This is a genomic window from Kribbia dieselivorans NBRC 106261 (assembly GCF_001552435.1).
GTDB classification, from domain to species: domain Bacteria; phylum Actinomycetota; class Actinomycetes; order Actinomycetales; family Dermatophilaceae; genus Kribbia; species Kribbia dieselivorans.
On sequence record NZ_BCRE01000034.1, the window covers coordinates 1 to 50,854 of the forward strand.

Here is a 50,854-nt window from a genome sequence, read left to right on the forward strand (position 1 = left end):
TCCTCGAGGCCACCACCGAACTCGAGGAGATCGGCGGGCAACCGTTTGCCGACTCCGCCGCGCGCGAGTTGGCCGACACCACGCTGGGCGCCGACTGGGCGTTGCCGGCGGGGCTGCCCCCGCGGGCACTCAAGGTCATCCGCCTCGCCTCGACCATCTCCGCGATGGCGGATCTCGGTGCCCGCGTGCCCGATGGCGCCCTCACGTCGTCGAGATCGTGGGCCCGGTCGACGGCACTGCGCCGGCTGCACCGCGAGGCCGAGCACACCCTGGCCGAGGCGACCAACGCCGCAACGGCGAGTCTGGCCGGCTGGCGCGGCTGACCGAGCCGGACGAACCGGCCCTAGTAGGGTCGAACACATGAGTGACGTCCTCGCCTTCGCCGGGGTCACGGTCCGACGTGGCGCCAACACCCTTCTGGACGACGTGTATTGGGATGTCGAGGAGGGGCAGCGATGGGTCATCCTCGGGCCCAACGGGGCCGGCAAGACGACGCTCCTGCAGGTGGCCGCAACCCGCATGCACCCGACGTCCGGGGTCGCCGGCATCCTCGGTGAGGTCCTCGGCGCGGTCGATGTCTTCGAACTGCGGCCCCGCATCGGCCTGTCCAGCGCGGCGCTGGCCGAGCGGATCCCGCGCGGCGAGCTGGTGCGCGACGTCGTCGTCACCGCGTCCTACGGGCAGATCGGTCGGTGGCGCGAGAACTACGAGTCCCTCGACCACGATCGGGCGACCGAACTCCTCGAGGCGATCGGCGCCGCGCATCTGGCCGATCGCACCTTCGGCACCCTCTCGGAGGGGGAGCGCAAGCGGGTGCAGATCGCCCGGGCGCTCATGACCGACCCCGAGTTGCTGCTGCTCGACGAGCCGGCCGCCGGGCTCGATCTGGGCGGCCGGGAGGACCTCGTCGCGCGACTGTCCGCGATCGCGGCGGACATCTACGCTCCGGCCCTCGTGCTCGTCACCCACCACGTCGAGGAGATCCCGCCGAACTTCACCGACGTGCTGCTCATCCGTGAGGGGCGCATCGTCGCGCAGGGCCCGATCGAGGTCACCCTGACCGAGGAGAACCTCGGTGAAACCTTCGGGATGCCCCTGGAGTTGAACAAGCACGGGGATCGCTACTCCGCTCGTGCTCGTCAAGGAGGAGATCATGGAATGGCTTGATGACAATCTGTGGCTGGCGTGGCTGGCCGTGGCGCTCATTCTCGGCGCAATCGAGACCATCACCATCGACTTCGTCTTCCTGATGATGGTCGGAGGAGCGCTCGCCGGGGCGATCGCCGCGGCGTTCGGTCTAGGGATCCTGGCGCAGGTGCTCATTGCCGTCATCGTGGCGCTGCTGCTGCTCTTCTCGATCCGCCCGCTGATCCGGCGGCAGCTGTCGTCGGACAGCACCGACCACCAGATCGGCTCCAAGAGCGTCGTCGGTCGGATCGCCCGCGTCGTCGTGACGGTCACCGAGGTCGACGGCCGCGTCAAGCTCGACGGTGAGACGTGGAGCGCCCGCACGCCCGACGACGATCCGCCATGCGAACCGGGCGAGGAGGTGCGTGTGCTGCAGATCGACGGGGCGCACGTCATCGTCACCAAGGACCTCCAGCGCGCTCCGGAGGAGCCCACCACACCGTCGGCCTGACCGCCAGACCTGACCGCAGGACCAACCAACCCAGGGGGAATCGCCCACCATGGAACCCGTATTGATCTTCGTTCTGGCGCTGATATTGCTGGCGCTGGTCATCCTCTTCCGGACCGTGCGGATCGTGCCGCAGCAGACGGCGCTGATCATCGAACGACTCGGCCGCTACGACCGCACCCTCGAGGGCGGCATCCACCTGCTCATCCCGTTCGTCGACAAGGTGCGCGCGGAGGTCGACCTCCGTGAGCAGGTCGTCTCGTTCCCGCCGCAGCCAGTGATCACCTCCGACAACCTCGTCGTCAACATCGACACGGTCATCTACTACACGGTCATCGACGCCAAGTCGGCCGTGTACGAGATCGCGAACTTCATCCAGGGCATCGAGCAGCTGACGGTGACCACCCTGCGTAACGTCATCGGTTCGCTCGACCTCGAACAGACCCTGACCAGCCGTGACCAGATCAACGCGCAGCTGCGTGGTGCCCTGGACGAGGCGACCGGTCGGTGGGGCATCCGCGTCAACCGGGTCGAGCTCAAGGCGATCGACCCGCCGATGAGCGTGCAGGAGTCGATGGAGAAGCAGATGAAGGCCGAGCGTGACCGGCGCGCGGCCATCCTCAACGCCGAGGGTGTCAAGCAGTCGCAGATCCTCACGGCCGAGGGTGAGAAGCAGTCGCAGATCCTGCGGGCCGAGGGTTCGGCCCAGGCGCGGATCCTCGAGGCGCAGGGTCAGGCGCGCGCCATCGGCCAGGTCTTCGGCGCCATCCACCGCGGCAAGCCGACGCAGCGTCTGCTGGCGTACCAGTACCTGCAGGTGCTGCCGCAGATTGCCCGCGGCGACTCGAACAAGATGTGGATCATCCCCTCGGAGCTGACCGAGGCGCTCAAGGGCATCGGCAACGCGCTGGGTCAGCCCAGCAAGGCGGACGAGGAGCTCGACGGCGACGAGTGGGTCGAGCCGGAGGTCGGTCAGGACGAGGACGTGCTCGGTGAGACGGCGCTCATGGACCCGGGTGAGGCACTGCGCCAGGCCCGCGCCGAGGCCGAGCGCTGGACGGATGAGGCCAGCGAGCACGCGGCCCCGCAGAAGAGCCAGCAGCCGCCGATCCAGCCGACGGCGGACACCCCGCCGCTGCCGCCGCAGCACCAGGCTGGGCCGGGGGAGCAGCCGCCGCAGCCGTAAGGTGTGCGGGTGACACCGCTCGAAGCCGTACTGATCATCCTCGCCGGGATCTGGGCGGGGACCATCAACACCATCGTCGGTTCCGGCTCGTTGGTGACGTTCCCGACCCTGCTGTTTCTGGGGATCCCGCCCGTGACCGCAAACGTGTCGAACTCCATCGGCATGCTCGGCGGGGGACTGACCGGGTCGTGGGGCTATCGCCGCGAACTGGCGGGCACGTGGAAGCGGTTGCTGACCCGTCTGGTGCCGTGGTCGTTTGCCGGTGCGGTCATCGGGGCGTTGTTGCTGCTGATGCTCCCCGAAGAGGCGTTCTCGGTCATCGTGCCGGTGCTGATCCTGCTGGGCATCGCGCTGGTGATCTTCGGCCCGCGGCTGAATCGATGGGCCCGGGGGCGACACTCCGATGACCAGGCGCACGAACCGATGTGGCACCGCGTGGCCCTGGCTGGTGGATTGACGCTGGCCGGGATCTACGGCGGCTACTTCGGAGCCGCGCAGGGCGTCATCCTCATGGGGTTGCTGTCGGTGCTGTCGTCCGAACCGCTGCAGCGCCTCAACGGCTGGAAGAACATCCTCGCGCTGACGGCCAACCTCGTCTCGTCGGTCGTCTTCCTCATCGTCGCGCCGCAGCACATCATGTGGGACGTCGTGCTCTACCTGGTCATCGGCACCCTGATCGGCGGGTTCATCGGTGCAGGCGTGGGGCGGCGTCTGCCCGACCCGATCCTGCGCGCGGTGATCGTCGTCGTCGGCCTGCTCGGGATCGCCCGGCTGGTGTTCGGCTGATGCCGATCGAGATCACCGACCCGACCGACGAGCGGCTGCGCGACTACGTCGGGTTGACCGATGTCGCGTTGCGCCGCGTCAGCGAGCCCGCGTCGGGGCTGTACATCGCGGAGTCCGAGAAGGTCATCCGGCGGGCGTTGGGAGCCGGGCATCGACCGCGCTCCTATCTCATGGCGCGCCGGTGGCTGACGGACCTCGTGGACATCGTCGAGGCCGCCGAGGCCGATGGTGTGCCGGTGTATGTCGGTGAGCACGACGTCATCGAGCAACTCACGGGCTTCCACCTGCACCGAGGTGCACTGGCCTCGATGCACCGGCCCGAACCGCGCTCCGTCAGTGAATTGCTCGAGGCCACCGGTCAGAGCTCGTCTCGGTCGCGGATCGCCGTTCTGGAGGACTTGGTCGATCACACGAACGTCGGCGCGGTCTTCCGGTCGGCCGCGGCGATGGGCGTCGATGCCGTGCTCGTCACGCCGCGCTGCGCCGATCCGTTGTATCGCCGGTCGATTCGGGTGTCGATGGGCACGGTGTTCCAGGTGCCGTGGACGCGGATCGAGCCGTGGCCGAGCGGTGTCGCCCAGCTCAAGGACGCGGGGTACGTCGTGGCCGGCATGACGCTGGCCGACGACGCGATCCCGCTCGATGAGCTGGTGGCCCAGGATCACCCCAAGCTGGCGCTCGTCTTCGGGACCGAGGGGGACGGGCTCTCGAGGCGGACCTCGGAGGCGGCGGACGTCCGCGTGAAGATCCCCATGGCGGGCGGCGTCGACTCGCTCAACGTCGCCGCGTCCTCCGCCGTCGCGTTCTACGCCACGCGGTAGCCCCGACACCCGCCGAGGGAACAATATTGGCGACCTAACGGCGCGTTAGGTCGCCAATATTGTTCCCTCGGTGAGGGGTGGGGGAGGTCGGTCAGGCCTTGACCTGGTAGAAACCGGTGATGATCGCGCGGCCGAGGGTGTGCATCGTCATGTTGAACGCCGCCTGACCGGCCGGGGTGGTTTCCGGCAGGCCCATGTCGTCGGTGTCCAGCGCATGCACGACGAACTGGTAGCGGTGCGCGATGTCCCCGGCCGGCGGGGCGCAGCCGCCGTAACCGCGGGTGCCGAAGTCACTGCTGAGGTGGTACGCGCCCTGGGGCAGGTCGGCGTCGCCGGGCGTGCCCGCGCCGGCCGGCAGGCTCGTCACGTCGGCGGGGATACCGACGACGATCCAGTGCCAGAACCCGCTCGGCGTGGGGGCGTCGGGGTCGAAGCAGGTGACCGCGTAGCCCTTGGTGCCTTCCGGAGCGCCGGACCAGGTCAGCGCAGGGGAGGAGTTGCCACCGTGCAGCCCCCAGCTGTTGAAGACGTGGTCCTCGGGCAGGTTCGCGCCATCGGTGAAGGACGGGCTCTCGACGGTGAAGCGCGGCACCTCGGGCAGGTAGTCGTAGGGGTTCGGTGCTTCTGGTCGTTCAAGGCTCATGGCCCGACCCTAGCGGCCCGACTCGCGGCCGTGGCAGGGGACCGTGATGTCTGTGACCGGCGGCTCAGCCGACGAGGCGGCTCAGGAGTCTCGTGAGCTCGGCCGCGGGGTCGCCGGTGACGCCGCCGTGCACCGGTCCGGGCTGCACGACGGTCGAACGCGGAGCGCTGATCCACCCGAAGCGCTTCACGGCCGGACCGAGGTCGGGCAGGCCGCGTCCGGTCTCGCTGCGGCATACGGCGCAGACGATCTCCAGGGCTGCACGGACGGCGTCGAGGTCGATGTCCGGGAAGGCGGCGCGCAGGCGGGTCTCGTCGACGGTGAACGCCGCGTCGAGGAAGTCGCTCTCCTGGGAGTGCAGCACGACCCCGACATTGAGGAACTCCTCGCGGTCGACGCGTGGCACTGCGCGCAGCACGACGTACTGGTAGGGGTGACCGACGTCGGTGGACCGGGCGACGTTGGCGACCGGACGATGCTCCGTCGTGGTGCGGGCGATGATGTTGCTCATCGGGCACCACCGAGGTTCGTGGGCAACCAGGCCGGCGCGTGATCGAGCCGCATGAGGAGGTGCGTGACATAGGCCTCGCGCACATCGTCAGGTCCCTCGAAACCCGGGGCCGGTTCCAGCCACTCCTCTGGGACGAGATCGACGATCTCGCGGACGAGGCTCTCGGTGATCTGGCCCGACAGACGGGCGTGCGTGCCGGGCAGGTCCGCCGACAGGTCGGCGAGGACGTGCTTGGAGGCGTCGAAGGGCTGGTCGGCGAAGCGGGCGGCGTCGGCGCCGCGGGTGGGCCACATGTGGTGGAACCAGAGCGCGGCTCCGTGGTCGATTGTCCAGACGTGGCCGTGCCAGACGAGCAGGTTCGGGTTCGACCAGGTGCGGTCGACGTTGGCGGTGTACGCGTCGAGCCAGATGACCGCGTCGGCCTCGGCTGCGGTGGCCGGGGTGGAGCCGTCGTAGCCGAAGGAGCCGGGGAGGAAGTCGACGCCCAGGTTCGAGCCGATGGAGGCCGTGAGGAGGTCCTGGACCTCTTCGTCGGCCTCGTACCGGGCGATCTCGCGGCGCACGTCGATGGTGACGAGTCGCGGGACGCGAATGTCCAGGCGGCGGGCGAGTTCGCCGACGAGCACCTCGGCGACGAGGACCTTCAGGCCCTGGCCGGCGCCGCGGAACTTGACGACGTACATGCCCAGGTCATCGGCCTCGAACAGGCCGGGCATGGAGCCGCCCTCGCGCAGGGGGAGGGCAAAACGGGTGGCTCGTACCGCCTCAAGGGAGGTCGTGGCGGGAGCATCGGGCACGAGGAGCAGCGTATCCGAGCCGATCGGGGTGGCCCGATTTGGCGTGAGACCGGGGGCGGGTGCTACTGTTTCCCTTCGTCGCAAGGGCCCAACCGGACCCGAGCGATGCGCCCTGTCCGGGTGGCGGAATTGGCAGACGCGCTAGCTTGAGGTGCTAGTGCCCTTTATCGGGCATGGGGGTTCAAGTCCCCCCTCGGACACGAACGAGATGGTCCGTGACCAGCGAGAGATCGCAGGTCACGGACCATTCGTCGTTTCTGGGGCTGCTACATGTGCATGGACGGCGCACCTAGGACCCAGTGGGGGTAGACTTTCACCATCAGGGGTAGAAAGGGTTTAGTAATGGGGCTGAACATCAAGAATGAGCGCGTGCACCGCCTCGCGCGCGAGGTCGCACGCCGGACGGGTGCCACCCAGACGGGGGCCATCGAGGACGCGCTGCAGCGCCGCCTCGATGAGTTGGAGAAGTCCGAGGGCGATGCCGCGCGGCGTGCCAGGCTCTGGCGTCTCATGGACGAGATCGAGTCGGGGACGACGGACGCAGACCGGGCCGAGACACGGCGCGTGATGGACGAGATGTACGACGACCACGGGCTCCCTGCGTGATCGTCGACACCTCAGTACTCGTCTGTATCCACGAGGGTGAGCCGGAGGCTCGGCGCTTCTTGGATATCCTGCTTTCGGCGCCGTCCGTCCGGATCTCCGCTGGCACCCTCCTCGAGACAGACATCGTCCTCGATTCGCGCCAGCCCTTGCGAATCTCTCGGCAGCTGGATCGGCTGGTGACCGATCTTCGTCTCGAAGTCGTCCCCGTCGACGAGGCGCACGTGACTGTGGCCCGCGCGGCCTACCGGGACTTCGGCAAGGGGTCTGGGCATCCGGCAAGACTCAACTTCGGCGATTGTTTCGCCTATGCCCTGGCGGCACTGACGGGCGAGCCCCTTCTGTTCCTGGGTGACGACTTCACGCACACGGACGTGCTGCCCGCACTGTGACGATGTGCCCCTGATCCGCAGGTACGCGGGTCAGGGGCACATCTCCTTCTGATGGAACGCGGGCGCTCACGCCCAGATGTACTCCTCGGCGATCGGTGATCTGCGGCGGGGTGCCGCCGGCCGACTCGCCGAAGGCCTTCATCGCGTCGATGTGCGACTGCATGCTGTCCGGCGCGTCACCCACGGGAAGAGTTGGCGCGGCGGAGGTCCGCGATCGCCCCGCGAGGTGACCGCTCGACGCTCCGTTGCCTAAAGGCGAAAGATTTTTGCCTCAAGGCCTTGCCTACGGGTCGTAGATTATCTAGCGTTTGGGTGGCCACCCTGTAGCAACGGGGCTCAGGAGCGGCACTCAACGACGAAAGGTCATCCCATGGGTCGACTCAACGGCAAGGTCGCGTTCATCACCGGGGCAGCCCGCGGGCAGGGGCGCTCACACGCCGTCCGCCTTGCGGAGGAAGGCGCGTCCATCATCGCGATGGACATCTGCGCGCAGATCCCCACGGTCTTCTACCCGATGGCCACGCCCGAGGACCTCGCCGAGACCGAGCGCCTCGTCAAGGAGGCCGGCGGCCAGATCGTCACCTCCATCGGCGACGTGCGCAACTACGAGGACGTTCAGGCCGCCCACGACCTGGGCATCGAGCGGTTCGGCAAGGTCGACATCGTCGTGCCGAACGCCGGCATCATGCCCGTCATCGACCAGGGCAATCAGCGCCAGGCCTGGCACGACGCCATCGACGTCCTCCTCACCGGCGTCTGGCACACGCTGGACGTCAGCGTCCCCGGCATGATCGAGCGCGGCAACGGCGGGTCCATCGCGATCACCAGCTCGGCAGCCGGCCTGACGAGCATCGGCCTGAACGTCTTCCCGGGCCAGACCGGCTACACGGCGGCCAAGCACGGCGTGGTCGGCCTGATGCGCCGCTACGCCAAGGAACTCGCCCCGCACTTCATCCGCGTCAACACGATCCACCCCACCGGCGTCAACACCCCGATGGTCGCCAACGCCGAGTACGGCGCGTTCCTGCAGGCCAACCCGGACGTCATGAACGACGAGTCCTACAAGAACCCGATGCCGGTGGAACTCATCGAGGCGGTCGACATCAGCAACGCCATCGTCTTCCTCGCCTCCGACGAGGCCCGGTACATCACCGGTGTCACCTTCCCCGTCGACGCCGGCTACAACGTCCGCTGACCGCAGAGAGCGAGACAACCATGAGCACCACCACCGCCACTGCAGGCGTTGAGATCACCGACCGCGAGCAGGTCTTCATCGGAGGATCGTGGGTCGAGTCCGCGGGGAACGACTGGACCGATCTCATCGACTCCTTCACCGAACAGCCCGCCGCGCGCGTGCGCCTGGCCACCCCCGAGGACATCAACCGCGCCGTGGCTGCCGCGCGTGCCTCCTTCGACGCGGGCGTGTGGGCCAACACGCCCATCGCCGAGCGCGCCGACGTGCTCGACGCCATCGCGGACCGCCTCGAACAGCGCATCCCCGAGCTGACCCAGATCGGCGTGCTCGAGGTCGGCGTGCCGGTCTCGGTCAGCACCCAGGTCCAGCAAATGTCGGTCGGCCTGTTCCGCAACGTCGCCCAGGTCGCCCGCGAGTTCGTCACCAGCGAGGACCGGACCCGCACCGACGGCGGGGTCAGCCGCATCGTCAAGGAGCCCGTCGGCGTCGTCGGCGCGATCATCCCGTGGAACGGCCCGGTCGGCACCATGGCCTTCAAGGTCGCTCCGGCCCTGGCCGCAGGCTGCTCCGTCGTGCTCAAGACCGCCCCCGAGGCGCCGCTGTCACCGTCGGTCTTCGCCGACGTGCTCGGCGAACTCGTCGCGGAGGGGCGCATCCCCGAGGGCGTCATCAGCGTCCTGTGCGCCGACCGCGAGGCCTCCGAGGCACTCGTGACCAACCCCGACGTCGATCACATCACCTTCACCGGCAGCACGGCGACCGGGCGGCACATCATGTCGCTGGCCGCCGACCGGGTCGCTCGGGTCTCCCTCGAACTGGGCGGCAAGTCGGCCGCGATCATCTTGGACGACGCCGACCTGAACCACGTGGCGGCGTCACTGCCGATCGGCAGCTGCATGCAGTCCGGCCAGGGCTGCGTGCTCCTGACCCGCGTCCTGGTGTCCAAGGCCCGGCACGACGAGGTGGTCGCCGCGCTCGTCCAGGCCTACGGCGCGCTGCCGATGGGTGACCCGAACCAGCCACAGTTCGTCCTCGGCCCGCTGGCGTCCAAGCGACAGTACGACCGCGTCATGGGCTACATCGACATCGCCAAGGAAGACGGCGCCTCGGTCGTCCTCGGCGGCGGCCGACCCGAGGACCAGCCGACCGGTTTCTTTGTCGCGCCGACGCTCCTCGACAACGTCGACCCCAACGCCCGCGTCGCCCAGGAGGAGGTGTTCGGCCCGGTCGTCTCGATCATCACGTATGAGGATGAGGACGACGCCGTGGCCATCGCGAACAACTCGATCTACGGGCTCTCCGGAGCGGTGTTCACCGAGGATCTCGAGCACGGCCTCGAGGTCGCCGGTCGCATCCGTACCGGCACGGTCAGCGTCAACTCCGCGACGATGGACTTCACCCTGCCGTTCGGTGGGTACAAGCAGTCCGGTCTGGGCCGCGAGGGCGGCCCGGAGGGTCTGGAGGAGTACTTCCAGACCAAGACGGTTCACCTGCCGATGGCCCGCTGAGGTCAGAAGCTCCCATGTCTGATGCACGAGTGGCCGTCGTCACTGGCGGCGCGACCGGAATCGGCGCGGCGATCGCCCTTCGCCTCGCCCAGGACGGTCATGCCGTGGCGGTGAACTACGCCCACAGCGAGGCTGCCGCCGACCAGCTCGTGCACCAGATCAAGGCCACTGGCGGCCGCGCGATCAGCGTCCAGGCCGACGTGTCCGATGCCTCCCAGGCCGCCCGGTTGATCGACCGGGCGGCCGAGGGGCTCGGCGCTCCGCCAACGATCCTCATCAACAACGCCGGGCTGTTTCGCCCAGGCTCGGCCCGACGCATGCCCCCGGCCGCGTGGGACCAGATCATCGGCGTCAACCTCAACGGCGCGTTCTACTGCACCCACGCCGTACTCCCGGCGATGTACGAGAACGGCTGGGGGAGAGTCGTCTTCCTCGGCAGCCCCAGCGGCGGTCGAGCCATCTCACCGGGAACGTCGGCCTACGCCGCGGCCAAGGCGGGTCTGGTCGCCCTGACCCAGGTATTGGCCATCGAGGCGGCCGGGCGCGGTGTCACGGTCAACACGGTGATCCCCGGCTTCGTCGACACCGCCATGACCCAGGACGGTGACCGCGAGAACACCCTGGCCAACGCCTGGCCACAGATCCCACCGTCCGCGATCGCCGACACCATCGCCCATCTGGTCAGCGACCGTGCCGCCTACGTCTCCGGCGAGCAGGTCGGAGTCTGGCTCGGCGGGCCGGGCATGACGGCATGAGTTCACGAGTGCACGAGCACCACGAGAAACACCAACGAAAGGGTAGGTAGTGGCGGGATATTCGATGCTGAAGGACCTGAGGGTCATCGAGGTCGCCCAGTTGGCCCCGTCGTCGGTCGGCGGGCACCTCGCCGACCTGGGCGCGGAGGTCATCAAGGTCGAGTCCGGCCCGGTCGGCGACGGCGTGCGCGTCGGGGGTTTCCAGGCCGTCGGTGGCCCCGACGGCCCGGCTTTCATGCACCTGCGCTGGAACCGCGGCAAGAAGAGCATCTGCCTCGACCTACGCACCGACGTCGGGCGCGCCGCGTTCCTCGACCTGGCCAAGGAGGCCGACGTCGTCATCGAGGGCCTGCGCTCCGGATACCTCGAATGGCTCGGCATCGGCCCCGAGGTGCTCGCCGAGGTCAACCCGAAGCTCGTCTTCTGCGGCATCAGCGGCTACGGCGCGGGCGGCCCCTACAGTTCGCTCGGCTCCGGCGGACCGGTCTTCGACGGCTACGCCGGGCTGCGCGACGTGGAACTGCCGGACGACGCTCCGACCCGCGGCATGGCCGGCGGCACCGCCCCGACCATCGGCATGTACGCCATGGGCGCTTACGGGGCCATGGCCGTGCTCGCCGCCGTGCACGAGGCCCGCAACACCGGCCGCGGCCGCAGCGTCGAGGTCAGCGGCGTCGACGTCACCGCCAGCTGGATCCCCGACCAGATCGACGCCACCCTCAACGTCGGCCGCACAGTCCAACGGCCCGGCTGGCTGCCCGACGGGCGCCTGCCGGACTGGCCGCGCCTGGAGGCCTACCGCACCAAGGACGGCGGCGCGATCCTCTTCGTCGCCCACGTCGAGAAGTTCTGGCGCACCTTCTGCCGTGCCGTCGGCCGTGAGGAACTCGCCGACGTCGACCTGATGACGATCGACGAGGGCACCGTCGAGCGCGGCGAATATGTCTGGAGCCAACTGCGCGAGATCTTCGCCACCCGAACGCGCGCGGAGTGGATGGAGATCTTCCAACAGCACGACATCGCCGGCGGGCCGGTCAACACCGTCGCCGACCTCATCGTCGACCCGCACTTCACGGCCCGGCGCAACACCTACCGGAGCACCGTGCGCGGCGTCGATCTGGACCTCATGGTCTCGCCGGTCCGGGCCGCGGGCGAGGAGTTCGCTCCAGCCCCGGCCCCCGAACTCGGCGCCGACACCCGCGACGTCCTGGCCACGATCGCCGGCTACGACGAGACCGCCATCCAGGCCGCCGACGCCACCCCCGCATCCACTCAGGTCGGTACCGACGCCGACCGCACGTCGAACAACCCCGTCAAGGAGCACGCATGATCATCAACGACCTCGTTCGCTACTGGGGCCGCACTCGCCCCGAGCATGAGGCCATCGTCTTCGAGGACACCGTCCAGACGTGGCAGGAGCTCGACGCCGTGTCGGACTCCCTGGCCCGCGGCCTGGCCGCCAACGGGATCGTCAAGGGCGACCGCGTCGGCATCCTCATGCGCAACCGTCTCGAGACGGCCGCGCTCATGCTCGCCGCGCTCAAGGCCGGCGCGATCTGTGCTCCGCTGAACTTCCGCCTCGCGCCGCCCGAGCTGGCCGGCATGATCGCCGACTGCACGCCCAAGATCATCGTCGCCGAGGGGGACTTTGCCGCGCTCCTGTCGCAGGCGCGAGAGCAGTCGGAATTCGAGGTCTTCACCACCGAGCCGACCGACCACCGCCCGTACGCCGACCTGCTCGTCGAAGCGGGCGACGCTCCGCACATCGACGTCGTCGAGGACGACGTGGCCTTCATCTGCTACACCTCCGGCACGACCGGAGTGCAGAAGGGCGCGATGCTCACCCACAAGAACATCCTCTCGGTGGCCCAGTCCGCCGTGCTCGCCACCGGCCTGACCGGGCGCGACCGCGTCCTGGCCGCCGCGCCGCTGGTCTACACCGGCTCCGGCATCTCGGTCTTCATGCAGTTCGTCGTCTACCCCGGCGCCACGATGATCCTGTGCGACTTCAACCCCGACAGCGGCCTGCAGGCCATGGAGAAGCACAAGGTCACCGCCACCACCCTGGTGCCGGTCATCTACGAGCGCATGGCGATGATGCCGGACTTCGCCACCCGCGATGTGGCGCAGTTCAACTTCGCCGGTGCGGGCGGCGCTCCGGTGCGCCCCGACCTGCTCGAGACCTACCGCAACCGCGGCCTCGTGCTCACCCAGGTCTACGGCCTGACCGAGGTCGCCGGCCTGGCCACGATGATGCGCTACGAGGACGCCGTCTCCCGCCCCGGCTTCGCCGGTCTGCCGCTGCTCGGCACGGAGTTGCGCATCGGCGAGCCCGGCAACTGGGCCGCGCCCGGCGAGGTCGGCGAGATCCTCGTGCGTGGCCCGCACGTCATGAAGGGCTACTGGAACCGCCCCGAGGCCACCGCCGAGGTCATGGTCGACGGCTGGCTGCGCACCGGTGACCTCGGCCTGCAGGACGAGCAGGGGTTCCTCAAGCTCGTCGACCGCAGCAAGGACATGCTCATCTCCGGTGGTCTGAACGTCTACCCGGCCGAGATCGAGCGCGTCCTGGCCGGTGTCGAGGGCGTGCAGGAACTGGCCGTCATCGGCGTGCCGGACGAGACCTGGGGCGAGGTGCCGATGGTCGTCTTCAACACCCAGGGCGACGCCTCCGAGGTCGCCGCGCGACTGCACGAGGCCGCCGCGGCGAACCTGGCCAAGTTCAAGCAGCCCAAGTCGGCCGTGGCCGTCGACGGCCCGTTGCCGCGCACGTTCTCCGGCAAGCTCGCCAAGCCGCTGCTGCGCCAGCAGTTCCCGGCGCGCCCCGACTCCGCCATCTCCCTGACCCACTGAAAGGACACGACATGGAGACCAACCAGCACGTCCTCGACCAGCTGGTCACCTACATCCGCGACAACACCACGCACCTGGCCGACTCGGAGCTCCGCGTGCCGGTGTCGAACTTCATCGACGACGACCACGCCGCCCGCGAGCGCGCGCTCATGCGCACCAAGCCGCTCGTCGTCGCGCATCACTCCGAGCTGCCCGATGCCGGCGGCTTCATCACCCGTGACGTGCTGGGCTCGCCGCTGCTCATCGTGCGCCAGCGCGACGGCAGCGTGCACACGAGCCTCAACGTGTGCCGCCACCGCGGTGGTCGCGTCGAGCAGGCCGAGTCGGGCAAGAAGCGCGCGTTCACGTGTCAGTACCACGGGTGGACCTATGACCGCGACGGCTCGCTGACGCACATCCCGTACTCGCAGTTCTTCGAGCCGCTCGACCGGCTCTGCCACGGTCTGTTCGCCGTGCACACCGAGGAGCGCCACGGGTTCATCTGGGTCACCCTCGAGCCGGGGGAGAACCCCATCTCGGTCGCGGACTTTCTCGGTGCCGAGGTGGAGTCCCGGTTGAGCCAGTTCAACTACGAGAACTCCCTGCTCGTGCTCGACAAGGAGTTCACCCTGCCGGTCAACTGGAAGCTCGTCGTGGACGGTGCGGTCGACAGCCTCCACCCGAAGTTCCTCCACCCGACCGGTGTGGGTCGGCTCATCGCGACGAACACCTGCGTCGTCGACGATCTCGGGCTGCACATGCAGTCGTTCACCCCGAGGGTCAAGCTCGAGACGAAGGTCCAGGCCGGTGAGGAGAACATCGAGGGCTTCTACCGTCACGTCGGGTCGGCCGTGTTCCTGTTCCCGAACGTCAACGCCGCCATCACGCCCGACCACGTGGAGTTCTGGACGACCTGGCCGTCATTGACCACGGCCGGTGAATGCACGATCCGCATCCGCTTCCTCGCCGACCCGGACACCTACGACGAGCGCATGGCCGAGCGGCTGCGGCGTTCGTGGGAGATCCTCGAGGAGGCTGCCACGAAGGAGGACTGGCCGATGGAGGAGACGATCCAGACCAACTCCCTGGCCGTCGCCGACTCGACCTACCTGTACGGGCGCAACGAGGCGGCTCCGCAGCACCTCCACCGGGTGCTGGACGCCGAACTCGCCGCCCAGGCGGCCACCGCGGGCGCCGGTCGCTGATGGACAGCGGGCTGCCGCTGCGCGGACTGCGGGTGCTGGAGTTGGTCGGTGATCTGGGCGGCTCCGCCGGGCGCCTGCTCGCCGATCTCGGTGCGGACGTCGTCCGCGTCACCGATCCGAGTGCCCCGCAGCGGCAGCCCATGGCGGAGGTCAGCACCTGGCTGCGAGAGATGACCCACGCCAACAAGCGTGGCGTGACCCTGGCTGCCGGCGACGCGGACGATGAGGCGACGCTGGTCGCCCTGATCGCCGAGGCCGACATCGTCCTCGATGGTCGGGCCGGGCAGACCGGGCACCCGGGCACGGGGGCGATGGCCGGAGCGCCGTCGGGCCCGGTTGTCGTGACGATCCGGCCCTTCGACCCAGCCGGGCCGTTGGCCGACCTGCCCGCCACGGAGCACCTGCTCAGCGCCCTGGCCGGTCTGGTCGCCCACACCGGCGCGGAGGAGGAACCGGTCCTGCCGCCGGTGGGGCTGGCCGAGGGGCTGATCGGGGCGCACGAGGCCCGAGCTGCACTCCACGGGCTGCTCACGCTCGTCGAGACCGGCCGCGCCCCGACGGTCGACGTCATCGCCGTGGACGTGCTGGCCGCGGCGGTGGCACGCGCCGCGGAGCAGGAGAGTGTGGGCATGGAGAGCACCGACACTCCCGCGACGATCGGCGACATCCTGCGCGAGGGCACCGGGGTGCAGTGGGAACCGGCCGAAACATTCCCCGACCTGGCGCGGCGCCCGGTGGCCGTTCCCGGGCCCGTGGCGACCGTCGACGGTGTGCCGATCGGGTGGCGGCACGGCGCTCCGCGTGGTGGTGAGCACCAAGCTGAGGTCGTGGGGGAGTGGCTCAGCGACGCCGTGGCCGCCGAGGGCCGTACCCCCTGGTCGAGGCGCGCGACGACGAGCACCCAGCCCATCACGCCTCCGTCAATCGATCGCGACCAGGTCGACCCGGCGACGCTGCGGGCGCGCAGCGGCGTGGCCGACCTGTGGCGCCGACCCGGGGTGCCGGTGCGACGCATCGACCCACCACTGGGCTATCCCGGTGATGTCATCGAGGTGCTCATCGACGTGCTCGTGTCCGCAGTGGCCCTCTCCGATCGACCCGAGTCCGACATCCGCGTGCGGAGCGTCGATGTGGTGCGCAGCCATCTTGGCGGGCATCTCGCGGCGGAGTCCCAGATACCCGGCATCGCCGAGGCCGAGGGCAATCTCGCGGTCGGTGAGGCACCGTCGGGGGTGTTCCCGTGCGCACACGGGCGATTCTGCGTGGTGTCGATCCGAGACGACGCGGATTGGGCCGCGCTGTGTCGGGCCGTCGGGCGTCCGGAGTTGGCCGACCACCCGACCCTGGGTACGACCCCGGGGCGGTTGGCCAACCGCGCGGCCGCTGCCGGTGTGCTGACGCAGTGGTTGCTGCGCCGCGATCCAGAGGAGGCCATCGCCAGCCTGCAGGCGCACGGTGTGCCCGCCGGGCTCGTGGCCGGTTAGGCCTGGGCGGAATCCGTCGCGACCACGCGCGACGCCTCCGCCGTGGAGATCACCGCACCGCGCAGGAACGCCCGGATCGCGTCGGCGAAGAGCTCTTCCGGCGTGCGCTGGTTCGCGGTCACGGCGGCGCTCAGGTGAGGCTGCTCCTCCTCCGTCACGTTGACGAAGACCCGGGCCCGACTCGCCGGGTCCATCATCGCCTCGGCCGTGGCCGCCCCGACCGTCAACCGCTCGAGGCCGTTGAGCACGAGCGCCAGATCCTCCGGTGGCACGCCGTGCTCGGTGAAGTAGCGCGCGGAGTGCTCGTAGGCGCGGGTCAGCGTGTCACGCGGGGGATAGCGCGACACGATCGGAGCGGCGTTCTCGTGCCGCAGGATCGCCCGCCGGGTCTGCAGCGACGCCGCCACCGCCCACTCCTGCCAGGTGAGGTCCTCGGAGAACGGCGTGGCGTCGACCTCCTTGAGGATCGCGCGGGAGATCTCGGCGAGGAGTTCGTCCTTGTCGGCGAAGTGGTAGTACAGCGAGGGCGCGCTGACGTTCATCTTCTTCGCCAGCCGCGGCAGGCTGAACTGGTCCAGGCCCTCTTCGTCGATGAGCGCGATGGCCTGTTCGACGGCGCCTTGACGGCTGATGAGGGGGCGAGTGGGGCGAGCCACGGGAAACGTCCTCTCCGAATGGTTGACCTGTGGTGCCAACCGATCTTAATCTACGACAGATAGATAATGTGAGAGTCCCGGAGGAAAATCGACATGGTGGTATCCGAGAGCCTCGTGGGCAACACCGACATCATCGACGTTGACGTCGTCGATCGGCAGCAGCCCGCGCTGGATGTTGTGCGTCTCACGTTCGCGCGTGCCGACGGCGGTGAGTTCCCCGAATGGGAGCCGGGCGCGCACATCGACATCCTGCTCGACGATGACACGGTGCGGCAGTACTCGCTGTGCGGCGATCCGGCCCGCCGGGATGCGCTGACCGTGGCGGTGCTGCGCGAGCCGGCCGGGCGGGGTGGGTCGGCGCGTGTTCACGACGAGCTCGTCGAGGGTGTCCGCACGCGGCTGCGCGGGCCCCGCAATCACTTCGAGCTGGCCGCGGCGGCGCGCTACGTCTTCATTGCCGGTGGTATCGGGATCACCCCGATCATGGCCATGCTGCGCTCCGTGGCGGCGACCGCCCCGGACGCGTGGCACCTGTACTACGGCGGCCGTTCGCAGGCCAGCATGGCCTTCGCCGACGAACTCGCCACTGAGTTCGGCGATCGGGTCACGCTCGTGCCGCAGGACGTCGCCGGTCTGCTCGACCTCGCCGGGGTCGTCGCCGACGCCGGCGACGCCGAGATCTACGCCTGTGGCCCCGAGCCGATGCTCGTCGCCTTGGAGGATGTCTGTGAACGGGCGGGGCGACCGGCCCCGCACCTCGAGCGGTTCGCGCCGAAGGAGATCGACGAGTCCGACAACCGTGACTTCGTCGTCGAGATCGCGTCGACGGGGCAGCAGTTCCCCGTCGACGCGAAGACCAGCGTCCTGGACACGCTTCTCGCCAATGGGATCTCCATTCCGTTCTCCTGCACCGAGGGCACGTGTGGCACGTGTGAAACGGAGGTCTTGGACGGGGAGATCGAGCATCGGGACTCGATCCTCACCGAGGATGAACAAGCCGCCGGCGACGTCATGTTCGTGTGCGTCTCGCGCTGTCGGTCCGCAGTCCTGAAACTGGATCTGTGATCCGGCTAGGGTCGAGGTGAGTCGGCGACGCGTCGACTCGGGGAACAACGACACGAAGGACGGCACTCACATGTCTCGGATCACGGTCATCGGCGGTCACGGCAAGGTCGCACTTCGACTCATCCCGCTGCTGGTTGCCGGCGGTCACGAGGTGACCGCCTGGGTGCGCAATCGGGACCACGAGGCGGAGGTCGCCGAGAAGGGGGCCACGGTCGAGGTCGCCGACGCCGAACTCATGGACGTGCCGGCGATGACGGCGCTGCTGCACGGCCAGGACGCCGTGGTCTGGTCCGCCGGGGCCGGGGGTGGCAACCCGCACCGCACCTTCGCCGTCGACCGCGATGCGGCCATCCGCTCGATGCAGGCGGCGATGCACGCGCAGGCTCGCCGGTACGTCATGGTGAGCTACTTCGGTGCCGGGCCGGAGCACGGTGTGCCCGAGGGCGACTCGTTCCGCGCCTACGCCGACGCCAAGGCTGCCGCCGATACGCACCTGCATGGCACCGACCTCGACTGGACGATCGTCGGGCCCAGTGGCCTGACCGACGAGCCCGGCACCGGGCGGATCACCGTGGGCGACCCGCGGGGGAGCCGGACCGTGCCCCGCGACGACGTCGCTGCGGTCATCGCCGCCGTGCTGGCCGACGAGACGACGATCGGCCGCACGATCGAGTTCAACACCGGCGAGACGCCGATCGCCGAGGCAATCCACCTCGGCTGACGCACCCGGGGGTCCTTGCCAGCGCGTGGGATACTTCGCGGTTGCCAGGACGCTGCGGGGTCCTCGCCAGCGCGCGGGATACGCCGCGCTTGGCAGGACCGTGGGACCCCTGACCGACCCTGACGTGTCACCAGGGCCACACTCGGGCGTTCCCTGACAGATGCGGCGGGGTTCTCTCCCTAGGCTGGACCTATCGCGGCTCGGGGGAGTCGCACCACGGAAATGGGATGACGATGAGCGACACCGACCCGAACGAACCCACCCCGCAAGACGGACCTGCTGCCCCGCCGCCGGCCCCGCCCGCCCAGCCACCGGCCCCGCCGGCGTACGGGGCGTACCCGCCTGCCGCGCCCGCACCGCGCTCCCGTGCCCTCGCCGGCAAGATCATGACCGCGATCGGAGCCGTGATCCTCGCACTGGGCATCATCGGCAGCATCATCGCGATCGTCGGCGTGGCCCGCACCGGAGCCAGCGTCGCCGACCAGGGCATCCAGACCGTCGAGGGAAGCGCTCCGCTGGACATCACCGCGGGTGAGACCCGGATGATCTTCGTCCAGGGCGACCCGGCGTCGCTGCCCGACTGCACGGTGACGGGCCCGCAAGATACCTCGGTGCCGGTGCAGTCGGTCGGCGACGTCAACATCGACTGGGGCAACACCCACTACACCGGCGTCGGCCGCTTCACCGCGGCTCAGACCGGCACGCACCTCGTGGTGTGCGACAGCAACGTCGTCATCTCCCCGGATGTCAAGATCGGCGCGTTCGTCGGCGGGATCATCGGCCTGGTGGTCTCGATCCTCGTCGCCACCTTCGGCGCGCTCCTCCTCATCGCCGGGGTCATCGTCTGGATCGTCCAGGCCAGCCGCCGGCCGGTCTGAGACCCGGGACGTTAGGGTGCCGGGCATGACGGAGACGATCGCCACGTCCATGCCCGGCCCCGAGGACGAGGTCGTCCGCCTGTGCCAGGAGCTCATCCGGATCGACTCGACGAACGACGGCACCAACTCCGGACCGGTCGAGGAGAAGGCCGCGGCATGGGTCGTCGAGCGGCTTCGCGAGGTCGGGCTCGACCCGCAGACCTACGAGCGGGTGCCTGGCCGACCTAGCGTCGTGCTCCGCCTCGAGGGCGAGGACCGCACCCGGCCGGGGCTGTGCCTGCACGGGCACCTCGATGTCGTGCCCGCCAACGCCGCCGATTGGCAGGTCGATCCGTTCTCTGGCGAACTGCGCGACGGCTGTATCTGGGGTCGCGGCGCGGTCGACATGAAGGACATGGACGCGATGATCCTCGCGATCGTGCGTCACCTCGCTCGCACCGGCACGAAACCGCCGCGCGACCTCGTCATCGCGTTCTTCGCCGATGAGGAGGCCGCCGGCACGTACGGAGCGCAGTGGCTGGTCCAGGCGCACCCCGAACTCTTCGACGGGGTCACCGAGGCGATCAGCGAGGTCGGCGGGTACAGCGTCACCCTCCCCACCCCGTCGGGCACCCCCAAGCGGGCCTACCTGCTCCAGACCGCGGAGAAGGGACTGATGTGGGTCACCCTGCGCGCCACCGGTCGCGCCGGGCACGCCTCGGTGCCCTCCGCCGACAACGCCATCACCCACCTGGCGCAGGCCGTCGCCCGGATCGCCGCACACCCCTGGCCGGGGGAGTACATCGAACCGGTCTCCCGGTTGCTCGCCGACCTGGGGCGGATCACCGGCCTGGATCCCGACACCGACCTCGACACGATCCTCGGGCACCTCGGCGGTGCCGGAGGCTTCGTCCGGGCCACCCTGGCCGACACGGCCGTGCCCACGGTGCTCTCCGGTGGGTACAAGCACAACGTCATTCCGCAGGAGGCCACGGCCAAACTCGACGGGCGCTTCCTGCCCGGTCACGAGGAGGAGTTCCTCACGACGCTCCGGCAATTGGCCGGGGAACACGTGGAGGTCATCATCGAGACCCAGGCGCCGGCCGTGTCCGCGCCGGCCACCGGGTCGCTCATCGACGCCATGGCCGCGGCGGTCCACGCCGAGGATCCCGACGCCGAGATCCTGCAGTACTGCCTCTCTGCCGGGACCGACAACAAGTCCCTCTCCGTGCTCGGGATCGCCGGGTACGGTTTCGTGCCCCTCCGCCTGCCCGAGGACCTCGATTTCGGTGGCATGTTCCACGGCATCGACGAGCGAGTTCCAGTCGACGCGCTGCTCTTCGGCACACGCGTTCTGGCTCGGCTCATCGCCACCTGCTGATTGGACCGGTATCCCCGTGTCGCTCAGCGCCGCAGGCCGATACCGTAGCCCCATGACCGCTGACCCGCGCGCCGCACTGAACACGTTCATCGCTGCCTTGGAGCGACACTTCGAAGCCTCCGTCGGACGTAACGGCGAGGAGGACCCGCGGGTCCTGGCCGCGTACGAAGAGGTGGCCGATGCCTTCGAGATCTACGACGACGCGCTGTTCGAGGCGTACGGCGAGTCCACCCCGCTGGACATCTTCACCGAGGATGGGGAGGACGACGACCTCGATCTCAGCGACGACGATGACGACGACGATCTCGACCTGGACGACGAGGACGACGACACGCAGACCTACGGCGGCCTGGACGCCGAGGACTACGACGACGAGGACGTCGAAGGCGACGACGGCGAGGAGTCGGGCGACGCCGCCCGCTGACGAAACGACGCTCCGCCACTCACAGGCAGGGCACAGGTGGCGAGCAGATTCGTCTCGGGAAAGCCGTGGCAATATGACGGACGGCCGTTTCCATCCCGGACGTGAAGGACCCCTGTGGATCTCTCCTATTTCCAAGCCGTCGTTCTTGGCATCGTCGAAGGGCTGACCGAGTTCCTTCCCGTGTCATCCACCGGGCACCTGACCATCACCGAGAAGTTGCTCGGCATGCAGGTCGATGACCCGACCGTGACGGCCTACACCGTCATCATCCAGATGGGTGCCATCGTGGCGACCTTCATCTACTTCGGTCGCAAGATCGCTCGACTGTTCATGGCGTGGGTCAAAGGTCTGCGCGACAAGGAGTACCGCTCCCACTCGGATTGGTCGCTTGCGTGGGCGGTCATCGTCGGTTCCCTGCCGGTCGGGCTGGTCGGCTACTTCGGTCAGGACTACATCACCGGCCCATTCCGCAGCCTGTGGGTCGTCGCCGGCGCGCTCATCCTGTGGAGCCTCGTCATGGTGTACGCCGAGCGCCGCCATGACGCACTCGCCGCGGCCGGAGCGCAGCGCGGCGAGAACGGCGTCACGCTCAAGGACGGTCTGATCATCGGTCTGGGTCAGTGCTTCTCGCTCATCCCCGGCGTCTCCCGCTCCGGCGCGACGATCTCCACCGCCCTGATCCGCGGCATCGACCGCGTCACCGCCACCGAGCTGTCGTTCTTCATGGCCATCCCGGCCCTGACCGCCGGCGGTCTGTTCGAGGCCTACCAGACCCGCGCCGACCTGGCCAATGTCGCCATGGGGCCGATGATCGTCGGCATCGTCGTCGCGTTCATCGTCGCCTACGCCTCGATCGCGTGGCTGCTGCGCTTCGTCGCGCACAACTCGCTCATGGCCTTCGTCTGGTACCGCGTGGCCCTGGGCGTCGTGCTGTTCATCGCCCTGGGTGCCGGCTGGCTCTCGGCCACCTGATCACTCGACGATCTCGACTCCGGCGTCGCCACCGTGCTCCTCACAGCCAGTGGCGGCGCCGGAGCATGCGGTAGATCCACCCGCACATCACGAGGATGAACGCCAACGTCACGAAGTACCCGTACTGGAACGGGTGCCCGTTGATGTCGACGGAGGCGCGCAGTTCGGGCATGTTCTCGAAGTTCATCCCATAGATGCCCGCCACCATCGTCGGCACCGCCGCGAGCGCCGCCCACGCCGCGATCTTGCGCATGTCCTCGTTCTGCTGCACCTGAACCAGGGTCAGGTGGGCCGAGAGGATGTCGCTGAGCAGGTTGTCGTGGTTGCTGGCCTGGTCCACCGCCAGCAGCAGGTGGTCGGAGACGTCGGCGAAGAGCCGTCGCAGCTCCGGGTCCTCGACGCGCGAGTCCTCACCGGCGAGTTCGAGCAGCGGCCGCGCCAGCGGCCCCGCCGCGTGCTTGTACTCGAGGATCTCCCGCTTGAGTCGGTAGATCTCCTCGGTCTCTACTGAGCGACCGTCGGCGAACACCCCGACCTCGATCTCGAGCAGGTCGTTCTCGACCTCCCCCTCGATCTCCAGGTACGAGTCGACGAGGGCATCGAGCACGCCGTGGAGCACGGCGAACGGACCGCGCCGCAACAGGTGCGGCGTCGCCTGCAGGCGTTGCCGCAGCCCACCGAGCGGATGCACCTCGCCGGAGCGAACGGTGAGCACGTAGTTGTCCCCGACGACGACCTTGATGACGCCGCTCTCGATGTCCGATGACCGCTCGACGTACTCCAGGCTCGTCATCACCGCCACGACGGTGTTCTCGTAGTAGTCGATCTTGGCGCGGGCTCGCCCCGGGTCGGCGATGTCCTCGAGGGCGAGGGGATGGAGGTCGAGTTCGGTGCGCACGAACGCGAGTTCCTGCTCGTCGGGGTCCTTCAGACCCAACCACAGAAAATCCGTTGGGCGACCGGCGGAGCGCAGTGTCGCCAGTGAGTCGCTGAGGTCACCACATTCGTGACGTTCGCCGTTGAGGTAGGTCGCCTTGTCCACGATCACCGGGCCATTGTGCCGCCTGCCGACGTTCGGCTCGACCGCGTAGGCTGCCGCAATGGCTACCTGCATTCTGTTGCGCCACGGTCGATCGACGGCCAACACCGCCGGGGTGCTGGCGGGGTGGACTCCGGGCATCGCCCTGGACGATCACGGCCGTGATCAGGTGGCCGAGGTCGCCGGTCGGTTGGCCGGCGTGCCGATCTCCCTCGTCGCGGCCAGCCCCCTGCAGCGGTGCCAGGAGACCGCGGCCGTCGTGGCCGATGCGCTGCGCGTCTCGATCGAGTCGTTCGATGGTCTGGGCGAGTGCCATTACGGAGCGTGGACCGGTCGCCCCTTGAAGGATCTCGCCACCGAGGAGTTGTGGCGCACGGTGCAGGACAACCCGCACGACGCGGTCTTCCCGTCCTCGCCCGAGCACCGCGGAGAATCGTTGCGCGAGATGTACGACCGGGTCACCACGACCGTGCGAGACCTCGATGCCCGGGTCGAGGCCGAGTTCGGCGAACACGCCGTGTGGATTGCCGTCTCGCACGGCGATCCGATCAAGTCGGTCGTCGCCGACGTCGTGGGCACCGGTCTGGGCGGGTTCCAGCGCATCCACGTCGACCCGGCCTCGGCCACGGTGGTGCGCTGGGCTGGGCATCGCTCAATGCTGTTGCGCTGCAACGACACCGGCCGTTCGCTGGACAGTGTGGTGCCCCGTCGGCCCTCCGGCGGCGAGGCGGCCCGCGAGTCGGTGGCCCGCCCCGGTGATGCCGTCGTTGGCGGCGGCGCGGGCTAGGGTCGGTTTCATGAGCGTCGTCGACTTCGACCCGCCGGAGCGCTTCGTGGCCGGCACCGTCGGACCGCCCGGACAGCGGGTGTTCTTCCTCCAGGCCTCCGACTCCAAGCGCACGGTCTCCGTGTCGCTGGAGAAGGAGCAGGTACGCCTGCTCGGCCAACGACTCTCCGATCTGGTCGGCCGACTGCCCGAGGCACCGGCCATCGACGAGGCCGCGAAGGTCCTCGTCGACAACGACCCGCTGACCTCGCCGATCGAGGACGAGTTCCGGGTCGACACGCTGGCCCTGTCGTGGGACCAGTCCAGACACGTCATCGTGGTCGAGGCGTTCGACTCGGATCCGGAGGAGACCGCCGACGCGGGGGTGCAGTCGCTGCGGGTCACGCTCTCCCCACGCCACGCCCTGGCCTTCGCCCGCCGGTGCGACAGCGTCGTGCGGGCCGGGCGACCCAACTGCCCGTTCTGCAGCCTGCCGCTGGATCCGCAGGGTCACATCTGCCCACGCGCCAACGGGTACCGGCGCTGAGCGGGCCGCCCACCGCCGACCGCGGCTCGATGCCTGACGTGGACCTCACCGCGCTCCTGACCCACGGGACCCTCACGGTCGTGGGTCGGTTGGTCGACGCCTCCAATCTCGCCCTCCTCGTCGACGTCGCCGGTGACGGAGCGTCGTGCCGCGCCATCTACAAGCCCGAGGTCGGGGAGAAGCCGTTGTGGGACTTCCCGACCGGGGGACTGGCCCGTCGGGAGCGTGCCGCGTGGTTGGTCTCGGCGGCGGGTGGATGGCAGATCGTCCCGCCGACCGTGCTGCGCTCCGGCCCGTATGGCGAGGGGTCGGTGCAGGTGTGGATCGGGGAGGACCCGCAGGAGCCGTGTCCCTCACCGGTGGAGGTCGTGGCCGCCGACCGCGTGCCGGACGGCGTCATTGCGGTGCTGTCGGGGGAGGACGAGCAGGGCCGACCCGTGGTCGTGACCCATGCCGACGATCCTCGGGTCGCGGCGGTCGCGGTGTTCGACGCCATCATCAACAACAGCGACCGCAAGGGCGGGCACCTGCTCGACCACGACGGGCACCTGTGGGGCATCGACCACGGGGTGTGCTTCCACGCCGACGACAAACTGCGCACGGTGCTGTGGGGGTGGGCCGGCGAACCGCTGCCGGCGGCCGAGGTGCGCCGGCTGACCGACCTCGACGGGTGGCTGCGGTCGACCGACGATCTGGACGACCTGTTGACGGTGCCCGAGGTCTCCGCCCTCAAGGCGCGGGTGGCGCGACTGCTGCGTACGGGGGCCTTCCCGGTGCCGTCGGGAGACTGGCCGTCGGTGCCGTGGCCGCCGTTGTGATGAAGCGCCGCTAGTCTGTGTCGGTGAAGACATGGCCGCAGACCTCCATCCCCGAACTCCCTGGGACCGGAGTCCCGCCCCGCATCTTCGATACCCCGTCCGGCACCGTCCGGCCCGTGGACGCCGGCCCGACCGCCACGATGTATGTCTGCGGGGTCACGCCGTACGACACCACCCACCTGGGCCACGCGGCCACCTACGTCACGTTCGACATCCTCAACCGGGCGCTGCGCGATGCCGGTCACGAGGTGCGTTACGTGCAGAACGTCACCGACGTCGACGACCCGCTGCTCGAGCGGGCCACGCGCGACGGGGTGCACTGGACCGATCTCGCGCGCGATCAGATCACGCTCTTCCACGAGGACATGACCGATCTGGCCGTGCTGCCGCCGGAGCACTACGTCGGTGTGGTCGAGGCGATGCAGCTCGTCATCGACGCGGTCGACGCCCTCACGGCCGCCGGAGCGACGTACGCGGTGGCCAACGACGACACCTGCCACGGCCCGGACCTGTACCTCGACCTCGCGAAGGCCTCCACGCTGGGGTCCGTCAGCCAGTGGTCGCGGGAGGACATGCTCGGTGTCTTCGGCGAGCGCGGCGGCGACCCGGGTCGGCCGGGCAAGCGCGACAAGCTGGACCCGCTGCTCTGGCGGGCTCAGCGCGATGGGGAACCCTCCTGGGAGGGCGGCGATCTCGGCCCGGGGCGGCCGGGGTGGCACATCGAGTGCACCGCCATCGCGCTGCACTTCCTCGGGAAGTCCTTCGACATCCAGGGCGGTGGGGCCGACCTCGTGTTCCCGCACCACGAGATGTCGTCGGCGCAGGCCGAATGCCTGGGCACCCACCCGTTCGCCCGTCGGTTCGTGCACCAGGCGCTGCTGTCGTACGACGGACACAAGATGAGCAAGTCGCGCGGCAACCTCGTGCGCGTCTCCCAGTTGCGCGCGCAGGGGGCCGACAGCGTGGCCATCCGGATGGCGCTGCTGCGCCACCACTACCGTACGGAGTGGGAGTGGGTGGACGCGGACCTGACGAACGCCGAGTCCGCGTTGGCGCGGTGGCGGCAGGCCGTCTCGGTCAACACCGCTCCGGACGCCGAGGCGCTGCTCGTCGATCTGCGCGCGGCGATCGCCGACGATCTTGACACCCCGAAGGCCCTCGCCGCGATCGACCACTGGGTCGACACGTGTCTGACCTCCGGCGGGCACAACCCGACCGCTCCCGGTCTGGTGGCCCGCATGTGCGACGCCCTGCTGGGGCTGCGCCTCTGATCCTGCGGGATCCCGGTCGGGAGTGCCCAGGTCTGGGGTGCTCCCGTCGGGCCGCTCGGTGGGCCTATGACCGGGCGGTCGGCGGTTCCTTGCCGCCGCTGTCATCGTCATGCCGGCGCAGGTACCGCTCGAACTCCTTGGCGATGGCGTCCCCGCTGGCCTCGGGCAGCCCGGCGGTGTCCTGAGCCTGTTCCAGGGCCTCGACGTACTCGTGCACCTCGTCGTCCTCGTTGGCCAGCTCGGTGATCGTCGCCTCCCACTCCTGGGACTGCTCGACGAGGTCGAGGCGGTCGATGGGCACCGCGATGAGCCGCTCCAGCGTCTCGATGAGCGCGAGCACCGCCTTCGGGCTGGCGCCGTGCCCGGCGTAGTGCGGCACCGCCGCCCAGCTGGAGATCGCCGTGATCCCGGCCTGCACGGCCGCCTCGGCGATGACCCCGACGATGCCGGTGGGTCCTTCGTAGCTCGCCCGGTCGAGGTCGAAGCGATGCACCGTGGCCTCGTCGTCGGCGTACGACGTGACCGGGATCGGCCGAGTGTGCGCGACGTCGGCCATGAGCGCGCCGAGCAGGATCATCGTGTCGGCGCCGAACTCGGTGGCGAAGGAGATCAGTTCGAGGGCGAAGGCGCGCCACCGGAAGGACGGCTCCACGCCGCGCACGAGGATGAGATCACGGGGCAGGTCCGGGTGCTGCACCACGTGGATCCGGGTGGTGCGCCAGTGGATGCGCCGTTCGCCGTTCTCGGTGTAGACCCGCGGGCGATTGACCTGAAAGTCGTAGTAGTCCTCGGGGTCGAGCACGGCCACCGGTTGGGCGTCCCACAGGTCGGCCATGTGCTCGACCACCCCGGTGGCCGCTTCGCCGGCGTCGTTCCAGCCTTCGAAGGCGAGGATCATGACCGGGTCACGCAGCTCTGGCACATCCTCGACTTCGATCATGTTCTCGAGTCTATGCGCGCCACGCCTAGACTCCCTGACATGCCCGAGATCGACGTTGCCGCCACGATGTCCCCCGCCACCTCGGGTGGCCCGGCCCGCCCAGCGGCCGTGCTGTGGGACATGGACGGCACGCTCGTCGACACCGAGCCGTACTGGATCAACGCCGAGCGCGAACTCGTCGAGGGCGCGGGCGGGGTCTGGAGCGACGAACTGGCCCACCAGCTCGTCGGCAACGACCTCATGGTGTCGGCGCGGTTCATCCTCGACAACTCACCGCTCGAGATGGATCCGGTCGACGTCGTCGAGGCCCTGCTCGCCCGTGTCATCGACCAGGTGCGCGGGCACGTGCCGTGGCGTCCCGGCGCGAAGGAACTCCTCGAGGCCCTCCACGCCGACGGAGTCCCGTGCGCGCTCGTGACGATGTCGTGGCGCTCCCTGGCCGAGGCGGTCGTCGAGGCCCTGCCGGCCGGGTGGTTCGTCGCCCTCGTGACCGGCGACGAGGTCACCCACGGCAAGCCTCACCCGGAGCCCTACCTGCGCGGCGCCGAGGTGCTCGGCGTCGCGCCGGGCTCATGTGTGGCCCTCGAGGACAGCCCCACCGGCGTGCGCTCGGCCACCACGGCGGGAGTGCCGACGATCGCGATCCCGCACATCGTCGACATCCCCGTCCTGCCGGGCTCCGTGAAGGTCCCCACCCTCGTCGGTCTGACCCCGGCCGACCTGCTGCCGACCGTCGCCGGCGCCCACATCTGACCCGAATCGACCGGTCCGGACGTCAGTCGGTCGGGCCGTCCGGCACCCCCGTCGCCGCCGGATCCACCGCCAACTCGGCGGCGTGATCGGGCAGCGGCGGGGGAGTGCCACCCCACTCCGGACAGAACTCGCGGAAGTCGCACCAGTCGCACAACCGCGAACGACGCGGCCGCCAGTCACCGGACTGCGCCGCGCGCGTGATCGCCTCCCAGACCGCCTTGACGTTGCGTTCGATGCCGCGCAGATCGTGCTCGTCGGGCTGGTAGCGCACGATCTCGCCGTTGCCGAGGTAGACCAGCTGCAGCATGGCCGGGATCCGCCCGTGCAGCCGCCACAGCACGAGGGCGTAGAACTTCATCTGGAACAGCGCCTTGGCCTCGAACAACTCCGAGGGAGACCGGCCAGTCTTGTAATCGACGACCCGCATCGCTCCGTCGGGGGCAACGTCGAGTCGATCGACGAAACCGCGCAGGACCAGCCCGTCGACGTCGGCCTCGACGTACAGTTCCCGCTCGGCCGGCTCCAGTCGCGTCGGATCCTCCAAGGTGAACCAGCGCCGCACGAGCGCCTCGGCGTCAGCAAACCACGTCGCCTCGTCGAGCGCCTCGTCATCGAGGATCATCTGGGCGAGCTCCGGCTCCTCCTCGACCATCCGTGCCCACTCGGGGGCGAGCAACTCCACCGCCGCGGTCGGGGTCCGCTCACCGGCGGGCAGGTCGAACAATCGCTCCAGGGCCGCATGCACGAGCGTGCCCCGCGCGGCCGCCGGGCTCGGTGCCGTCGCGAGTCGATCGATCACCCGGAACCGGTACAGCAGTGGGCACTGCTTGAAATCCGCCGCGCGGCTGGGGGAGAGGGCCTTGACCATGCCTGCCAATCTAGGTGGGACGACCGACAACGCCCGGCGGCCATCCACCGGGCGTTGTCGACTGAACGGATACCGAGCGCAGTTCAGTCCTCGGGGTGGTACCCGAGGTTGGGGGAGAGGTGCTTCTCAGCCTGGGCCAGCGTCCAGCCCTTGCGCGCCGCGTAGTCCTCGACCTGGTCGCGCCCGACCCGGCCGACGACGAAGTACTGGCTCTCCGGGTGGGAGTAGTACCAGCCCGACACCGACGCGCCCGGCCACATCGCGTGATGCTCGGTCAACTCGATGCCGGTGTTCTCGTAGACGTCGAGCAGCGACCAGATCGTCGACTTCTCGGTGTGCTCCGGGCAGGCGGGGTACCCCGGCGCCGGCCGGATCCCCTGGTAGCGCTCCTTGATGAGGTCGTCGTTGTGCAGGTGCTCGTCGGGCGCGTAACCCCACAACTCGGTGCGCACCCGCTCATGCATCCGCTCGGCCAGCGCCTCCGCCAACCGGTCGGCGATCGACTCCAGCAGAATCGCGGAGTAGTCGTCGTGCTCGGCCTTGAACGCCATGACCCGCTCGGGCGCACCCAGCCCCGCGGTGACGGCGAACGCCCCCACGTGGTCGGCCAGGCCGGTCTCCTTCGGCGCGACGTAGTCACCCAACGAGCGGTTCGGCACTCCGGCGCGGTGCTCACCCTGCTGGCGCAGGTTGTGCAGCACGGCCGTGACGGAGTCTCGATCGTCACCCGTGTACACCTCGACGTCGTCGCCGACGGCGTTGGCCGGGAAGAACCCGACCACGGCCGCAGCCCGAAGCCACTTCTCCTCGATGACCTTGTCGAGCATCTCCTGGGCGTCCTCGAAGAGCTTGCGCGCCGCCTCGCCGCTGCCGGGGGCGTTGAGGATGTCCGGGTAGGACCCCTTCATCTCCCAGGCGTTGAAGAACGGCTGCCAATCGATGTACTCCCGCAGTTCGGCAAGCGGGTAGTCGTCGAAGACATGCACGTTCTGACCGTCGGCCAGGGCCGCTGGCACGGGAGCGACACCCGCGGACCAGTCGATCGGAGTGCGTGCGGCGCGGGCATCCTCGATCGAGAGCATCTTGCGGTCCGAGGACTTCGCCGCGTGCCGCTCACGGATGGAGTCGTAGTCGGCCACGACGGACTCGACGAACTCGCCCCGGTGCTCGTCGGAGAGCAGCTGGGCCACGACCGGTACGGAGCGCGACGCGTCCTTGACCCAGACGACCGGGCCGCTGTACGCCTTGTCGACCTTGACGGCCGTGTGCGCCTTGCTCGTCGTCGCCCCACCGATGAGCAGCGGGATGGTCATGCCACGACGCTCCATCTCGGCCGCGACCCCGACCATCTCGTCCAGGCTCGGGGTGATCAGACCCGAGAGCCCGACGACGTCGGCGTTCTCGGCCTGCGCGGTGTCGAGGATCGTCGTGGCCGGCACCATGACACCGAGGTCGACGACGTCGTAGTTGTTGCACTGCAGGACGACGCCGACGATGTTCTTGCCGATGTCGTGGACGTCACCCTTGACCGTGGCCATGATGATCTTGCCGTTCGGCTTCTGCGCCGCGTCCGGGTCCTTCTCCGCCTCGATGTAGGGCACGAGGTAGGCCACCGACTTCTTCATGACGCGCGCCGACTTGACCACCTGCGGCAGGAACATCTTGCCGGCGCCGAAGAGGTCGCCGACAACGTTCATGCCGTCCATGAGCGGGCCCTCGATGACCTCGATCGTGGCACCGCCACGGGCCTCGATCTCCGCCCGCAACTCCTCGGTGTCCTCGATGACGAAGTCGTCGATGCCCTTGACCAGGGAATGGGTGATCCGCTCGCCCGGCGGCAGCGACCGCCACTCGTCGGCCTTCTCCTCGACCGCGCCCGCGTCCGCGCGGAACTTCTCGGCGATCTCGATGAGCTGCTCGGTGGCGTCGGGACGGCGGTTGAGGATGACGTCCTCGATGCGCTCGCGCAACTCGGGGTCGACCTCGTCGTAGGACACCAGGGCACCGGCATTGACAATGCCCATGTCCAGACCGGCCTGCACCGCGTGGTACAGGAACACCGCATGGATGGCCTCGCGCACCGCGTTGTTGCCGCGGAACGAGAACGAGACGTTCGAGATGCCGCCGGACACGAGGGCTCCGGGCAGGTTCGCCTTGATCCAGCGGGTGGCCTCGATGAAGTCGGTGCCGTACGCCGCGTGCTCCTCGATGCCGGTGGCGACGGCGAAGACGTTCGGGTCGAAGATGATGTCCTCGGCAGGGAAGCCGACCTCGTCGACGAGGATGCGATACGCCCGCTCGCACACCTCGATCCGACGCTGGTAACTGTCGGCCTGGCCCTGCTCGTCGAAGGCCATGACGACGACGGCGGTGCCGTACTTGCGGCACAACCGCGCGTGCTCGACGAACTTCTCGACGCCCTCCTTCATCGAGATCGAGTTGACGATCGGCTTGCCCTGCAGCGACTTCAGGCCGGTCTCGATGACCTCCCACTTGCTCGAGTCGACCATGACCGGCACGCGGCTGATGTCCGGTTCGGAGGAGATGAGCTTGACGAAGCGGTCCATCGCCGCGACGCCGTCGAGCATGCCCTCGTCCATGTTGATGTCGATGACCTGGGCACCGTTCTCGACCTGCTGCCGGGCCACGGTCAGGGCCGCCTGGTAGTCATCGGCCTGGATGAGCTTGCGGAACTTCGCCGACCCCGTGACATTGGTGCGCTCGCCCACGTTGACGAACAACGAGTCCTCCGTCACGGTCATCGCCTCGAGACCCGAAAGGCGCAGGGCCGGAGCGACGTCCGGCCGGGTCCGCGGCGGCAGCCCGGCGATCGAGGCTCCGATCGTGCGGATGTGGGCTGGCGTCGTGCCGCAGCAGCCACCGAGCATGTTGGCCATGCCGGAGGCGGCGAAGTCCTGCAGCGAGGTGGACATGTGCTCGGGCGTCTCGTCGTACTCACCGAAGGCGTTGGGCAGGCCGGCGTTGGGGTAGGCAGTGACGAAGCAGTCCGCGATCCGCGACAGCTCGGCGAGGTACGGGCGCATGTCCGTCGCCCCGAGCGAACAGTTCAGGCCCACCGACAGCGGCTTGGCGTGACGCACCGAATTCCAGAACGCCTCGGTCGTCTGACCGGTCAGCGTGCGACCGGAGGCGTCGGTGATCGTGCCCGAGATCATCACCGGCCACCGGCGGCCGGCCTCCTCGAAGAGGGTCTCGAGCGCGAAGATCGCGGCCTTGGCGTTGAGGGTGTCGAAGATCGTCTCGATGAGGAGCACATCGACTCCACCGTCGACCAAGGCCCGGGCCTGCTCGAGGTAGGCCTCGACGAGTTCGTCGTAGGAGATGTTGCGGGCGGCCGGGTCGTTGACGTCCGGCGAGATCGAGGCCGTGCGCACAGTCGGGCCGAGGGCACCGAGCACCCAGCGCGGCTTCGTCGGGTCGGCGGCCATCGCCGCGTCGACCGCCTCGCGGGCCAGCCGAGCAGCGGCGAGGTTGAGTTCGACCGCGATGTCCTGCAGGCCGTAGTCGGCCAGCGAAATACGCTGTGCGCTGAACGTGTTCGTCTCGATGACGTCCGCGCCCGCCTCGAGGTACTCGGCGTGGATACCACGGATGATGTCCGGCTGGGTCAGGCTGAGGAGGTCGTTGTTGCCCTTGAGGTCGCTGGGCCAATCGGCGAACCGTTCGCCGCGGAAATCGGCCTCACCGAGCATGTGACGTTGGATCATCGTGCCCATCGCCCCGTCGATGACCAGGATGCGCTCGTTGAGGGCGGCGGTCAGGTCGGCGGTGGCATCGGGTCGGCGATCAATGGTCGGCATCGGGCCAGTATCGCAAAGCGGGATAGGGTCGAGCCATGTCATCTCGCGACCCCGGCGCACCCCGAGGCCTGCGACTGGGCAGCCTGCGTGGGGTCCCGGTCTATCTGGGGTGGACGTGGCTGATCTTCGCGGCCGTCGTCATCGTCATCGTCGGGCAGTCGTTCGGCGGTGGTGGCCTCCTCGGCTACCTCGTCGGGCTGGGCTACGCCGTGCTCCTGCTGGTCACCGTCCTCGTGCATGAGGCGGCACACGCGCTGACCGCGCAGTGGGCAGGTCTGAAGGTGTACCGGGTGGTGGCCGACCTGTGGGGCGGGCACACGACGTACGAACCGGGCAACGCCGGGCCGGGCAAGTCCGCGCTCATCGCCGCCGCCGGTCCCTTGGCCAACGTCGCCCTGGGTTTGATCGCCCTGGCGGTGCTGCCGCTGATGCCCAACGGAGTCGCGCGGTATCTCGTCGGTGGGTTCGCCTTCCTCAACTTCATCCTCGCCGCGTTCAACCTGCTGCCCGGTCTACCGCTGGACGGCGGGCAACTCGTGCAAGCGCTGGTCTGGCGCGTCACCGGCGACCGCAACATGGGCCTCATCGTCGCCGGGTGGACCGGACGCCTCGTCACCCTCGCCGTGCTGGCCGCGTGGGTGCTGGTGCCGCTGGCCCAGGGACGCCAGTTGGACACGTCCATCATCTGGGTCGTCCTCATCGGGATGTTCATGTGGTCCGGGGCGACGATGGCGATCAAGCAGGGCACCGTGCTCCGCCGGGTGGGGAAGGCCGCACTGGGCCAGGTCATGACACCGGCGGTGGCGATCCCTTCGGATCTCAGTGTGGCCCGGGCCATGACGGCACCCGGCGTCCCCGTCGTGCTCGAGGGGCTGGGTCGCCCCTACGCGCTGCTCGACCAGAACGCCGTTTCAGCCGTGCCCGAGCACCTGCGCGACACCACCCCGGTCACGGCGGTCAGCACGCCGCAACCGCTGGGGTGGGTGGTCGAGGCCGACCCCGCCCAAGGCGTCGAACAGGTCATCCCGGCCCTGCAGGGCGAGCCCAACGTCGTCGTCGTGACCCAGCACGGCCACGTCGTCGGCCTGGTCACCGTCGGCGACGTCAACCGCGTCATCTCCGGGCGATGACCCGACCCGCGCGGCGCGACCGCCATCGGCCGGACCTGGCCTAGACTCGCCCGTCATGGCTGACACCGGATCCGACCTGCGCCGCGGCCCGTTCCGTGGGGGGGACCGGGTGCAACTGACCGACCCCAAGGGGCGGATGCACACCATCGTGCTCGCGGCCGGCAAGCAGTTCCACACCCACCGCGGCCACATCAGGCACGACGACCTCATCGGCCAGCCCGACGGGTGCACCCTGACCGGCACCGACGGCACCCAGTTCCTCGCGCTGCGTCCCCTGCTGGCCGACTACGTCATGTCCATGCCCCGGGGTGCGGCGGTCGTCTACCCCAAGGACGCCGGTCAGATCGTCACGATGGCCGACATCTACCCCGGCGCCCGCGTCGTCGAGGCGGGAGTGGGGTCGGGCGCGCTGTCGATGTCGTTGCTGCGGGCCGTGGGGGAGACCGGATCGCTCCACTCGTTCGAACGTCGGGCCGACTTCGCCGAGATCGCGAAGGAGAACGCCCGCTCCTTCTTCGGCACCGACCACCCGTCGTGGACGGTCACCGTCGGAGACCTGGTCGAGGCCCTGCCCGACGCGGTCGAACCAGGCACGGTCGACCGGGTCGTCCTCGACATGCTGGCTCCGTGGGAGTGCCTCGACGTCGTCGCCGATGCCCTGGCCCCCGGCGGCGTGGTCATCTGTTACGTCGCCACCGCCACCCAGCTCAGCAAGGTGGCCGAGACGATGAAGGCGCGCGGCTGTTGGACCGAACCCCACGCCTGGGAGACCTTGCTGCGGGACTGGCACCTCGAGGGCCTGGCCGTACGGCCCGCCCACCGGATGCACGGGCACACCGGCTTCCTCATCACCAGCCGCCGCCTTGCACCGGGGCACACGCCGCCCCTGCGCAAGCGCCGCCCGGCCAAGGGCGCCTACGGGGAGGCCGCGGGCGACGCTCCGTCGAGCGACCCCGAGGCCGCCGAGCAGGCCCGACCGGTGGCGCCGAACATCCCCGAGGGACCCATGGCTGTGCCCGATGAGGACTGGACCCCGGAGGCCCTCGGGGAACGTGTTACCTCACCGAAACGTACGCGCAGGATCATTCGAGACATGGGAATCGTTGTACCTCAGGCATGACAACCCGACACTGGGTTGAGTGCAGCACCCCAGGAGGACGAGATGGACGAGCAGCCCAGGGAGCCCCGCTTCCCCGGCGCGGAGGGCGCCGATGAGCGTCGCCGTGTCCTGGAACTGGAGAGCAAGCTTCGCCACGCCGAGTCGAACCTGTCCACGGTGGCGCACCAGAACGAGCGTCTGGTCCGCACCCTCAAGGAGGCGCGCGAGCAGATCACCACGCTGCGCGGCGAGGTCGAACGACTCAACCAACCGCCCTCCTCCTACGGTGTCGTGGTCGAGGTGCACGACGACGGCGGCGTCGATGTCCTGGTCAACGGACGCAAGATGAACCTCAACGTCGCTCCGGGGTTGGATCGCACCGACCTCGTCGTCGGGCGTGAGGTCCGGCTCAACGACGCCATGACGATCGTCAGCACCCACGGCTGGGAACGTGCCGGCGAGGTCGTCACCGTCAAGGAGCTCCTGGGCACCGACCGGATCCTCGTCACGGCCCGCACCGACGAGGAGCGCGTCGCCCGGCTGTCCCAACGACTCCAAGACGCCCCGGACGGCGACCGGGTGCGCATCGGAGACGCCGTCCTGCTGCAGACCCGCACGGACATCGCCCACGAGCGCATTCCCAAGGCCGAGGTGGCCGACCTCGTGCTCGAGGAGGTCCCCGACCTCCACTACGAGGACATCGGGGGGCTCACCGGGCAGATCGAGCAGATCCGCGACTCCGTCGAACTGCCGTACCTGCATGCCGACCTCTACGCGCAGCACCACCTCAAGGCACCCAAGGGCGTGCTGCTCTACGGCCCGCCCGGCTGTGGCAAGACGATGATCGCCAAGGCCGTCGCGGCGTCGTTGGCACGCAAGGTCGCGCAGCGGGACGGGCGGGCGGATGCGACGGCCTACTTCCTCAACATCAAGGGACCCGAACTGCTGAACAAATACGTCGGCGAGACCGAGCGGCACATCCGCAGCGTCTTCACCCGGGCGCGGGAGAAGTCGGACGCGGGCACGCCGGTCATCGTCTTCTTCGACGAGATGGACTCGCTCTTCCGCACCCGCGGCTCGGGCATCAGTTCGGATGTCGAGACGACGATCGTGCCCCAGCTGCTCTCCGAGATCGACGGGGTCGAGGGTCTTGAGAACGTCATCGTCATCGGGGCCACGAACCGGGAGGACATGATCGACCCGGCGATCCTGCGGCCCGGGCGGCTCGACGTGAAGATCAAGATCGAACGCCCGGACGCGGCCGGGGCCCGGGAGATCTTCACGAAGTACCTCACCCCGGAACTGCCGTTGCACAAGCGCGAGGTCGACGAGCACGACGGTGACCGGCGGAGCACGGTCGACGCCATGATCGAGGCCGCCGTCGAGCGGATGTACTCGACCTCCCGGGAGAACGAGTACCTCGAGGTCACGTACATCAGCGGGGACACCGAAACGCTGTACTACCGCGACTTCACCTCCGGCGCGATGATCCAGAACATCGTCGACCGGGCGAAGAAGTTGGCGATCAAGGACCTCATCACCTCGGGTGAGGAGGGGCTGACCACCGCGCACATCCTCGACTCCGTGCACGCCGAGTTCAAGGAGTCCGAGGACCTGCCGAACACGACGAACCCGGACGACTGGGCGCGGGTCTCGGGCAAGAAGGGCGAGCGGATCACGCACATCCGCACGCTGGCCGGGGCCAGTGACACGGTGCCCGGGGTGCAGGTGCCCGGCGCGACGGGGCAGTACCTCTAGACGGCGTCAGGAGCGCCGAACCACCAGACTCGCCAGCAGGCGCCACCCGATCAGGGTGGCGCCCAGGAACAGCGTGGCGACGATGACGAAGGCGACGGCCGTGCCGTCACCGGAGACGCGCCGCAGGAGCATGCCGCCGACAACCGTGACCAGCCAGACGAGCCACGCGTGACGCATCAGCACGGGCCAGACCTGCCACAGGGCCCGCGCGGCGAGCCATCCCAGGCCTAGCGCCACGACGAAGGGCCAGGCCGTGTCGGCGACGCCGCCGAGGGTGAGCCCCTCGGCATGTGAGGCTCGACCGACGAGGGCGAAGACGACGACGCAGACGAGGTCGATGAGCAGGGCCCAGCCGGGTGTGGCCGCGCTGCGTCGGGGTCGTCGGGTCGTCTCGGTCGCTGCGCTGGTCACGGCGGGGGTCCTTCACTCGGTTCCATCACGTTTCGCCAACTCTATGGCCACTGCCGCGAGGCTGGGCCAGACTGCCCACCATGGACCCACGCACGATGTTCCTCGACTCCGCAGACGCCGTCACCGAACTCGTCGGCCGCATCCCCGAAGACGACTGGACCGCCCACGGCCTCGGCGACTGGGACCTGCGCGCCCTGGTCGGCCACACCTCTCGGGCCATCACGACGGTCGCGGACTACGTCGCGAAGCCCGCGCCACGGATCGATTGCGACTCGGCCGTCGGCTACTACCTCGCCCTGGCGCACCTGCCCCATGAGGACGCGGCCGCGATCACCGCGCGCGGGGTGGAGGCAGGCCGTCAGATGGGTGCCGACCCGGTCGGTCACTACCACGCCGCGATCGCGCGCACCCGCGCTGCCCTGCAGCACGTGCCCGACGACGACTTCGTGCTGACCACGCTGGCCGGGGGCATGCGGTTGCGCGACTACCTGCCCACTCGGACGTTCGAGCTCATCGCGCACGGCTATGACATTGCCCGGGCCACCGGGCTGGCGTTCACCCCACACCCGGACGCCGCGGCCGAGACGGCGGTGCTGGCCGCGCGGATCGGGGTCGCGCAGGGCTACGCCGAGCCGGTGATCGCCTCGCTCCTCGGCCGGGGTGGGCCGGGAGATCGCAGCGTCCTGGTACGCATGTGACGAACCGGTGCCCGGGCGGCCTAGGCTGAGAACATGTCCGCCCTTCCCGTCACCTCCACCGACCACGACCTCATCGTGGCCGGTGCCGGCGTGCGACGGGTCATGGGCATCGAGACCGAATACGGCATCTCGGTTCCCGGCGCCCCGCACGCCAACGCCATGGTCCTCTCCGGACGCGTCGTGCGGGCCTACGCCGCCCAGGAGCAGGTCGAGGCGGCCCGTCCGCGCTGGGACTACTCGAACGAATCTCCGCTGCATGATGCGCGCGGATTCGACGTGCCGCGCGGCGCGGCCGACCCCAGCCAGTTGACCGACGTCCCGGCCGACGACGACGACATCACGCTGGCCAACGTCGTGCTCACCAACGGCGCGCGGCTCTACGTCGACCACGCCCACCCTGAGTACTCCTCGCCCGAGGTGACCTCACCGCGTGCCGGGCTGATCTGGGACCGGGCCGGGGAACGGATCATGCAGCAGGCCGTACGCGTCCTGGCGCAGCAGCCGCCGGGGATCAACCTGTACAAGAACAACATCGACGGCAAGGGAGCGTCGTACGGCACGCACGAGAACTACCTCGTCAAGCGGTCGGTGCCGTTCGAGACCCTCGTCGCCGGTCTACTGCCGTTCTTCGTCGCCCGCCAGATCTACTGCGGGTCCGGCCGGGTCGGGCTCGGCCCGGCCAGCGAGCATGCCGGCTACCAGCTGACCCAGCGGGCCGACTACATCGAGCGCAAGGTCGGTCTCGAGACGACGCTCCGCCGCCCGATGATCAACACCCGGGACGAACCGCACGCCGATCCGGAGGTGTGGCGCCGACTGCACATCATCATCGGCGACGCCAACCACGGCGACGTCCCGACGCTCCTCAAACTGGGCACGACCGCGCTCGTCCTGGGCATGATCGAGCACGGCACGCTCGGCGAGCCGCCGACGCTGCGCCACCCGGTGACGGCGTTGCACGCGGTCAGCCGCGATCCCTCCCTGGCCGCCAAGGTCGAGCTCGCCGACGGCCGGTTCGTCACCGCACTGGACCTCTGCGAGTTCTATCTGGAACGCTCCACGGCACACGTCGCCGCGCGGCAGGGGAACGCGATCGACCCGGACACCGCCGAGGTGCTCACGCAGTGGGAGCGGGTGCTCACCACCCTGCGCTCCGACCCCGCCCGCGCGGCCGCCGACGTCGACTGGATCGCCAAACTCGTGGTGCTGGAGCGCTACCGTGCCAGGCTCGGCGACGGCCCTCCGGTGCCATGGGACCACCCGCGGCTGCGCGCCATCGACATCCAGTGGTCCGACGTGCGCCCCGACAAGGGGCTCTTCCACGTGGCGGCCGCGCGCGGCATGACCCGGCTCGTCGACGACGCCGCGGTCGAGGCCGCGGTGACCACCCCACCGGAGGACACCCGCGCGTGGAGTCGCGGGTCGGCGATCCGGGCCACCGGGCCGGACGTCGTCGCGGCCTCGTGGGAGTCGGTCAGTGTCTACGACCGCGCCGCCGACCGGGTGCACCGCCTGGAGCTGCCCGACCCGTTGGGCCACACCCGGGCGCTGACCGATGCGGCGCTGGCCGGCAGCGCCAGCGGCGCCGAGGTGTTGGCCCGCTGGTCGACGCCGCGTGCCACCCCTGACGATCAACCCGAGAACCAACCGACCACGGAGAAGGAGAAGCCATGAGTGAGCAGGTGCACGGCCACGGCGGCCGGGACGACAACGACGAGATCGACGACGCCGGCCAGGTCCAGGCGAGCACGACCGACGACTCCCTCGACGACGTGCTCGACGAGATCGACAACGTGCTCGAGTCCAACGCCGAGGAGTTCGTCGCCGGGTTCGTCCAGAAGGGCGGCCAGTGAGGAGCACATCGGGGCGACTGCCGGAGGCCTTCCTCGCCACCGGCTCGTCCTCGTTCACCGAGTTCCTCGGCGGACAGGCCCCGCATCTGCTGCCGTCGGGCCGACCCGTGCCGGCCGGACCGATCGACGCTCCGCACGGCACGACGATCGTGGCGCTCGCGTACGAGGGCGGGGTGCTCCTGGCCGGTGACCGCCGGGCCACGATGGGCAACATCATCGCCAACCGTGAGATGGAGAAGGTGTTCCTCACCGACGTGTACTCGGCGGTGGGCATCGCCGGGACCGCGGGCGTGGCGATCGAGGTCGTGCGTCTGTTCCAGGTCGAACTGGAGCACTACGAGAAGATCGAGGGCCTGATCATGTCCCTCGAGGGCAAGGCGAACCGGCTCGCGGCCATGATCCGCGGCAACCTCGGCCTGGCCATGCAGGGCCTGAGCGTCGTGCCGCTCTTCGCCGGGTGGGACACCGACGCCCAGTTCGGCCGGATCTACTCCTACGACGTCACCGGGGGCTGCTACGAGGAGCACCACCACCACAGTGTGGGCTCGGGCTCGCTGTTCGCCCGCGGAGCGCTGAAGAAGCTGTGGCGCCCCGGTCTGGATGCCGACACCGCCACGCGCATCGCCGTCGAGTCGCTGTATGACGCGGCCGACGACGACTCGGCCACCGGCGGACCGGACACCATGCGTCGGATCTTCCCGACCATCGCGCTCATCGACGGCGACGGAGCGCGGTTCGTCGACCAGGTCGTCGTCGCCGAGCACGTCTCCGCGCTGGTCGCGGACCGACACGGCAACCCCGGAGGTGCCCCGTGACCGCAGGCATGCCGATGTACGTCTCGCCCGAACAACTGATGAAGGACCGGGCGGACTTCGCGCGCAAGGGCATCGCCCGCGGGCGCGCGGCGGTGGTGATGCAGTACGACGGGGGCATCCTGTTCGTCGCGCACAACCCCTCCCGGGCTCTGCACAAGATCTCCGAGATCTACGACCGGATCGGGTTCGCCGCGGTGGGCAAGTACAACGAGTTCGAGAACCTGCGCGTGGCCGGCGTGCGGTGGGCCGACCTGCGCGGCTACTCCTACGACCGGGTCGACGTCACCGCCCGGGGGTTGGCCAACGCCTACGCCCAGACGCTGGGCACCGTGTTCACGCAGGAGGCGAAGCCCTACGAGGTCGAGATCGTCGTCGCCGAGGTCGGCCAGACCCCGGCCGGTGACCAGATCTATCGCCTGACCTACGACGGCTCCGTGACCGATGAACACGGGTACGCCGCGATGGGGGCCGGGGCCGACCAGATCGAACAGGGATTGGCCGATCAGTGGCGCGAGACGCTCACCCTCGAAGAGGCCGTGCCCACGGTCGCCGGGCTGCTCGGTGAGGGACTGCCGGCGGGGGAGTTCGAGGTGGCGGTCCTGGACCGATCCCGCCCCCGACGCACCTTCCGGCGCATCAGCGGAGCGTCGTTGGAGGCGTTGATCGCCTAGGACTGGGCCGGCTTGCCACTCTGTGTGGGTGTGCCACCGGCGGCGGGTTGGGCCGCGGCGTCGTCCTCGACGAGGATCGCCTCGGCCATCTCCGCTGCCCCGACGGAGCCAAGCATGTTGCGCACGCTGGAGAGCTGCGCCTGGATCGCATCGCGGCGAGCGCGAGCGGCCTTGACCTCGCGATCGGTGTCCCGGCGCATGGACTCGGCTTGTTCGCGGGCCGTCGTCAACAGGCTGTCGGCCTGCTTGCGGGCATCGGCGACAATGTCCCGGGACTCGGTGACCGCGCGTTCGTGGGCGGCGTCGGCGTCGGCGGTCAGGGCGGTGATCCGTTCCTGGACGTCGTGGAGGCGCTGCTGGTGGTTGACCATCTGCTCCTCGAACTCGCGCTGTGCCCGCTCCTGCCGCTCCGAGATCTCCGACTCGTAGGCCGAGGCGGTTTCGGCAGCCTTGGCGCGGGTCGACTCGGTGAGCGCCTCGGACTCCTCCCGGACGGCGCGGGCCTCGGTCTGGGCCTGCTCGACAAGGGCGGACGCCTGCTGCTGGGCGGTCTCGACGAGGTGGGTCGAGTCCGACTCGGCCTTGCGCTTGAGTTCGTTCGCGAAGTGGGTGGCGCGCTGACGCATGCTCGTGGCATCGGCCTGCGCCTCCTGGCGCAACCGCACCGACTCCTGCTCGGCCACCTGTCGCATGCCGTCGGCCTCCTCCTCGGCCAGCGTCAGGATCTTCGAGACCCGCTCACCGAGGGCGTTGAACGTGACCTCACCACTGCCCTCCTCGGTGGCCCGCTTCAACTTGGCCTCCAGCGAGGAGATGCGCACATCGCGCTCCATGACCTTGTGCTCGAGGTCGGAGAAGGCCTTGCGCAACCGGGTCAGCTCACCGGTCCGCTGCTCGAGATCGTGCACCCGCCCCTGCAACTCCTGTTCGACCTGCTTGAGGTGCTGCTCGACCTCGGCCGGGTCGAAGCCGCGAAGCACAACACGGAACTGGGGCTCATTGACCATGTCCGTGATTGTGGCAGAGATCGAGGGGAGCCCTCCACTTGGCGACCGGCCGACTAACGTGTTGGCATGGACCGGCGGATCATGGGCATCGAGACCGAGTACGGCATCACCGCCGTCGCCGACGGCAATCGCGCCCTGACCCCCGACGAGGTGGCTCGCCATCTCTTCCGCCCGGTCGTGCAATGGGGTAGGTCGAGCAACATCTTCCTCGAGAACGGAGCGCGGCTCTATCTCGATGTCGGGTCGCACCCCGAGTACGCGACGGCCGAGTGCGACACGGTGCACGATCTGCTCATCCAGGATCGCGCGGGCGAGGCCATCCTCGCCGATCTCGCCGAGCAGGCCCAGACGCGGCTGCGGCAGGAGGGCGTCGTCGGCCAGGTGTATCTGTTCAAGAACAACGTCGACTCGGCCGGCAACTCGTACGGATGTCACGAGAACTACCTCATCCGCCGCGACAGCGACTTCGCCGGGGTGACCGAGGCGCTCCTGCCCTTCCTCATCTCCCGGCAACTCATCTGCGGTGCCGGTCGGGTGGTGGCCTCACCACAGGGCGCCCGGTGGGAACTCAGCCAACGGGCCGGTCATGTGTGGGAGGGCGTGTCCTCGGCCACGACGCGCAGCCGCCCGATCATCAACACCCGTGACGAGCCGCACGCGGACGCCGAGCACTTCCGGCGGATGCACGTCATCGTCGGGGACTCCAACATGACCGAGACGTCGACGATGCTCAAGATCGGCACGGGGCACCTCGTGCTGCGCCTGCTCGAGGCCGGAGCACCGGTACGCGACCTCACCCTGGACAACCCCATTCGTTCCATCCGCGACTTCGCCACCGACCTGACCGGTCGACGCACCGTGCGGTTGGCCGGCGGGGGAGTGGTCAGCGCCCACGACATCCAGTCGGAGTACTACCAGCGGGTGCGCGACTTCGTCGACCGGGAAGGCAGCGCCGATCCGCTCACCCCCACGATCCTCGATCTGTGGGAGCGCACCCTCAACGCCCTGGCCGCCGACGACCACGCCGCAGTGGCCACCGAGATCGACTGGATCATGAAGAAGCGCATCATCGACGCGTACATGGCCCGCCACGACCTCGACCTGGCCGACCCACGCGTCTCCGAAATCGACCTCGCGTTCCACGACATCAACCCGGCCCGCGGCGTGCACCGCCTGCTCGAGCGCTCGGGGAAGGCCACCCGCCTGACCACCCCGGAGGAGGTCGAGACCGCCCGGACCGTCCCGCCGCAGACCACGCGGGCGAGGTTGCGCGGCCGGTTCCTCGCGGCGGCGCGGGCCGGTGGCGCCGACGTCGTCGTCGATTGGACCCACCTGAAGATCAACAACTCCTCCGAGCGCACCGTGCTGTGCACCGATCCGTTCGCCGCGCAGGACCCACGGGTCGACCACCTCATCGACCTGGTCACGGACGTCGACGGCGAGCGGTCGCCGGGCATCGGGTGACCCAGCCCGCGGGCGCCCACACCAACCGTCCAGACTCGACCGTTAGGGTGACCGCGAGAGTCGGCCGTTCCGACGCCGACACCGCCATGACGATCCCGACCCGAAGGTGTTCTCCTGTGTCTGTACGTCTGTCCCGATCCGCCCGCATCGCCGCGCTCGCGACCGCTGCCGCCCTGACCATGGCGGCGTGCGGCGGCGGCTCCGGCTCCACGAGCGGTGACGGCGCCCTCAAGTCCGTGACCGTCGAGGGGGGCAACGACCAGCAGGCCCCCACGGTGACCATCGCCGACCAGCCCCTCAAGGTCGACGAGACCACCACCTCCGCACTGACCGCCGGCGACGGACAGTCGTCGACGGACAAGACCTGGGTCTCCGTCGACTACGTGCTGCTCAACGGCCGCGACGGCAAGGTGCTCGAGGAGACCTACAAGGGCGACCCGGTGCCGTTCGACCTCAGCTCCTCGCAGCTCATACCGGGGATCAAGAAGTCGCTGACCGGGCAGAAGGCCGACTCGCGGGTCATCTCGGCCGTGCCGCCCAAGGACGCCTTCGGTGACCAGGGCAACGCCTCGGCCGGGGTGGAGAAGGACGACACCCTCGTGTTCGCGTTCGACGTGCGCAAGGTCCTTCAGCCGCTCACCAAGGCCGAGGGTGAGACCGTCAAGCCCAAGTCCGGTCTGCCCAAGGTCACCCAGCCCGACGGCAAGCCGGCGACGTTCGTCATGCCCAAGGGCACGCCGCCGAAGAACACGCAGGTGCAGCCCCTCATCAAGGGTGACGGCGACAAGATCACAAAGGGCGACACCGTCATCGTCAACTACACCGGTGCGCTGTGGAAGAACGGCAAGGTGTTCGACAGCTCGCTCAAGGCCGACCGGGGCGCCTTCTCATTCCAGGTCGGCGCCGAGCAGGCGCAGGTCATCAAGGCGTGGAATGACGACCTCATCGGACAGACCGTCGGTTCGCGCGTCCTGCTCGTCGTGCCGCCGAAGGACGGGTACGGTTCGACGGGTAGTTCCGACGGGTCGATCAAGGGCACCGACACGATCGTCTTCAGCATCGATATTCTCGGCACCATCTGATCCCGTCCCGCTGACGCACCGAAGGAGACATCGTGCCGTTCGACCCCAACACCACCCGCCCCGAGATCGACTTCCCCGGGGACAACCCGCCCACCGACCTCATCATCGAGGACCTCTGGGAGGGCGATGGCGTGGTCGCCGAGCCGGGCATGGGCATCGCCGCGCACTACGTCGGCGTCGCCTGGTCCACCGGTGAGGAGTTCGACGCCTCGTGGAACCGCGGCGCTCCGCTCCAGTTCACCGTCGGCGTCGGCCAGGTCATCCAGGGCTGGGACCAGGGTCTGCTCGGCATGAAGGAGGGCGGCCGGCGCAAGATCACCATCCCGCCCCACTTGGGCTACGGCGACCGTGGGGCCGGCGCGGCGATCAAGCCGGGGGAGACGTTGATCTTCGTCGTCGACCTCGTCAAGGTCGGCTGACCCACCTCACGGTCTTCCGCCATGGCCATACGCAACACTCCGGATGCCAAGACGGAGCGGCTGATCAGCCTTGCCATGACTCTGCTGGCCGCCCGGCGCCCGCTGACCAAGGAGCAGATCCGGCGGGTCGTCGGCGGCTACGTCGGCACCGAGTCCGACGAGGCGTTCGAGAAGATGTTCGAACGTGACAAGGACGACCTGCGGGAGATGGGTCTGCCCCTGGTCACCCGCAGTCTCGACGCCTTCCACGACGACGAGTTCGGGTACCAGATCGAACGGGGCTCCTACGCGCTGCCCGAGATCAGTTTTCGCCCCGACGAGTTGGCCGTGGTCGGTCTGGCGGGCCGGGCCTGGGAGCACACCCGGATGGCGCAGGACGCCGTGGGCGCCCTGACCAAACTGCGCTCCGTCGCCGGGCAGGAGGACGCCGAGGCGTTCGCCGGTCTGGAACCGCGCTTGCGGGTGCGGGAGGCGGCGTTCGACCCGCTCAAGGACGCCGTCCTCGACCGACGGGCCGTGGTGTTCTACTACCGCTCCGGTGGCGTCGGTCAGGTCCGCACCCGCCACCTTCAGCCGTGGCGTCTCCTGTCCTATAAGGACCGGTGGTACGTCACCGGCTTCGATCTGGACCGCGAGGAGCCTCGCGTCTTCCGGCTCTCGCGCATCACCTCCGCGGTCCAACTCGTGGGGGAGACCGGCGCCTACGAGGTCCCGCCGGAGCATGACGCGCGTGCGATGATCACGGCGGTGTTTGACACGGCCGACCCGTCCCAGACCGGCACCGCTCGACTGCGGGTACGGCCGGGGCGGGCCACGACGTTGCGTCGTCACGCCACCCTGACGGCCGAGGCCACCGGTGAGCCGACCTCACCGGGGACAGCCGGGGACTGGGACGAGATCGAGATCCCGCTGGGGGTCTACCCGAGCCTGGCCGACGAGGTGACCGCCCTGGGCCCCGACGTCGTCGTCCTCTCGCCCCCCGACCTGCGCGAGGCCGTCATCGCCCGCCTGACCGCCGCGCTCGGCGGGCAGGCCGCCACCGAGGAGAGCCGCTGATGGCCCGACGCAAGCCCGAACCGGCCAACGTGCGCACCGGCCGGCTCATGGCGCTCGTGCCGTGGCTGCTCGATCACCCGGGCATCGAGATCAGCGAGGCCGCCGCGCACCACGGGGTCAGCGAGACGCAACTGCGCAAGGACCTCGACCTGCTCCACCTGTGCGGGTACGGCCCCTACCACGACGAGTTGATCGACGTGGACTATTCGGACGGCCGCGTCTACCTCTCCAACGCCGAGACGATTCCCAAGCCGCTGGCCCTGGAACGCGACGAGGCGATCAGTCTCATCCTGGCGCTCGAGTCGTTGACCCCGCTCGAGGAGGACGAGAACGGGCCGGCCCACCGGGCGCTGGCCAAGCTCACCGCGGTGGCGATCCAGCACGGCGCCGACGACCTGGACATCATGTCCGAGGAACCTCCGGCCGTGCTGACCGAACTGCGCGACGCCATGGCGCGGCACCGTCGCGTGCACCTGCGCTACCACTCGCCGGCGCGGGACGAGACGACCGAGCGGGACGTCGATCCGATGCGTCTCGAACGCGTCGACGGGCTCTGGTACTTCGAGGGGTGGTGCCATGTCCAACGGGACACCCGGCTGTTTCGGCTCGACCGGATCCTCGCCGTGACCGTGCTCGACGAGGACGGCACGGCCCCGGCCGACGCGCGCCGTCACGACCTGTCCGGGGGCGCGTTCAGCGGCGCCGAGTACCCGCTGGCCACGCTCCGACTCACCCCACAGGCGGCGTGGGTGGCGGAGTACTACCCGACGGAGGAGCGCGTCGACCTGCCCGACGGGTCGCTGCGGGTTCGCCTGCGCGTCTCCGATCCGCAGTGGCTGACCCAGCTCGTGTTGCGCCTGCGCGGCAACGTCCAGGTGGTGGCGCCGAGCGACCTGCGCGAGGCCGTCATTGCCACTGGGCAACAGGCTCTTGACGCGTATCGGGAGCCGGTCACGCGTTCGGGGCACTCAGGTTTGTGAAGTAGAGTCGCTGACGGTTCGACCCGTCAGCTCCACCCTCAGAAAAGGTGTCATCATGCCCAACCTCGGAGCCCCTGAGATCATCGTCATCGCGCTGGTGATCCTGCTGTTGTTCGGGTTCAAGAAGCTTCCGGACGCGGCCCGCAGCATCGGCCGCTCGGCCCGCGTGTTCAAGTCCGAGATGAACGAGATGAAGAACGAGGACGAGGAACGCAACCGCAAGTCCGACGACGGCACCACGACGCGCGCCGTCGAGGGTGGGTCGACCACTGATTCGCCGATCCGCGAGAACAACCCGCGCCCGGACAACCAGACCGGTCCGGCGGCCTGACACACGGCACCCATCGGCTGGCGTACACCCATGCTCAAGAAGAGGGACAACCCCGACGGGAGGATGTCGCTCCAGGACCACCTGCTCGAGTTCCGCAAGCGGCTGATGATCGCCGCCTTGGCCATCGTCCTCGGGTCGGTTGCCGGGTGGTTCCTCTTCGATCCCGTCTACGAACAACTCACGTCCCCCATCAAGCTCCTCCAGGAGGAGCGCGGTGCGGGCGCGATCATCAACCTCAACTACGCCGGGATGACGGCCGCGTTCAGCCAGCGCCTGTCCATCGCGATCTTCGTCGGGTTCATCGTCTCCAGCCCGGTCTGGCTCTATCAGTTGTGGGCGTTCATCGTCCCCGGGCTGACCCGCAAGGAGAAGTGGATGTCGCTGGCGTTCATCGCCGCGATCGTCCCGCTCTTCCTGGCCGGGTGCTGGTTCGGTTTCATCACGCTGCCGAAGGCCATCACCATCCTCCTCGGGTTCACGCCCGACGGGGCGGCCAACCTCTCCGAGGCGTCGGCCTACTTCAAGTTCGTCACCCGGTTCATCGTCGTCTTCGGCCTGGCCTGGCTCCTGCCGGTGTTCCTCGTGGCGCTGAACGTGGCGCATGTCCTGAGCGGCAAGATGATGCTCAGCGGGTGGCGCCCGGCGGTGCTGCTCATCTTCATCGCCGCCGCAATCATCACGCCCACGCCGGACCCGTTCACGATGTTCCTCCTGGCCGGGCCGCTCATCGTGCTGTACTTCGCCGCGGTCATCATCGCGCTCATCAACGACAAACGTCGATCGCGCCAGGAACCGGAGTGGCTGCACACGAGTGACGACGAGGCCAGCGCGCTCTAGAAGGCGTATAGGTTGGGCGCATGTCCAGTCCGGCTGAGCGGTACGCCGCATCTCGACAACGGCAGCAGGCCGACCGCTCCGAGTTGGCCCGCTTCATGGCCGGGTTCGACTTCACCTTCGATGACTTCCAGATCGAGGCGTGTCGCGAGGTCGAGCAGGGCAAGGGTGTCCTCGTTGCGGCACCGACCGGTTCGGGCAAGACGATCGTCGGCGAGTTCGCCGTGCATCTGGCCCTGACCCGGGGGCAGAAGGCGTTCTACACCACTCCGATCAAAGCGCTGAGCAATCAGAAGTACCACGATCTCGTGCGACGTCACGGGGCCGAGAACGTCGGACTGCTCACAGGCGACTCCTCGGTCAACGGCGAGGCGCCCATCGTCGTCATGACGACCGAGGTCCTGCGGAACATGATCTACGCGAGTTCCTCGACCCTGACCGGGTTGGCGTTCGTCGTCATGGACGAGGTCCACTACCTCGCCGATCGCTTCCGCGGGGCGGTGTGGGAGGAAGTGATCATCCACCTGCCCGAACATGTCCAGGTCGTCTCGCTCTCCGCGACGGTGAGCAATGCCGAGGAGTTCGGTGACTGGTTGGCCGAGGTCCGCGGCAATCACGCGGTCGTGCTCTCCGAGACCCGGCCGGTGCCGCTGTGGCAGCACATGCAGGTCGGGCACCGTGACTACGACCTCTTCGCCTACGACACCGCCGCGCCGCGCAAGGACGGCGGTATCCCGCGGCTCAACCCGGACCTCCTGGAGGCCATCCGACAGGCCGAACGTGCCGCCGGAGACCGATCGAACATGCGCGGGGGACGGCCTGGGCGGCCCGATCGGCGGGGCGAGTTCGGTCGCGGCCGTGGCGCCCACCGGCCGGCGCGTGGCGGCGGTGGCGATCGTGGCTTTCGCGGTGGCGGCGTGGCGCGGGCCTCGCGCGCGGAGATCATCGCCCAACTCGACGCCGACGACCTGCTGCCGGCGATCACGTTCATCTTCAGCCGCGCCGGGTGCGACGCTGCGGTCGAGCAGATGCTGGCGTCCGGGGCACAACTGATCCCCCAGGCCGAAGGAGCGCGGATCCGTCGGCTGATCGAGGAACGCGTCGACGGCATCGCCCCCGAGGACCTGGAGGTGCTCGGGTACTACACCTTCGTCGAGGGGGCGGTGCGTGGGTTCGCGGCCCATCACGCGGGCATGCTGCCGGTGTTCCGCGAGATCGTCGAGGAACTGTTCACCACCGGTCGGATCCGCGCGGTGTTCGCCACCGAGACGCTCGCCCTGGGCATCAACATGCCGGCGCGCACGGTCGTGCTCGAGAAGTTGGTGAAGTTCAACGGTGAGAACCACGTGGACCTCACGCCGGCGGAGTACACGCAACTCACCGGCCGGGCCGGCCGGCGCGGCATCGACATTGAGGGGCACGCCCTGGTGCTGTGGCAGCGCGGGATGGACCCGGTCCAGGTCGCGGGGCTGGCCTCCACCCGAACCTACCCACTGCGCTCCTCGTTCGCCCCGACGTACAACATGGCCGTCAACCTCGTCGCGACGGTGGGTCGGGCGGTGGCGCGCGAGACCCTGGAGACCTCGTTCGCCCAGTTCCAGGCCGACCGGTCCGTGGTGGGGTTGGCCACCAGCGTGCGACGCAACCACGACGCGTTGGAGGGCTACGCCGAGGCGATGCACTGCGACCGCGGTGACTTCCGCGAGTACGCCGAGATGCGTCACCGGCTGGGCCAGTTGGAGAAGGAGGGCGCCAAGAAGCGCACCGCGACCCGGCGCGCTGAGGCGGCCGTCAGCCTGGAGAACCTCGAACCCGGCGACGTCATCCGGATCCCGACCGGACGACTCTCCGGCTGGGCCGTCGTCGTCTCGAATCCGCGGCCGCGACCCGGCCAACTGCATTCGCCGGCGGTGGTCACCGAGAACCACCAGTTCCGGCACCTGACCACGCAGGACCTTCCCGAGCCGATCTCCGCCACGACGAAGCTGAGGCT

The 50,854-nt window shown here is 69.2% G+C and carries 52 protein-coding genes and 1 tRNA gene; 43 read left to right on the forward strand and 10 right to left on the reverse strand.

The features are described 5' to 3' along the window. The 6 genes from KD1_RS16735 to KD1_RS03035 all read left to right on the forward strand — a co-directional run. On the forward strand, positions 1-323 hold a 323-nt coding region (locus KD1_RS16735), incomplete at its 5' end, for an Rv1486c family protein (RefSeq protein WP_502690806.1). 37 nt (positions 324-360) lie between these two features. Next, a complete protein-coding gene (locus tag KD1_RS03015; RefSeq protein WP_068397327.1) occupies positions 361-1,167 on the forward strand; it encodes an ABC transporter ATP-binding protein in 807 nt (268 codons plus the stop codon). Then, positions 1,154-1,639, forward strand: a complete 486-nt coding sequence (locus KD1_RS03020; RefSeq protein WP_068397330.1) for an NfeD family protein — start codon at positions 1,154-1,156, stop codon at positions 1,637-1,639. The genes KD1_RS03015 and KD1_RS03020 overlap by 14 nt, the downstream gene beginning before the upstream one ends. A 49-nt stretch (positions 1,640-1,688) precedes the next feature. After that, positions 1,689-2,822 carry an SPFH domain-containing protein gene (locus KD1_RS03025; RefSeq protein ID WP_068397336.1) on the forward strand — a complete coding sequence of 378 codons (1,134 nt, stop codon included), beginning with the start codon at positions 1,689-1,691 and terminating at the stop codon, positions 2,820-2,822. A 9-nt stretch (positions 2,823-2,831) separates the two neighbouring features. Continuing rightward, the gene (locus tag KD1_RS03030; protein WP_068397338.1) at positions 2,832-3,608 is read left to right on the forward strand and encodes a sulfite exporter TauE/SafE family protein; all 777 of its coding nucleotides are present in this window, start codon (positions 2,832-2,834) and stop codon (positions 3,606-3,608) included. Continuing rightward, entirely contained in the window at positions 3,608-4,429 is an 822-nt protein-coding gene (locus tag KD1_RS03035; protein WP_068397341.1) for a TrmH family RNA methyltransferase, read from the forward strand. Before KD1_RS03030 ends, KD1_RS03035 begins: the two co-directional genes overlap by 1 nt. A gap of 91 nt (positions 4,430-4,520) precedes the next feature. Here the strand turns inward: KD1_RS03035 and KD1_RS03040 are convergent, their stop codons facing one another. The 3 genes from KD1_RS03040 to KD1_RS03050 form a co-directional block, all read right to left on the reverse strand. After that, positions 4,521-5,072 carry a YbhB/YbcL family Raf kinase inhibitor-like protein gene (locus tag KD1_RS03040; RefSeq protein ID WP_068397344.1) on the reverse strand — a complete coding sequence of 184 codons (552 nt, stop codon included), beginning with the start codon at positions 5,070-5,072 and terminating at the stop codon, positions 4,521-4,523. A 64-nt stretch (positions 5,073-5,136) separates the two neighbouring features. Next, positions 5,137-5,583: a DUF3037 domain-containing protein gene (locus KD1_RS03045; protein ID WP_083541990.1), complete on the reverse strand. Its 447-nt coding sequence runs from the start codon at positions 5,581-5,583 to the stop codon at positions 5,137-5,139. Then, entirely contained in the window at positions 5,580-6,380 is an 801-nt protein-coding gene (locus tag KD1_RS03050) for a HipA family kinase (protein ID WP_157073131.1), read from the reverse strand. Before KD1_RS03050 ends, KD1_RS03045 begins: the two co-directional genes overlap by 4 nt. Before the next feature lie 114 nt (positions 6,381-6,494). Between KD1_RS03050 and KD1_RS03055 the strand changes: the two genes are divergently transcribed. The 10 genes from KD1_RS03055 to KD1_RS03100 all read left to right on the forward strand — a co-directional run bounded on the left by KD1_RS03055 (position 6,495) and on the right by KD1_RS03100 (position 16,354). Further along, a tRNA-Leu gene (locus KD1_RS03055) sits at positions 6,495-6,580 on the forward strand. Between the two features lie 142 nt (positions 6,581-6,722). Beyond that, entirely contained in the window at positions 6,723-6,986 is a 264-nt protein-coding gene (locus tag KD1_RS03060) for a type II toxin-antitoxin system VapB family antitoxin (protein WP_068397350.1), read from the forward strand. Further along, a complete protein-coding gene (locus KD1_RS03065; RefSeq protein WP_068397355.1) occupies positions 6,983-7,375 on the forward strand; it encodes a type II toxin-antitoxin system VapC family toxin in 393 nt (130 codons plus the stop codon). The genes KD1_RS03060 and KD1_RS03065 overlap by 4 nt, the downstream gene beginning before the upstream one ends. Positions 7,376-7,745: 370 nt before the next feature. Next, positions 7,746-8,570 (forward strand): mycofactocin-coupled SDR family oxidoreductase, encoded by an 825-nt coding sequence (locus KD1_RS03070; RefSeq protein WP_068397357.1) that lies wholly within the window; start codon positions 7,746-7,748, stop codon positions 8,568-8,570. 20 nt (positions 8,571-8,590) lie between these two features. Next, complete coding sequence (locus KD1_RS03075) at positions 8,591-10,078, forward strand: aldehyde dehydrogenase (protein ID WP_068397360.1); 1,488 nt, start codon at positions 8,591-8,593, stop codon at positions 10,076-10,078. 14 nt (positions 10,079-10,092) lie between these two features. After that, a complete protein-coding gene (locus tag KD1_RS03080) occupies positions 10,093-10,833 on the forward strand; it encodes an SDR family oxidoreductase (protein ID WP_068397363.1) in 741 nt (246 codons plus the stop codon). Positions 10,834-10,897: 64 nt separating this feature from the next. Continuing rightward, complete coding sequence (locus KD1_RS03085; protein WP_217995784.1) at positions 10,898-12,163, forward strand: CaiB/BaiF CoA transferase family protein; 1,266 nt, start codon at positions 10,898-10,900, stop codon at positions 12,161-12,163. After that, on the forward strand, positions 12,160-13,686 hold the full coding sequence (locus KD1_RS03090) for a class I adenylate-forming enzyme family protein (RefSeq protein ID WP_068397365.1): 1,527 nt from the start codon (positions 12,160-12,162) through the stop codon (positions 13,684-13,686). The genes KD1_RS03085 and KD1_RS03090 overlap by 4 nt, the downstream gene beginning before the upstream one ends. 11 nt (positions 13,687-13,697) lie before the next feature. Then, the gene (locus KD1_RS03095; RefSeq protein ID WP_068397367.1) at positions 13,698-14,870 is read left to right on the forward strand and encodes an aromatic ring-hydroxylating oxygenase subunit alpha; all 1,173 of its coding nucleotides are present in this window, start codon (positions 13,698-13,700) and stop codon (positions 14,868-14,870) included. After that, positions 14,870-16,354, forward strand: coding sequence for a CoA transferase (locus tag KD1_RS03100; protein WP_068397369.1), 1,485 nt, complete (start codon positions 14,870-14,872; stop codon positions 16,352-16,354). The genes KD1_RS03095 and KD1_RS03100 overlap by 1 nt, the downstream gene beginning before the upstream one ends. Here KD1_RS03100 and KD1_RS03105 read toward each other — a convergent pair. Next, entirely contained in the window at positions 16,351-17,010 is a 660-nt protein-coding gene (locus KD1_RS03105; protein WP_068397373.1) for a TetR family transcriptional regulator, read from the reverse strand. The two genes, KD1_RS03100 and KD1_RS03105, sit on opposite strands and share 4 nt — an antisense overlap. A gap of 93 nt (positions 17,011-17,103) precedes the next feature. On the opposite strand from KD1_RS03105, the gene KD1_RS03110 reads away from it, so the two are divergent. From KD1_RS03110 to KD1_RS03135, 6 genes are all read left to right on the forward strand, one after another. After that, on the forward strand, positions 17,104-18,075 hold the full coding sequence (locus KD1_RS03110; RefSeq protein ID WP_068397376.1) for a PDR/VanB family oxidoreductase: 972 nt from the start codon (positions 17,104-17,106) through the stop codon (positions 18,073-18,075). Positions 18,076-18,145: 70 nt separating this feature from the next. After that, positions 18,146-18,796, forward strand: a complete 651-nt coding sequence (locus KD1_RS03115; RefSeq protein WP_068397471.1) for an NAD(P)-dependent oxidoreductase — start codon at positions 18,146-18,148, stop codon at positions 18,794-18,796. A gap of 227 nt (positions 18,797-19,023) precedes the next feature. Next, positions 19,024-19,674, forward strand: a complete 651-nt coding sequence (locus tag KD1_RS03120) for a hypothetical protein (protein WP_068397379.1) — start codon at positions 19,024-19,026, stop codon at positions 19,672-19,674. A 25-nt stretch (positions 19,675-19,699) separates the two neighbouring features. Then, positions 19,700-21,034 (forward strand): M20/M25/M40 family metallo-hydrolase, encoded by a 1,335-nt coding sequence (locus KD1_RS03125; RefSeq protein WP_068397382.1) that lies wholly within the window; start codon positions 19,700-19,702, stop codon positions 21,032-21,034. A 52-nt stretch (positions 21,035-21,086) separates the two neighbouring features. Further along, positions 21,087-21,458 carry a hypothetical protein gene (locus tag KD1_RS03130; protein WP_068397385.1) on the forward strand — a complete coding sequence of 124 codons (372 nt, stop codon included), beginning with the start codon at positions 21,087-21,089 and terminating at the stop codon, positions 21,456-21,458. Between the two features lie 114 nt (positions 21,459-21,572). Next, positions 21,573-22,430, forward strand: coding sequence for an undecaprenyl-diphosphate phosphatase (locus KD1_RS03135; protein ID WP_068397387.1), 858 nt, complete (start codon positions 21,573-21,575; stop codon positions 22,428-22,430). Positions 22,431-22,470: 40 nt separating this feature from the next. Here the strand turns inward: KD1_RS03135 and KD1_RS03140 are convergent, their stop codons facing one another. After that, positions 22,471-23,478, reverse strand: a complete 1,008-nt coding sequence (locus KD1_RS03140) for a magnesium and cobalt transport protein CorA (RefSeq protein ID WP_068397390.1) — start codon at positions 23,476-23,478, stop codon at positions 22,471-22,473. 52 nt (positions 23,479-23,530) lie between these two features. On the opposite strand from KD1_RS03140, the gene KD1_RS03145 reads away from it, so the two are divergent. The 4 genes from KD1_RS03145 to mshC are packed head-to-tail and all read left to right on the forward strand — an operon-like array spanning position 23,531 to position 26,871. After that, the gene (locus tag KD1_RS03145; RefSeq protein ID WP_068397393.1) at positions 23,531-24,256 is read left to right on the forward strand and encodes an MSMEG_4193 family putative phosphomutase; all 726 of its coding nucleotides are present in this window, start codon (positions 23,531-23,533) and stop codon (positions 24,254-24,256) included. A gap of 10 nt (positions 24,257-24,266) precedes the next feature. After that, entirely contained in the window at positions 24,267-24,782 is a 516-nt protein-coding gene (locus KD1_RS03150; RefSeq protein ID WP_068397396.1) for a DUF3090 family protein, read from the forward strand. Between the two features lie 29 nt (positions 24,783-24,811). Next, on the forward strand, positions 24,812-25,600 hold the full coding sequence (locus tag KD1_RS03155; RefSeq protein WP_068397399.1) for an SCO1664 family protein: 789 nt from the start codon (positions 24,812-24,814) through the stop codon (positions 25,598-25,600). Positions 25,601-25,623: 23 nt separating this feature from the next. Further along, the gene (gene mshC / locus KD1_RS03160; protein WP_068397474.1) at positions 25,624-26,871 is read left to right on the forward strand and encodes a cysteine--1-D-myo-inosityl 2-amino-2-deoxy-alpha-D-glucopyranoside ligase; all 1,248 of its coding nucleotides are present in this window, start codon (positions 25,624-25,626) and stop codon (positions 26,869-26,871) included. A 64-nt stretch (positions 26,872-26,935) separates the two neighbouring features. Here mshC and KD1_RS03165 read toward each other — a convergent pair whose 3' ends face one another. Continuing rightward, a complete protein-coding gene (locus KD1_RS03165; protein WP_068397402.1) occupies positions 26,936-27,811 on the reverse strand; it encodes a PAC2 family protein in 876 nt (291 codons plus the stop codon). Positions 27,812-27,850: 39 nt separating this feature from the next. Between KD1_RS03165 and KD1_RS03170 the strand changes: the two genes are divergently transcribed. After that, complete coding sequence (locus KD1_RS03170) at positions 27,851-28,564, forward strand: HAD family hydrolase (RefSeq protein WP_245627251.1); 714 nt, start codon at positions 27,851-27,853, stop codon at positions 28,562-28,564. A gap of 22 nt (positions 28,565-28,586) precedes the next feature. Here KD1_RS03170 and KD1_RS03175 read toward each other — a convergent pair whose 3' ends face one another. Both KD1_RS03175 and metH read right to left on the reverse strand, forming a co-directional pair. Further along, positions 28,587-29,432: a RecB family exonuclease gene (locus KD1_RS03175; protein ID WP_068397405.1), complete on the reverse strand. Its 846-nt coding sequence runs from the start codon at positions 29,430-29,432 to the stop codon at positions 28,587-28,589. An 83-nt stretch (positions 29,433-29,515) separates the two neighbouring features. After that, positions 29,516-33,253, reverse strand: a complete 3,738-nt coding sequence (metH, locus tag KD1_RS03180) for a methionine synthase (RefSeq protein ID WP_068397407.1) — start codon at positions 33,251-33,253, stop codon at positions 29,516-29,518. Positions 33,254-33,288: 35 nt separating this feature from the next. Between metH and KD1_RS03185 the strand changes: the two genes are divergently transcribed. From KD1_RS03185 to arc, 3 genes are read left to right on the forward strand one after another with little or no spacing between them, the layout of a single operon-like run. Further along, on the forward strand, positions 33,289-34,383 hold the full coding sequence (locus tag KD1_RS03185; protein WP_068397412.1) for a site-2 protease family protein: 1,095 nt from the start codon (positions 33,289-33,291) through the stop codon (positions 34,381-34,383). Between the two features lie 55 nt (positions 34,384-34,438). Further along, entirely contained in the window at positions 34,439-35,503 is a 1,065-nt protein-coding gene (locus KD1_RS03190) for a tRNA (adenine-N1)-methyltransferase (RefSeq protein WP_068397415.1), read from the forward strand. A 42-nt stretch (positions 35,504-35,545) separates the two neighbouring features. Further along, positions 35,546-37,240: a proteasome ATPase gene (gene arc / locus KD1_RS03195; protein ID WP_068397418.1), complete on the forward strand. Its 1,695-nt coding sequence runs from the start codon at positions 35,546-35,548 to the stop codon at positions 37,238-37,240. A 6-nt stretch (positions 37,241-37,246) separates the two neighbouring features. Here arc and KD1_RS03200 read toward each other — a convergent pair whose 3' ends face one another. Beyond that, positions 37,247-37,651, reverse strand: a complete 405-nt coding sequence (locus KD1_RS03200; RefSeq protein WP_083541993.1) for a DUF3054 domain-containing protein — start codon at positions 37,649-37,651, stop codon at positions 37,247-37,249. Between the two features lie 80 nt (positions 37,652-37,731). On the opposite strand from KD1_RS03200, the gene KD1_RS03205 reads away from it, so the two are divergent. Genes KD1_RS03205 through prcA form a run of 5 tightly spaced genes read left to right on the forward strand, consistent with a single transcriptional unit; the run spans position 37,732 to position 41,688 of the window. Next, a complete protein-coding gene (locus tag KD1_RS03205; protein ID WP_083541995.1) occupies positions 37,732-38,349 on the forward strand; it encodes a maleylpyruvate isomerase family mycothiol-dependent enzyme in 618 nt (205 codons plus the stop codon). A gap of 33 nt (positions 38,350-38,382) precedes the next feature. Continuing rightward, positions 38,383-40,023, forward strand: a complete 1,641-nt coding sequence (gene dop / locus KD1_RS03210; protein WP_157073133.1) for a depupylase/deamidase Dop — start codon at positions 38,383-38,385, stop codon at positions 40,021-40,023. Further along, positions 40,020-40,202 (forward strand): ubiquitin-like protein Pup, encoded by a 183-nt coding sequence (locus KD1_RS03215; RefSeq protein WP_068397422.1) that lies wholly within the window; start codon positions 40,020-40,022, stop codon positions 40,200-40,202. The genes dop and KD1_RS03215 overlap by 4 nt, the downstream gene beginning before the upstream one ends. After that, the gene (gene prcB / locus KD1_RS03220) at positions 40,199-41,017 is read left to right on the forward strand and encodes a proteasome subunit beta (protein ID WP_068397423.1); all 819 of its coding nucleotides are present in this window, start codon (positions 40,199-40,201) and stop codon (positions 41,015-41,017) included. The genes KD1_RS03215 and prcB overlap by 4 nt, the downstream gene beginning before the upstream one ends. A gap of 8 nt (positions 41,018-41,025) precedes the next feature. After that, entirely contained in the window at positions 41,026-41,688 is a 663-nt protein-coding gene (prcA, locus tag KD1_RS03225) for a proteasome subunit alpha (RefSeq protein WP_068397490.1), read from the forward strand. Here prcA and KD1_RS03230 read toward each other — a convergent pair. Next, positions 41,685-42,695: a DivIVA domain-containing protein gene (locus KD1_RS03230; protein WP_068397428.1), complete on the reverse strand. Its 1,011-nt coding sequence runs from the start codon at positions 42,693-42,695 to the stop codon at positions 41,685-41,687. The two genes, prcA and KD1_RS03230, sit on opposite strands and share 4 nt — an antisense overlap. 66 nt (positions 42,696-42,761) lie before the next feature. Between KD1_RS03230 and pafA the strand changes: the two genes are divergently transcribed. From pafA to KD1_RS03270, 8 genes are all read left to right on the forward strand, one after another. After that, positions 42,762-44,159: a Pup--protein ligase gene (gene pafA / locus KD1_RS03235; RefSeq protein ID WP_068397436.1), complete on the forward strand. Its 1,398-nt coding sequence runs from the start codon at positions 42,762-42,764 to the stop codon at positions 44,157-44,159. 116 nt (positions 44,160-44,275) lie between these two features. Further along, the gene (locus KD1_RS03240) at positions 44,276-45,241 is read left to right on the forward strand and encodes an FKBP-type peptidyl-prolyl cis-trans isomerase (RefSeq protein ID WP_068397438.1); all 966 of its coding nucleotides are present in this window, start codon (positions 44,276-44,278) and stop codon (positions 45,239-45,241) included. A gap of 32 nt (positions 45,242-45,273) precedes the next feature. Continuing rightward, on the forward strand, positions 45,274-45,660 hold the full coding sequence (locus tag KD1_RS03245; RefSeq protein WP_068397441.1) for an FKBP-type peptidyl-prolyl cis-trans isomerase: 387 nt from the start codon (positions 45,274-45,276) through the stop codon (positions 45,658-45,660). 21 nt (positions 45,661-45,681) lie between these two features. Further along, complete coding sequence (locus tag KD1_RS03250; RefSeq protein WP_068397446.1) at positions 45,682-46,716, forward strand: helix-turn-helix transcriptional regulator; 1,035 nt, start codon at positions 45,682-45,684, stop codon at positions 46,714-46,716. Further along, positions 46,716-47,696: a helix-turn-helix transcriptional regulator gene (locus KD1_RS03255; RefSeq protein ID WP_068397455.1), complete on the forward strand. Its 981-nt coding sequence runs from the start codon at positions 46,716-46,718 to the stop codon at positions 47,694-47,696. Before KD1_RS03250 ends, KD1_RS03255 begins: the two co-directional genes overlap by 1 nt. Positions 47,697-47,751: 55 nt before the next feature. After that, complete coding sequence (gene tatA, locus KD1_RS03260; RefSeq protein WP_068397457.1) at positions 47,752-48,027, forward strand: Sec-independent protein translocase subunit TatA; 276 nt, start codon at positions 47,752-47,754, stop codon at positions 48,025-48,027. Positions 48,028-48,057: 30 nt separating this feature from the next. Beyond that, positions 48,058-48,864 (forward strand): twin-arginine translocase subunit TatC, encoded by an 807-nt coding sequence (gene tatC / locus KD1_RS03265; protein WP_245627252.1) that lies wholly within the window; start codon positions 48,058-48,060, stop codon positions 48,862-48,864. A 20-nt stretch (positions 48,865-48,884) separates the two neighbouring features. After that, on the forward strand, positions 48,885-50,854 hold a 1,970-nt coding region (locus KD1_RS03270; RefSeq protein ID WP_068397464.1), incomplete at its 3' end, for a DEAD/DEAH box helicase.

Coding starts and splice junctions, on each gene's coding strand:
- KD1_RS03015 (WP_068397327.1), top strand. CDS start 361: ATGAGTGACGTCCTCGCCTTCGCCGGGGTCACGGTCCGACGTGGCGCC.
- KD1_RS03020 (WP_068397330.1), top strand. CDS start 1,154: ATGGAATGGCTTGATGACAATCTGTGGCTGGCGTGGCTGGCCGTGGCG.
- KD1_RS03025 (WP_068397336.1), top strand. CDS start 1,689: ATGGAACCCGTATTGATCTTCGTTCTGGCGCTGATATTGCTGGCGCTG.
- KD1_RS03035 (WP_068397341.1), top strand. CDS start 3,608: ATGCCGATCGAGATCACCGACCCGACCGACGAGCGGCTGCGCGACTAC.
- KD1_RS03040 (WP_068397344.1), bottom strand. CDS start 5,072: ATGAGCCTTGAACGACCAGAAGCACCGAACCCCTACGACTACCTGCCC.
- KD1_RS03045 (WP_083541990.1), bottom strand. CDS start 5,583: ATGAGCAACATCATCGCCCGCACCACGACGGAGCATCGTCCGGTCGCC.
- KD1_RS03060 (WP_068397350.1), top strand. CDS start 6,723: ATGGGGCTGAACATCAAGAATGAGCGCGTGCACCGCCTCGCGCGCGAG.
- KD1_RS03070 (WP_068397357.1), top strand. CDS start 7,746: ATGGGTCGACTCAACGGCAAGGTCGCGTTCATCACCGGGGCAGCCCGC.
- KD1_RS03075 (WP_068397360.1), top strand. CDS start 8,591: ATGAGCACCACCACCGCCACTGCAGGCGTTGAGATCACCGACCGCGAG.
- KD1_RS03080 (WP_068397363.1), top strand. CDS start 10,093: ATGTCTGATGCACGAGTGGCCGTCGTCACTGGCGGCGCGACCGGAATC.
- KD1_RS03085 (WP_217995784.1), top strand. CDS start 10,898: ATGCTGAAGGACCTGAGGGTCATCGAGGTCGCCCAGTTGGCCCCGTCG.
- KD1_RS03090 (WP_068397365.1), top strand. CDS start 12,160: ATGATCATCAACGACCTCGTTCGCTACTGGGGCCGCACTCGCCCCGAG.
- KD1_RS03095 (WP_068397367.1), top strand. CDS start 13,698: ATGGAGACCAACCAGCACGTCCTCGACCAGCTGGTCACCTACATCCGC.
- KD1_RS03100 (WP_068397369.1), top strand. CDS start 14,870: ATGGACAGCGGGCTGCCGCTGCGCGGACTGCGGGTGCTGGAGTTGGTC.
- KD1_RS03110 (WP_068397376.1), top strand. CDS start 17,104: ATGGTGGTATCCGAGAGCCTCGTGGGCAACACCGACATCATCGACGTT.
- KD1_RS03115 (WP_068397471.1), top strand. CDS start 18,146: ATGTCTCGGATCACGGTCATCGGCGGTCACGGCAAGGTCGCACTTCGA.
- KD1_RS03120 (WP_068397379.1), top strand. CDS start 19,024: ATGACGATGAGCGACACCGACCCGAACGAACCCACCCCGCAAGACGGA.
- KD1_RS03125 (WP_068397382.1), top strand. CDS start 19,700: ATGACGGAGACGATCGCCACGTCCATGCCCGGCCCCGAGGACGAGGTC.
- KD1_RS03130 (WP_068397385.1), top strand. CDS start 21,087: ATGACCGCTGACCCGCGCGCCGCACTGAACACGTTCATCGCTGCCTTG.
- KD1_RS03145 (WP_068397393.1), top strand. CDS start 23,531: ATGGCTACCTGCATTCTGTTGCGCCACGGTCGATCGACGGCCAACACC.
- KD1_RS03150 (WP_068397396.1), top strand. CDS start 24,267: ATGAGCGTCGTCGACTTCGACCCGCCGGAGCGCTTCGTGGCCGGCACC.
- KD1_RS03155 (WP_068397399.1), top strand. CDS start 24,812: ATGCCTGACGTGGACCTCACCGCGCTCCTGACCCACGGGACCCTCACG.
- KD1_RS03165 (WP_068397402.1), bottom strand. CDS start 27,811: ATGATCGAAGTCGAGGATGTGCCAGAGCTGCGTGACCCGGTCATGATC.
- KD1_RS03170 (WP_245627251.1), top strand. CDS start 27,851: ATGCCCGAGATCGACGTTGCCGCCACGATGTCCCCCGCCACCTCGGGT.
- KD1_RS03175 (WP_068397405.1), bottom strand. CDS start 29,432: ATGGTCAAGGCCCTCTCCCCCAGCCGCGCGGCGGATTTCAAGCAGTGC.
- metH (WP_068397407.1), bottom strand. CDS start 33,253: ATGCCGACCATTGATCGCCGACCCGATGCCACCGCCGACCTGACCGCC.
- KD1_RS03185 (WP_068397412.1), top strand. CDS start 33,289: ATGTCATCTCGCGACCCCGGCGCACCCCGAGGCCTGCGACTGGGCAGC.
- KD1_RS03190 (WP_068397415.1), top strand. CDS start 34,439: ATGGCTGACACCGGATCCGACCTGCGCCGCGGCCCGTTCCGTGGGGGG.
- arc (WP_068397418.1), top strand. CDS start 35,546: ATGGACGAGCAGCCCAGGGAGCCCCGCTTCCCCGGCGCGGAGGGCGCC.
- KD1_RS03205 (WP_083541995.1), top strand. CDS start 37,732: ATGGACCCACGCACGATGTTCCTCGACTCCGCAGACGCCGTCACCGAA.
- dop (WP_157073133.1), top strand. CDS start 38,383: ATGTCCGCCCTTCCCGTCACCTCCACCGACCACGACCTCATCGTGGCC.
- KD1_RS03215 (WP_068397422.1), top strand. CDS start 40,020: ATGAGTGAGCAGGTGCACGGCCACGGCGGCCGGGACGACAACGACGAG.
- prcA (WP_068397490.1), top strand. CDS start 41,026: ATGCCGATGTACGTCTCGCCCGAACAACTGATGAAGGACCGGGCGGAC.
- KD1_RS03230 (WP_068397428.1), bottom strand. CDS start 42,695: ATGGTCAATGAGCCCCAGTTCCGTGTTGTGCTTCGCGGCTTCGACCCG.
- pafA (WP_068397436.1), top strand. CDS start 42,762: ATGGACCGGCGGATCATGGGCATCGAGACCGAGTACGGCATCACCGCC.
- KD1_RS03250 (WP_068397446.1), top strand. CDS start 45,682: ATGGCCATACGCAACACTCCGGATGCCAAGACGGAGCGGCTGATCAGC.
- KD1_RS03255 (WP_068397455.1), top strand. CDS start 46,716: ATGGCCCGACGCAAGCCCGAACCGGCCAACGTGCGCACCGGCCGGCTC.
- tatA (WP_068397457.1), top strand. CDS start 47,752: ATGCCCAACCTCGGAGCCCCTGAGATCATCGTCATCGCGCTGGTGATC.
- tatC (WP_245627252.1), top strand. CDS start 48,058: ATGCTCAAGAAGAGGGACAACCCCGACGGGAGGATGTCGCTCCAGGAC.